Source organism: Pseudomonas sp. PB103 (assembly GCF_009764635.1).
Classification (GTDB): domain Bacteria; phylum Pseudomonadota; class Gammaproteobacteria; order Pseudomonadales; family Pseudomonadaceae; genus Aquipseudomonas.
The window spans coordinates 1-57,130 of record NZ_RWIL01000013.1 but is presented as its reverse complement, the minus strand read 5'-3'; the positions used below and the strand labels follow the sequence as shown (position 1 = coordinate 57,130).

Genomic DNA, 57,130 nt, shown 5'->3' with positions numbered 1-57,130 from the left:
GGTGGCACCGGATGCGGAAGACGAACTGTTTTCCGGCGATTTCGATCCGCGCCACTGATCGCGGTCAGGGCCGCATAAAGCCGTAGTCCTGTTCGTCGTCGAGGTTTTCCGCGAGAAAGCGCAACTCGTCAGCCAGGTCTTCGGCATTGCGCACCGCCTTGCTCTGCTGCACCACGGCACTGAGCAAGGCGCGCAAACTCAAACCGGGGTCAAACCCGACCTCTTGCGCCATGTCCAGACTCTGCCGGGTTTCCTGCCTCGCCCACTCGTACACACTCATGCCGCAGCTCCTGAAGGGATTTGACTGAGCATGAGATTTTGTCTGCGTGGTCGGTTTGATGTGGATCAAGGCTTGGGATCGTCGTCCTTCCACGGTGCCGAAAGGTAGCGCGTGCGATTGAAGGTCTCCAGCCATTCCGGGCAGAACACCACCAGCGCGCTGATGACCATGCCGTTGATGAACGCCTCAGGGAAAATGATCAGCCACAGGTAACCGATGAAATCCTCCAGCCATTCCGGCATGGCAAAGATGCCGTCATACCAGAGCAACGTCAGGCTCAGCAGCAGGCAAAGCAATGCCGACAACGCGGCAGCCAGAAACCCCGAACAGAAGATATAAACGAAAGGATTACGCGGTTGCGCACGCTCGACCAGAATCGCCACGCACTCGGTGATCAGCACCGGCAACAGAATAAACAGCGAACCGTTGACCCCGAGGGCCAGCAGATCCTGGCGCCCGAGCAGCACCAGACCGAGTTGCGCGACCAGGCCGCCGACAATCGCCAACGGCCAGTCCAGCAGTAATGTCACGGCGGTCATGCCGATGAAGTGATAAGACACGCCGGTGTCGAAATCCCTGCGCACCAGCCACAGCAGAAACAACGCGAACACCGTGCCGAACAACAGATGCTGACGACGGCTGTCACTGAACAGCTCGACCCACGGCGCCCGCACGACCGCCCAAAGCAGCACCGGCAAGTAAATCAGCCAACCGAATGTCAGACTTGCCGTCGAAAGCAGTTCAGCCCCAATCATGACTCCCTCACCCTCCATCGACATCCCCCCGTAGGAGCTGCCGCAGGCTGCGATCTTTTGATCATGCTGTTAAATGAAAAATCAAAAGATCGCAGCCTTCGGCAGCTCCTACAAGGGCGAGGTGAACGGGCGGTGCAAGCAAAGCTTTCTGCTAGTCGCATTTGAACGCTAAGCTTGGGCCTATGGATGACTCAGATTATTTACGCCTGCTGACCATCGCGGCCGAGCAAGCCAACGCGTTCCTGTCCAATGCCCGCAAATGGGAGCGTGAGCGTTGGGTCTGCCAGCGCCTGCTGCAAGGCCTGAACATTCCCTACCGCGCCGACGAATTCGCGCCGGCCGGCGAGCCGCCGGACGTATTGTTTCGTGATGCCAATTTCGAAGTGTTTTTCGTCCTCGATGAAGGCCGTCGCCTCAACGACGAATGGCGCGACGAACTGCAGCGCCGGCGCAGCGCTTTTTCGCTCAGCCAACTGGTGCGACGTGAAGCCAAGCCCAAGCGCATCCCGGCTAATGAATTCCTTATGCGACTGGCGCCGACTTTGCGCAAAAAAGCCCACAACTACAAAGAGCGCGGCATGGATCTGGGCGAACTGGACATCATTGCCTTCGCCAGCCTTAAACGCGAAGTGCTCGACTTGAACAGCCACTTCCCGCCGCCCACCGAATATTTGCGTCAGGGCTGGCGCTCTCTGTCCCTGGTCGGCCCGACCTTCGCCCGCGTGCTGTTCGCCCACCCGGATGCGCCGGATTTTCTGCGCAGCAACCTCGGCCGCAGCATCGTCTTCGACGTCGGGATCAGCCTGTGACGCCGCTTCAGCAACTGATTGCCGACGTACCGCAGACCGGCCGTGTGCGCTGGATCGGTGTGCGCCCCGAATCCCGTGGGCCGATGATCGAGCTGGACGCCGTCGAGGCGCGGCTCGAAGCCGGGCTGACCGGCGATCACGCCCGGCCCGGCGTGCGTAATGCGCGGCAGGTGACGCTGATTCAGTTCGAACACCTCGCGGTGATCAGCGCGTTGATGGGCCGTGCCGACAATCAACCGGTCAGGCCTGAAGATCTGCGGCGCAATCTCGTTATCAGCGGTATCAATTTGTTTAGCCTGAAGGGCCGGCGCTTTCGCATCGGCCAGGCCATCTTCGAAACCACCGGTTGGTGTCAGCCCTGCGCACGCTTGCAGAACAACCTCGGCCCCGGCACGTTTCAAGCCGTGCGCGGGCATGGCGGAATTACCGCGCGGGTGTTACAAAGCGGGATCATTCGCCTCGATGATGGCGTGTCTGTCGAGCCGGTTCCGGACAGCGGCTATGCTCCGTTCAACCCCGGATAAAAACCGCTGTAGCTTGTTCACATTCAGCAACGTCTACCTGACGAGGCCATTATGACCAGCCGCCTGAACCCCGAAGACCAAAAGCATGTCGAAGAGTACCTGCAACTGTCCCAACACCGAGTCGAGCGCCGGCCTTTCCGGCCGTGGATGCTCCTGGTGCTGGTGCTGGCAGTGACCATTGGTCTGGGCCTGTTGAGCCGATTTATCAGTTACCTGACGCTATGAGCAGCTTGGCGCTCGCTTGGGTAACCGCACCGATTTCCTTTAAAAACCTTGCGAGTTATCCCTATGTCTCATCGTATTGTTATTGTCGGCGGCGGCGCCGGCGGTCTGGAGTTGGCTACCCGTCTGGGTAAGACCCTGGGCAAGCGCGGCACCGCCAGCGTGATGCTGGTCGACGCCAACCTCACGCACATCTGGAAACCGCTGCTGCACGAAGTGGCCGCCGGCTCGCTGAACTCCTCCGAAGACGAACTCAACTATGTTGCCCAGGCAAAATGGAACCACTTCGAGTTCCAGCTGGGGCGCATGAGCGGGCTTGATCGCGCACAGAAAAAAATCCAGCTGGCCGCGACCTATGACGAAAACGGCGTCGAACTGGTGCCCGCGCGGGAAGTGCAGTACGACTCGCTGGTGATCAGCGTCGGCAGCACCACCAACGATTTCGGCACCCAGGGCGCGGCGCAGCACTGCCTGTTCCTCGACACCCGCAAACAGGCCGAGCGTTTCCACCAGCAACTGCTCAATCACTATCTGCGGGCACACGCCGGGCAAACCGATGTGGTTGAGCAGATCAGCGTCGCGATCGTCGGCGCGGGCGCCACTGGCGTTGAGCTGGCGGCAGAGCTGCACAACGCGGCGCATGAGCTGGCGGCGTATGGTCTGGATCGAATCAAACCGGAAAACATGCACATCACCCTGATCGAAGCCGGGCCACGGGTGCTGCCTGCCCTGCCGGAGCGTATCAGCGGGCCGGTACACAAGACCCTGGAGAAACTCGGGGTCAATGTGATGACCAACGCCTCGGTCAGCGAAGTGACAGCGGACAGCCTGATTACTGCCGACGGCAACGAGATCAAGGCCAGCCTGAAAGTCTGGGCCGCCGGTATTCGTGCACCAGGCTTCCTCAAGGACATCGATGGCCTGGAAACCAACCGCATCAACCAGCTACAAGTGCTGCCGACTCTGCAAACCACCCGCGATGAAAACATCTTCGCCTTCGGTGACTGCGCGGCCTGCCCGCAACCGGGCACCGATCGCAACGTGCCGCCGCGTGCACAAGCGGCGCACCAACAGGCGTCATTGCTGGCCAAGTCGCTGAAGCTGCGCATCGAAGGCAAGACCCTGCCGGAGTACAAGTACACCGACTACGGCTCGTTGATCTCGCTGTCGCGTTTCTCGGCTGTGGGTAACTTGATGGGCAACCTGACCGGCAGCGTGATGCTCGAAGGCTGGCTGGCGCGGATGTTTTACGTGTCGCTGTACCGCATGCACCAGATGGCGCTGTACGGGCCGTTCCGCACGGCGATGCTGATGCTGGGAAGCAAGATTGGTCGCGGGACTGAGCCGCGTTTGAAGCTGCACTAAACAAAAAACTGTGGGAGCTGACTTGCTCCCACATTGTTTTGTGCTGACCCCAAAATCCACAGACAACTGCAAAAAATGTAGGAGTGAGCCTGCTCGCGATAGCGTTCTGTCAGTCACATCTTCAGTGACCAAACCACCGCTATCGCGAGCAGGCTCACTCCTACAATGGATCTCCACTTATCAGAGCTGGAAGCGGCGCACCATGCCTTGCAGCGCGTTGGCCAGTTGCGACAGTTCATGGCTCGATGCGCTGGTCTGATCGGCGCCTGCCGCCGAACGCACTGACAGATCACGTATGTTCACCAGATTGCGATCCACTTCGCGTGCGACCTGTGCCTGTTCTTCCGCCGCACTGGCGATCACCAGATTGCGCTCGTGAATCTCGTGCACCGACGCCGTGATGGTCAACAACGCTTCTCCCGCACGTTCAGCGAGCACCAAGGTACTGGCGGCACGCGAGGCACTGGCCTGCATCGAATCCAGCGCCAGGCTCGAACCACTGCGCATGCCCTGCACCATCTGCTCGATCTCCTGTGTCGATTGCTGCGTGCGATAAGCCAACGCTCGCACCTCATCGGCGACCACCGCAAAGCCTCTACCACTCTCCCCCGCTCGCGCCGCTTCAATCGCCGCATTGAGCGCCAGCAGGTTGGTCTGCTCGGCGATCGCCCGGATCACATCAAGCACTTTGCCAATGTCCTGCGACTGATTGGCCAGTGATTGCACCAATGCGCCGGTGTGTCGCACATCGTTGCTCAGTGCGCTGATCGCGCTGGCGGTTTCGTTGACGCGTTCCTGCCCCAAATGCGCCGATTCGCTGGACTGCCGCGTGGCATCGGACGTGGACACGGCATTGCGCGCCACCTCTTCCACGGCTGTGGTCATCTCGTTGACGGCGGTGGCCGCCTGTTCGATTTCATTGTTCTGCTGTTGCAGGCCCTGCGTGCTGTCGAGGGTCACGGCACTGAGCTCGTCAGCTGCAGTGGCCAGTTGCGTGGCCGAACCGCTGATGCCTTGCAGTGTGTCGCGCAAATTCTGCTGCATGGTCGCCAGGGCCTTGAGCAAACGGCTGACTTCATCGTTGCCATGGGTTTCGATCGGCCGGGTCAGGTCGCCTTGGGCCACGCTTTCAGCAGCGCTCACTGCACTGCTCAACGGGCGGACGATACTGCGCGTGAGCAACATCGCCAGCGCCACCGTGGCCAACGCCGCCAGTGCGATGAACAGACTGACGATGGTGCGCGACGTCTGATAATGATCGGCAGACTTCTGGCTTTCAGCGGCGACCTGTTTGGCGAACAGATCCGCCAGGTCATTGAGTTGCTTGCCGGAACCGTCGACGACGGTTTTCATGTCGACCAGCAACAGCTTGGTCAGCTCATCGCGCTTGCCCTGCTGGGCAAGGGTGAAGGACTGAGCGATACCGGTCCGATAAGCCGCAAAGGTTGTTTTGAATTGGTCATAGAGCTGCTGGCCTTCCGGAGTGGTGACCAGTTCGTCGTAAGCGGCGATTTTCTCGCTCAGCTCCTTGTCGCGAGTATCCATCTGGCTGCGGTAGGTGGCGATATTGTTCGGATCCTGATCCAACGCCATGCGCAACGAGATGGTGCGGATGCGCAGCATGATCTCGCGAATTTCGTCGCCGCCACGAATGCTCGGCAGCCACTGATTTTCTACCGCGACCTCACTGTCGCGAATACTCGACATCTGCCCCAGCGCAAACACGCCGAGCAAGGCAACCAACACCGCAATCAGGGCGAATCCCAGGGCAGCCCGGGGAGCAATATTCAACTGACGAAGCAACATGACGAACGCCCTTATTCTTGTATTGGCCAGATTCAAGGGGCGAAGCAGTGGCAGTCCCCTCTCGTTAGCGGGCTATCGGCAGGTTGTATGATGACTTGAAGGGGAAATGAGTTTTTGTCGGACAAAAAAAAATCCCCGTATCTTTCGATACGAGGATTTTTAATATGGTCGGGGTAAGGGGATTCGAACTCCTGACATCCTGCTCCCAAAGCAGGCGCGCTACCGGACTGCGCTATACCCCGGTAAAAAAAAGGCGACCTTTCAAAGATCGCCTTCTTCGATCAGCGCTTTTGGCCTCTGATCTTAAGATTCGATCCCAGCGTTAACTGGTTTCAAAAATGGTGGGTCGTGTGGGATTCGAACCTACGACCAATTGGTTAAAAGCCAACTGCTCTACCAACTGAGCTAACGACCCAAAAATGGTCGGGGTAAGGGGATTCGAACTCCTGACATCCTGCTCCCAAAGCAGGCGCGCTACCGGACTGCGCTATACCCCGGCTTGAAATTGGCTCCGTGACCAGGACTCGAACCTGGGACCCAATGATTAACAGTCATTTGCTCTACCGACTGAGCTATCACGGAACTACATATTTCAATTTACAACGGTGAAACTTACTGCTTCCAGTCACTCTTTCGCATCGCTGCGTTCGTGTGTCTGAGGCGCGCTATTCTACAACCTAGAACACCTCTGTCAACCCCCTAAATTGCTTTCAAGTTAATGATTTGCAACTTATTTCAGATTTCAGCTCAGTGAGTTGAAACCGTCTTGGCGACTGACTGCGGGGCGCACTTTACAAGCCTTTTCCTTTGAGTTCAACAGCCTAACGAAAAAAAAGGCCCCACAAGGTGGGGCCTGCCAATTTTCATTGGCCTTTGGGCTTAGTTGAAAACGATTTCGTCGTTCTCGACCACACCCGTTGCCGTGTCGCCTGGCATGAAATGACCCGAGAGGATCAATTGCGCCAGCGGGTTTTCGATCCAGCGCTGAATCGCACGCTTCAAAGGACGTGCGCCATACACCGGGTCGTAGCCGACAGCGATCAGCTTGTCCATCGCTTCTGGACTCAGTTCCAGCTTCAGCTCACGCTCGGCCAGACGTGTACGCAGACGACCCAACTGGATCTCGGTAATGCCTGCGATCTGATCCCGCGCCAGCGGCTCGAAGATCACCACTTCATCGACCCGGTTGATGAACTCCGGACGGAAGTGCGACGTCAGTGCATCCATTACCGCAGCACGCTGCGCTTCACGATCACCGACCAGTTCCTGGATCTGTACCGACCCCAGGTTCGAAGTCATCACGATCACCGTGTTGCGGAAGTCCACCGTACGGCCGTGGCTGTCGGTCAGGCGACCATCCTCAAGCACTTGCAGCAAGATGTTGAACACATCCGGGTGCGCCTTCTCGACTTCGTCCAGCAGGATCACCGAATAAGGCTTGCGACGCACAGCCTCGGTCAGGTAACCGCCCTCTTCGTAGCCGACATATCCTGGTGGCGCACCGATCAAGCGAGCCACGGAATGTTTCTCCATGAACTCGGACATGTCGATCCGCACCATCGCCTCTTCAGTATCAAAGAGGAATTCGGCCAGCGCCTTGCACAGCTCGGTTTTACCAACACCGGTCGGGCCGAGGAACATGAACGAGCCGCTTGGGCGATTCGGGTCGGACAACCCGGCGCGCGAACGCCGTACTGCGTTAGCGACGGCGACCACCGCTTCTTCCTGGCCGATCACCCGTTTGTGCAACAGGCTTTCCATCTTCATCAGCTTGTCGCGCTCGCCTTCGAGCATTTTTGACACGGGGATGCCGGTCCACTTCGACACGACCTCAGCGATCTCTTCCTCAGTCACCTTGCTGCGCAGCAACTGGTTTTCGCTCTTGCCGTGCTGATCGACCATTTGCAGGCTGCGCTCCAGATCCGGGATCACCCCGTACTGCAACTCGGCCATGCGGTTCAGGTCGCCTTTACGGCGTGCCGCTTCCAGTTCCTGACGCGACTGTTCAATCTTCTGCTGAATCTGCGCAGAACCCTGCACCTCGGCTTTTTCCGAGTTCCAGATTTCTTCCAGATCGGAATACTCGCGTTCGAGACGGACGATTTCTTCCTGGAGTTTCTCCAGACGTTTCATCGCCGCTTCATCGCTTTCTTTCTTCAGCGCCTGCGATTCCACCTTCAACTGAATCAGGCGACGCTCCAGACGATCGAGCACTTCCGGCTTGGAGTCGATTTCCATGCGGATGCGGCTGGCGGCCTCGTCGATCAGGTCGATGGCCTTGTCCGGCAGCTGCCGGTCAGTGATGTAGCGATGGCTGAGCTTCGCCGCCGCAATGATCGCGCCGTCGGTGATCGCTACCTTGTGGTGAACCTCGTAACGCTCTTTGAGGCCACGCAGGATGGCGATGGTGTCTTCTTCGCTCGGCTCATCCACCAGGACTTTCTGGAAGCGTCGCTCGAGCGCAGCGTCCTTCTCTATATATTGGCGGTACTCGTTGAGCGTGGTCGCGCCAACGCAGTGCAACTCGCCGCGCGCCAGTGCAGGCTTGAGCATGTTGCCGGCGTCCATCGAGCCTTCGCCCTTACCGGCACCGACCATGGTGTGCAATTCGTCGATGAACAGAATGATCTGCCCTTCCTGCTTCGACAGCTCGTTGAGCAGCGATTTCAGGCGCTCTTCGAACTCACCGCGATACTTGGCACCGGCAATCAGCGCGCCCATGTCCAGCGAGAGCAGACGTTTGCCTTTGAGGCCGTCCGGCACTTCGCCGTTGATGATGCGCTGCGCCAGACCTTCGGCGATCGCGGTTTTACCCACGCCAGGTTCGCCGATCAGCACCGGGTTGTTCTTGGTGCGCCGTTGCAGAACCTGAATGGTGCGACGGATTTCGTCGTCACGGCCGATCACCGGGTCAAGCTTGCCGTCTTCGGCACGCTTGGTCAGGTCGACGGTGTATTTATCCAGCGCCTGACGCGACTCTTCGTGGTTGGCGTCATTCACCGCTTCGCCGCCACGCAGGTTGTTGATCGCGTTTTCCAGGGCTTTCTTGCTCACGCCCTGGCCGAGCAGCAACTTGCCGAGCTTGCTGTTCTCGTCCATTGCCGCGAGCAGCACCAGTTCGCTGGAGATGAACTGGTCGCCCTTCTGCTGGGCCAGGCGATCGGCCTGATTGAGCAGGCGCGCCAGATCCTGCGACATGTTGACGTCGCCGGTCGGGTTCTGGATTTTCGGTAATTGGTCGAGCTCTTTGGTCAGCTCTTTGCGCAAGCTGTTGACGTCGAAGCCCACCTGCATCAGCAGAGGTTTGATCGAACCACCCTGCTGTTCAAGCATGGCTTGCATCAAGTGCGCCGGCTCAATCGCCGGATGATCGTGGCCGACTGCCAACGACTGCGCGTCGGACAAGGCCAACTGTAATTTGCTGGTTAAACGGTCTATTCGCATAAGTCACCTTCCTTTTGAGCAGGCCGGACCTAAAAACCATCCTGAATAAAGAAACCTGCCAGATACCGCTATAGATGCGGTCGATTCTGCAAGATTCAAGCGTCAGGCAGTTGATGCAGATCAGACAGTCTAGCGGGTGAGCCAGATGAGGGAGGCGAAGCGACCGGTGCGCGAGGCACGGCGATAGGAGAAGAAGCGCGGATCGGTCACGGTGCAGAAACCGCCACCATAAACAGCAGTGACACCGCGTTCAGCCAGACGCAGGCGCGCCAGCTTATAGATATCAGCCATGAACTTGCCGGCATTGGGGCTCGGTACAAAGGCGTCTGCCGCTGCGGGCAATTGGTTAATGAAGACTTCGCGCACTTCCGCGCCAACCTCAAAGGCTTGCGGGCCGATGGCCGGGCCGAGCCAGACCAGAACGTCTTTGGGCGGCACATCAAGGCTGTCGAGCGTCGCTTCAAGTACACCCGCCGCCAGACCACGCCAACCGGCATGGGCCGCCGCGACACGGGTGCCGGCACGATCGCAGAACAATGCTGGCAAACAATCCGCCGTCATCGCCGCACAGGCAATACCGGGCGTTGCCGTCCAACTGGCGTCGGCGGTCGCAACAGTGCCCGGATCAGCATGCGCCACGGCAATCCCGTGCACTTGCTGCAACCAGGCAGGCTGTATAGAGAAATGATCGGTCAGACGCCGACGGTTCTCGGCAACAGCTTCAGGACGATCATCGACATGATCGCCCAGATTGAGGCTGTCGAACGGCGCCTCGCTGACACCGCCCTCGCGGGTGGTGACGCAGGCTTTGACGCTGGCCGGCGCGGGCCAGTCCGGCGTCAGCCAGTTCATCCGATGAAGGCCTCGCGATCCTGCTTGAGCAGGGTCAGCAGCCAGACGAAATCTTCTGGCAGCGGCGATTCCCAGCTCATGCGTATACCGGTCGTCGGATGATCCAGTTCAAGGAAGCGCGCATGCAGGGCCTGACGCGGGAAATGCTTGAGCGATTCAACCATGGTCGGGTTAGCGGCTGGCGGAATGCGGAAACGACCGCCGTACGCCGGATCGCCGACCAACGGGAAGTTGATGTGCGACATGTGTACGCGAATCTGGTGAGTACGACCGGTTTCCAGCTTCACCCGTACGTGGGTGTGCGAACGGAAACGCTCCAGCACGCGGTAGTGGCTGACGGCAGGCTTGCCGCCTTCCATCACCGCCATGCGCTGGCGCTGCTGGCCGTGACGACCGATCGGGGCGTTGATCTTGCCACCGGCGGTGACCACACCAATCACGATGCACTCATAGATGCGGCTGACGCTGCGACTCTGCAATTGAGTAACAAGCTTTGTCTGCGCCTGAATGGTCTTGGCCACCACCATCAGACCGGTGGTGTCCTTGTCCAGGCGATGCACGATGCCGGCGCGCGGAACATTGATGATGTCCGGCACGTGGTGCAGCAAGGCATTGAGCAAAGTGCCATCGGCATGACCGGCAGCCGGGTGTACCACCAGGCCCGCGGGCTTGTTGATCACCAGAATGTCGTCGTCTTCATAGACGATGTCGAGCTCGATGTCCTGGGCGATCCACTCGCCCTGGGCTTCCTGCTCGGCAGTCAGCTCAAGGATGGCACCGCCGTGCACGATGTCGCGAGGGCGGATGACCGCCCCGTCCACAGTCAGGCGACCTTCTTTGATCCAGGCGGAAAGGCGCGAGCGAGAGTGCTCAGCGAAGAGTTGGGCAGCGACTTGATCGAGGCGTTGGCCGCCCAATTCGGACGGCACCTCTGCGCGAAGTTCAATTTTATCGGACATGCTCTGACTGTGCGTCGGCACAGCTTTTGGTTTCGGCTGCGCGCTTGTGGTTAAATACGGCGTCTTTTGCCCCGAGGCTTTTCAACGGGGCGCTCATCATAACAGGACGGCCCCGCCCAAGACAGCGGCCGTCATAGGGACGCAAGCCGCCATGCAAGTGAAACACCTGCTGCTGATCGCCATCCTCGCATTGACCGCTGCTTGCTCATCGAAGGAAGTCGTAGACGAAAACCTCAGCGAAGCCGAGCTGTATCAGCAGGCTCAGACTGACCTGGACAACAACAGCTACACCAGCGCCACAGCCAAGCTGAAGGCTCTGGAGTCGCGTTATCCGTTCGGTCGCTACGCCGATCAGGCACAGCTGGAGCTGATCTACGCCAACTATAAGAACGCCGAGCCGGAAGCTGCAAAATCCGCCGCCGAGCGTTTCATTCGTTTGCATCCGCAGCACCCGAACGTGGATTACGCGTACTACTTGAAAGGTCTGACTTCTTTCGACCAGGACGTTGGCCTGCTGGCGCGCTTCCTGCCGCTGGACATGACCAAGCGTGACCCGGGCGCCGCGCGCGACTCGTACAACGAGTTCGCCCAGCTGACCAGCCGCTACCCGAACAGCCGCTACGCGCCGGACGCCAAGCAGCGCATGATCTACCTGCGCAACCTGCTGGCAGCCTACGAAATCCACGTGGCCGACTACTACCTGACCCGTCAGGCGTATGTTGCCGCTGCCAACCGTGGCCGCTATGTAGTGGAAAACTTCCAGGAAACCCCATCGGTCGGTGACGGCCTGGCGGTAATGACTGAGGCTTACCAGCGTCTGCACCTGGACGAGCTGGCCAACACAAGTCTGGAAACCCTGAAACTCAACTACCCGAATCACCCGAACCTGCAAGACGGTCAGTTCGTGCCACGGGTTGCCGAAGCCGACAACCGTTCGTTCCTGAGCAAGGCAACCCTCGGTCTGATCGAGTCGCGTCCACCGCTGCCACCAGGCGAGACCCGCGCCAACCAGGACGTGCAGAAGCAGTTCCAGGACGCGAAAGACGCGATCCCGAACGAGCTCAAGCCTAAAGACGAAAACGGCGACGTGATCGAAGAGCCTGAGCCTGAGTCGAGCGACACTGACCGTTCGTGGTTCAGCTACATGACCTTCGGCGTATTCGACTGATTACACCGGCAGTACAGAAAAGGGAGATCTGCGGATCTCCCTTTTTCATTTCCGCGCTTTAATCCGCTGTGCGCTGCTCGGGTCCTTGGCTAAACTGCCGGATCATCAGTCGAAAAGCCGCTCATCATGCTTCGTTTATTGTTCTGGATTGCCGTGATCTTCGCCGCCATTTGGCTGTGGCGTAAATTCAAGGCACCTGCCGCGCCCTCTCAAGCCAATCGTGCCCCTCGCGAGCAGGACGCATCGCCGATGGTGCGCTGCGCCCACTGCGGCGTGCATCTGCCGCGCGATCGCGCACTCGGCGTTCAACAACAGTGGTATTGCAGCCAGGCTCACCTCGAGCAAGGCCCGGGTGCCAGTGATCGCTGAGGCCACTCACGCCGACAGCAAACAGGCGCAGCGGCTGCTGCGCCTTTATCATCTCTACCGTTTAAGCGTCGGCATCACCCTGGTGTTGCTGATCTCCAGCAACATGGATAACCGCCTGCTGACGTCGATCGACGACGACTTGCTGCGCAGCGGCAGTTGGCTGTACCTGGTGCTGAACATTTTGCTGGTGGTGTTTCTCGAGAACACCCGGCGCCCGGCGCAGCTGTTCAGCCTGGCGCTGGTTGATGTCTTGCTGCTGTGCGGCCTGTTCTACGCCGCCGGCGGTGTCGCCAGCGCGATTGGCAACCTGCTGATCGTTTCGGTCGCGATCAGCAACACCCTGCTGCGCCGACGCATTGGCTTGCTGATCGCCGCCATTGGCGCCCTCGGCATTGTCGGTTCAAGCTTTCTGCTGGGTTTCAGCCACCCGTTGAGTGCCAACGATTACTTGCAGGCCGGCACGCTCGGCGCCTTGTGTTTTGCCGCATCGCTGCTGGTGCAAGGGCTGATCCGTCGCCTCGAAGTCAGCGAAACACTGGCCGAGCAGCGCGCCAGCGAGGTGGTCGGCCTGGAAGCACTGAACGCACTGATCCTGCAACGCATGCGCACCGGCATTCTGGTGCTCGACGCAGAACGACGGGTGCAACTGGCCAACCACAGCGCCCAGACCTTGCTCGCGCAAACGCACCTTCAGGGCCACTTGATCGACGACTACGCACCGGCGCTGGTCGATCGCCTGCAACTGTGGATGAACAACCCGACCCTACGCCCGCAAAGCCTGAAGATCCCCGGTAACGGCCTCGAACTGCAACCGAACTTCATTGCTCTGGAACAGAGCCCGAACCAGCAAACCCTGGTGTTCCTCGAAGACCTCGCGCAAGTCGCCCAGCAAGCCCAGCAATTGAAGCTTGCCGCGCTCGGGCGCCTGACTGCCGGCATCTCCCATGAAATTCGCAATCCACTGGGCGCTATCAGTCATGCCGCGCAGCTATTGGGTGAATCCGAGGAACTCGATGGCGCCGATCGGCGTCTGACGCAGATCATTCAAGATCACTCCCAGCGCATGAATCGAGTCATCGAAAACGTCCTGCAACTGTCCCGCCGTCAGCAAAGTGCACCGCAACGGCTGGATCTCAAGCCGTGGCTGGAAAACTTCGTCGTCGAAAGCCGCGAACAGGCCACCGAGCGCCAGCAGATCCATCTGCGGATCAACTCGGGTGAATTCGCCACGCTGATGGACCCCAACCAGCTCACGCAAATTCTCGACAATCTGTTGCGCAACGGCTGGCGCCACAGCGCCCTGCTGCACGATCAGGCTGAGGTCTGGTTGTCCCTGTTCGTCGACACCGACAGCCAGTTGGCGGTGCTTGAAGTGCAGGACAACGGTCCCGGCGTACCTGCCGCAGAACAGGCCCATCTGTTCGAACCGTTCTTCACTACTAGCAGCCAGGGCACCGGCCTTGGGCTTTATCTGTCCCGTGAGCTGTGCGAAAGCAACCAAGCGCGCCTAGACTTCAAACCACGCCAAGGCGGCGGCTGCTTTCGCATCACCTTTGCTCACGGACGGAAACAAAGTTGAACACGAGCCCACGGCAAAAAATCCTTATCGTCGACGACGAGCCCGATATCCGCGAACTCCTGGAAATCACCTTGGGCCGGATGAAACTCGACACCTACAGCGCCCGCAATCTGGCGGAGGCTCAAGCACTGTTGCGCCGTGAGTCATTCGATCTGTGCCTGACCGACATGCGTCTGCCCGACGGCACGGGGCTGGAATTGGTGCAGCACATTCAGCAGCGTTATCCACAATTGCCCGTGGCGATGATCACCGCGTACGGCAGCCTGGAAACGGCGATCAACGCACTCAAGGCCGGGGCGTTCGACTTCCTTACCAAACCGGTGGACCTCACGCGCCTGCGCGAACTGGTCGGCGCTGCCCTGCGCATGCCGGCCGTGGGCGGGGTTTGCACCTCGATTGATCGACGGCTGCTGGGCGATTCACAGCCGATGCGTAACCTGCGCAAACAGATCGACAAACTCGCCCGCAGCCAAGCGCCGGTGTACATCAGCGGTGAATCCGGCAGCGGCAAAGAGTTGGTCGCGCGATTGATCCACGAACAAGGCCCACGTGCCAGCCAACCGTTCGTACCGGTGAACTGCGGGGCGATTCCCTCGGAGCTGATGGAAAGCGAATTCTTCGGCCACCGCAAAGGCAGTTTCACTGGCGCGGTCGAAGACAAACCGGGGCTATTCCAGGCCGCGAACGGCGGCACGTTGTTTCTCGATGAAGTGGCGGACTTGCCGCTGTCGATGCAGGTGAAACTGCTGCGCGCGATCCAGGAAAAAGCCGTGCGCAGTGTCGGTGGGCAGCAGGAAAGCGTGGTCGATGTGCGGATTCTTTGCGCGACGCACAAGGATCTCGACGCCGAAGTGGCGGCCGAGCGTTTTCGCCAGGATCTCTATTACCGCTTGAACGTGATCGAACTGCGCGTGCCGTCGTTGCGTGAGCGCCGTGATGACATCGAAGTGCTGGCGGCGCATATGCTCAAGCGTTTGGCCAAGGACAGCGGCCAAGCGGCCGCGCGATTGCATCCACAGGCGCTGGAAGCGTTGAAGAATTATCGCTTTCCCGGGAATGTGCGCGAGCTGGAGAACGTGCTTGAGCGGGCACATACCCTGTGTGAAAACCGCACGATCGAGGCAGAGGATTTGCGCTTGAGCGAGGGCAATTGCGCGGCGGAAGGCGGCATTGCCGATCTGACGCAGATCGATAACCTGGAAGATTATCTGGAGAACGTCGAACGCAAACTGATTCTGCAGGCGCTGGAAGAAACCCGCTGGAATCGTACGGCGGCCGCGCAGCGGTTGAGTCTTTCGTTCAGGTCGATGCGTTATCGGCTGAAGAAGTTAGGCTTGGATTAGATCGCGAAAAGATCGCAGCCTTCGGCAGCTCCTACAGGAAACGCATTCCAATGTAGGAGCTGCCGAAGGCTGCGATCTTTTGATCTTTCTTTAGATCCGGCCCTCAGGCTCATACGGCGCCGGATCAATAATCGGCGCCCTGCCCAGCATCACATCGGCAAACAACTGGCACGACGCCGGCGCCAGCACCAATCCATTGCGGTAATGCCCGCAATTCAACCACAAGCCATCAAACCCCGGCACCCGGCCAATGTACGGAATCCCCTCGGGAGAGCCCGGACGCAACCCCGCCCAATGCCCAACCACCTCGGCATCCGCCAACGCTGGCAACAACTCGACCGCTGAAGCCTTGAGACTTTCCAGCGCCACCTCGGTCGGCGTCTTGTCGTAGCCTTCGTGCTCCAGCGTACTGCCGATCAGGATATGCCCGTCGCGGCGCGGAATAGCATAACGTCCCTTGGCCAATACCATGCTCGGCAAAAAGTCCGCTGCACATTTGTAGAGAATCATCTGGCCTTTGACCGGTTCGACCGGCAGCGTCAGATCCAGTGTCTTGAGCAAATCACCGCTCCACGCCCCCGCCGTCAGCACCACCTGATCGCCCTCGATCACGCCCGTGGACGTCTTCACGCCGACCACCCGCGCACCCTCGCGGACAAACCCGCTGACTTCGCACTGTTCGTGAATGGTCACGTTCGGCAATGCCTGCAGTGCTGCCTTCAACGATTTCACCAAGCGTGGATTGCGTACATTGGCCACATCGGCCATGTAGATCGCCCGCGAGAATCCGCCACCGAGTACCGGTACCGCATCGTGCGCCGCCGAGATATCCACAGCCCGCAGCGGACGGTTTTCCCGCTCGGCCCAGGCCAGCGCCTCGGCTTCATCGTCTAGGTCCAGCCAGTACAAGCCAGTGGTGTGCACTTCTGGATCAACCCCAGTGTCGGCAAACAGGCGCGCGCCGAGCTGTGGATAAAAATCCTGCGACCAGTGCGCCAGCGCGGTAACCGCCGGGCTATACCGCCACGGGTACAACGGCGAAACGATACCGCCACCCGCCCAGGACGATTCCTGGCCGAGATTCGAACGATCGAGCAGCACCACGCTGCGCACTTTGGAGGCGAGATTGTAGGCGGTCAGCAGGCCAATCACCCCGCCACCGACAATCACCACTTGCTGTTGCCTGGTCATGTTTGATCCAACCGTAAAAAAGACAGTGGGCGCAAAAGGCGCCCGAAAGAAAGCGCCTCAGCGGCCCCAGCAATCCTTGGTGGTCAGCCCGGTGGTCGCGTTGTTCATGCTTCGGACACCGGTATTGGTCAGGGTGAAATCCCCGCACTTGTCGGTGGCCATGGCCGAGCCGGCTTTGCGCGTGGCCGTCAGCAGATAGGTCTGGTCAGTGATCGTCGGGGTGATGGTGTAAAAATCGCTCCCTGTGCTGAGCCCAGTGATGCCGGTGTAGACATTGTTCTTGGTGTAAAACCGTTCGAGGGTTTGTGCCTGCTCCGAGAGCATCGATACCACTTCGGCACGGCGACCCTTTTTCACGTACTCGGTGAGGCTCGGATAGCCGATGGTGATCACGATGCCGATGATCGCAACGACGATCATGATTTCGATCAGGGTAAAACCTCGGTTGGATCTGCGCATGCCTCAAACTCTCGCTTACTGTATTTGTCGCCACATGATACGACGGCTGCCGCCGCCGGGTTTCTCCACCAGCGTGGTAATGCCACCGCTGGAATCGTTGACAATCTTGCGCGTGGCGCCGTTGACGATCGCATTCAGGGTCGGAATGCCACCGGTAAACACCACGCCGCTGGAAATCGTATCGTTGCTGTCGACCACGCCATCGGCGTTGGTATCGAGCACCGCGTAGTTGAGCATCTTACCGCTGAACGCATCGAGTTCGACCAGTTTGCCGGTGCCGAAGCTGGAACACGGATCGGTGGTGTCGACGCTCGCCGTGGTGAAAACGATCCGGCCGAGTACCAGGCTGGCCTGATTGATCACCCGCTCGCCAGTCAGCGCGTTGTTATACACCAGTGGCAGATACCAGCCCTTTTCTGCCGGGTACGTCGTGTCATTTTGCGTGGTGGTGATGAACTGTCCGGAGCTGCCAGAAAACACCCCGGTGACCGCCTGCGCCTGCAAACTGCTGACGGTGAGCTGCCCCGTGCCGCCGTCGGCGTCCCACACTGAATAAAATGCCTGCAGATCTTTGTTGGTCTTGTCCGCCGTTTCGTTGAATTTGCCAGTGCCGATGAAGATCTGCTTGCCGCCGAGTGAGTTGTCCGCCAACAACGGTTGTGCAGTGATCGGCTGAGTCGCGCCGCCCGCCGTGGTGAACAAGGGTTTACCGGAAAACGCCACGCCCCAACTGTCCGTCGATGTGGCACTGAGGTCAAACTTCCACAGACGCCCCTTCAAATCGCCACCATAAGCGGCCTGCACCACATTCTGCGAATTGACCTTGAGCTTCACTGACGACAGGCCATTGGTGGTTTCCGTGCTGTCGATGACGATTTTCCTGATCAGCGAACCGTCGCGCACATCCAGTACGTATAACGCCGCGACTCCGGAGTTGCTGCCGTAGCCATTGGCAATGAACGCCGCCCAGCGACCGTCCGACAAGCGTGCCACTTCCGGGCGCGCATAGGCATAACCCAGATCATTGAAAGCGTTCGCCGTGCTGGCAGTGGCCGGTGCGCTGACTTCCCAGAGCGCTCGCAATACGTTGCCTGCCGAAGCGTCGAACAGTTGCAGCGCGTAGAAGGACTTGCCGCCGGCGCCAGTACCGCCGATGGCCAGGGTTTTCCAGGCGCTGTTGAGCTGGGCATCAAACACGCCGACCTGACCGTCGACGAGAAACTTGTGGCTGACGCCGTTGATATAGGTCGGATCGGCGATCAACCGCAACGACGGCAACACACTGGAAGGCATGTAGGCATAACGCCGGGTGCCGTTGGCCGCGTTGATCACGTTGACGAAACCGTCATTGGCATTCACCACCAGGCTTGCATTCATGTTTGCCGCTTTGGTGGTCAGGTAAGCGCTGTACGTGCTGTCGCCGGACAGGTCGGAAGCGGTCTTGTCCGTGGGCGACGCCAGCACCAGTGGCGAATTGATGATGTCGCCGAGCAATACGCTGCGCACCTTGAGCCCAGCCTTGTTGGTGCCTTTGCTCCACTCCACCAGATCAATCCCGCTGATGCCTGTGGGCAAGCCTTGGCTCAGCGTGGTCTGCTGCGCAGCCGAAAAGTTGCCGTAGGCCAAGGTGACTGCGGCGTTACTGGTGGTGTTCCACGATTGATAAGTCGGTGCCGTGGCGCCGGGCACTATGGTGGTGTCCGTCGTCCAGAGCGCCGCCGAGGTATTCACCGCACCCGCCGCCGTAAAACCGAAGGATTTAATCGTGCCGCGCCAGTCCTTGGGATCGTAAATGGTCTGAAAGTAACTGGTGCCGCTGGCCAGGGTCGTGCCGCTGGTCACGCCGCTGCCGCCAGAGCCGGCCTTGGAGGTGATGTCGCTCAATGCCGAAGACAATGCGGCATTGAGCCCGGTGCTGTCGGTCGCCTGGTAGTACTTGCCCTGCCCGTAGCTGGCGGCGTCGGAAAGCATGTCGTTGGCGGCGGTGAACCCGACGGTGTAGGTGTTCATGTTCTGCTTGGGAAAATCCACTGCGTTCCAGCTCTTGCCGGCGGCATCGGTACCGGTCGAACGCATGTCGATGTCGAAGGCAAACTTGGCGATGTCGTCCAGGTAAAGAGTATCGCCCTCGTTGTCACCGTTGAGGTTGTTGCCGTCATTGTTGACGCCGTCCCAGTTCGGCAAGCGACTGCCACCCAGCGGATCGTTGCTCGGGAAAGTGCGGTCGAACGTCGGCAAGCCGTCGGTGATCACTACGCCGTAGTTTTTCTGGCAGCGATACTGAATCGGGCTGGTATAGGTCGCGGGCGTGCTGTTGTAGTACGGCGCCATGCCGCGCATGTAGCGGCTGATTTCGTAATAGGTTTCCGCCAACGGCGTATTGGCCACGGCGCTCAAGCCGTTGATCGATGAGATCAGTGCGTTGTAGTTGGTATCAGCCTGCGCCTGAGTGACGCTGCCGGAGACGGGCGCCAGATCGCTGATCGCGCGAGCAATGTAGCCGCCATTACCGGAGTTGTTGCTGGTGACCGGATTGAACGTCGACAGACCGATGCGCAAGGTGCGGTTGCTGGTGACCAGCGCTGTCGACACGTTGCGCGCGACGTTAATTCGATAATCATTGGGGATCGCCCCGGTGGTGAAATCGCGGGTGCCATTGTTGATGGCCAGGCTGACGACGTAGGCAATGTAATCGCCTGAATAACGCGTGTTACCGCTGCCGACCGGGTCCGGCAGTTTCAGACACAGCGGCGCGAGGCTGTTGTTGTAGAAAGCATAGGCACCGCCGGAACACCCTGATGTCGGCAGGCTGGAGAGAAATATCGAATCGCCGGTGATCGTCGACGAACTCAGGCACAACCCGAGCAGCGCGTTGCATTGCCGGGCCGGGGTGCGGTCGACGGCCGGATCGAACCCTGCCGCATAAATGATGCTGTTCATACTCCCCGAGTCGTCGATCAGCAGCATCACGTTCGGTGCCACTGCGGCCGCACTCAACAAGGGCGAGTCGGACGGTGTGAACGCATACGCCGGCGCCGCCAGATAGAGGCACGCCAGCAGGCCGATCAGCAGCGCCCGGCAGTGCTCAATACTTCGCATAGACACTCTCCACAACACTACGCGAAGTGCCGGCGATGCCGACAGCGGTTACCCGATACAGCGTCGCCGAGGTGTTGCTCGGCACGTTGACGGCGGTCAGCGTGGTGCCGATGTTCTGTACACCGTAGAAGCCATTGGCGGTAGCGATCCAGGTCACGCCCGAGGTTGAATTGAACCCCGCAGCACTGATCAACGAAGACTCTGCCGGCGGCGCACATTGCGTGGTGCCGCTGCACACCGCCAGCGAATAACCGTCGAGTTGCACAGCGCTTTCACCGACCCGCAACGCCGCCTCGGCGGTCTGGAACGACTGGTTGCGCAGGCTGACGCTGCCGGCCATTTTTTCCTGCATGTTGGCGCTTTGCATCGACGACAGACCGATCAGGGTCAGCAACAACAGAAACACCAGACACACCAACAACGCCATGCCGTGCTGCGCCCGGTGATGGAGTGGAGTCCTCATCGGCCCGCCCTCACTGCAAGCGGTTGCGCAAAGCGGCAACCACATTGAAGGTTTGATTGGCCACCCGATTGTTCGGGTCGGTGAGGGTCAGGCTCAGGCGGACGCTGCGAATGCGCGCCGGATCGCTGGGGTTGGCACTGTAGGTCGATGCCGCCACATCCGTTGCGGAACTGGCGAGGCCGAACATCACACTGAAAGCACTGACATTGTTGACCAGCACCTGCTGCGTGGGCGAGCCGCTGCCGGTGCCCATGAGAATCTGGTTGTTGCTGTAGCTGTAGATCAAGCGGCGAATCGGAAAGGCAATCTGCCCGCTCGCCGCCGCGCGCAGTCCGGTATAGGCGGTTGCGTTGTTGCGGCAATCGGAGACCACCGTCCAGGTCGGTGTACCGCCGCTGCTGCCGATATCGGCGGTGACCAGGGTCAGTTTGAGATTGGCGTTGTCCCAACTGATCGGCGTGAGCTGGGAGGCATTGAAGTCCCCTGCCGAACTGGAATCGGTAATCGTGCCGAGACAGCCGAACATGCCGACCATACGGATTTCCTGAATCATCTTGCTCAACACGAAACGCGCGTCTTCCTGCATCGCGGCGGCGCTGTTCTGACTGACGTAAGTGTTTTTGGCGGCAATGAAAATCTGCACGACGGCCAGCACCACAATCAGCCCAAGCGCCAGTGCGATCAACAATTCGATCAGGCCAAATCCCCGGTTACAACGCTTCATGGCGTGGCCACCGGATCAACCGCCGCGCGGCTACTGAGGACAAAGCTGCGTTGGGCGCTGGCGGTGTTGGCCGCTCGCGCATCGCTCCAGGTAATGGTGATGGTGTAAACGCGCTGATTGAGGGTAATGCTGCCAGTGGCAGTCGGGCCGCCGAAACCGACGATGTTGCTGGTGAAGTCGTAGAGGTCCTGATCGCGGGCGACGCTGAGGTTGCCCGAAGTCGGTGGCGTGACGGTATAGTCGGCGCCTGAGTTGGCGCGAATGCGGTCCATCATGTCGTAGGCGATGAAACTAGCCTGGCTGGTCATCCGTGAGCTGTCGGTGTACTTCAGCGCATTCAGTTGCACCGCCGCCGCGCCCAGCAGCCCGACCGTAAGAATCAGCAACGCCACCAGAACTTCGATCAGTGTCATGCCCTCCTGTGCCCTGCCACTCCCTGCCCTCATCCGCACATTCCACCCAATTGAATTCGTCCGTTCAAACACACGTTCAGCGTCCTGCTTTGCGTACCCAGCGTGTAAGTGATCACCACCGCCGTCGCGGCCGACAGCCCACCGAGGCTGTTGAAATCCAGCGCGGTCACTCCCAAGGTCAGCGCCAGACTGGCGCCGCTGCTCATCGCCGGAACAACCCGCAATACATTCGCCGGAGTGCCAGTACTGTCGTAGACCGACAACTCGCCGGTCCATGCGCTGCCGCCGGCAGTGGGTCGCAGCCGGATAGTGGTGCCACGGTCGATCGCCTCCAGACGAGCGAAATTGATTGCCCGTTGCAGGTCACCCATTTCGGTATCGGCCTTGCTGCTCTGTATCGAACGCGTGAACGTCGGCACGGCCAGGGTGATCAGGATCAGAAACACGGCGAGCGCGACCATCAACTCGATCAGCGTGAAACCTTTTGTACGAAGATCCATCGGTGCCCTCCGTTGCCCTCGGCTATACCTGCTTCTACAAACTAGAACATTCAACCGGCCGGCGTCGGTTGATTTGCTTTGCCCGGCGCACGGATTGCGCCGTTCATCACGCTCCACGGAGGGAGATTTCATGCCGCAACAGGGGTTCAGCCTGATTGAACTGCTTATGGGACTGGCGATTGGCGCGATTGTTCTGCTGCTGGTCAGTCCGACGTTTGCTGCGCTGCGCGAATCGAACCATCGCGATCAAGCCGCACAGGGGCTGCTCGACGGTATTCGCAGTGCGCGCACGCTGGCCATCACGCGCAATCAAAGCGTGGTGATTCACGGGATCAACGGCGACTGGGGTCAGGGCTGGCGGATCATTCTGGACGTCAGCGGCAAAGGGCCGGAAGACGCCAACAACCCGCTGCTGGTGGAGCGTGCGAGTGAGGCGAAGGTGCCGATTGTCGGCAATTGGTCGGTCAGTCGTTACATCAGGTTCAGCAGCCTGGGGCAACCGCTGATGCCCGGACGGACATTTCAGGCAGGGACTTTACATATTTGCTCGGCCCGTGAGCCGGTCAGCCAGCGCCAGGTGGTGCTGGCTGCGAGCGGTCGCGTGCGCCTGGCCAGCCAGGAAGCTGGACAGGCGCTGTGCGAGCTGGGGAAAAACCTCAGATCGAACGGACGCGCAGCTCTTTAGGCATCGAGAACGTAATGTTCTCTTCGCGCCCAGACAGCTCATCGGCACCGGTTGCGCCCCAGGCCTGCAGTTGCTGAATCACGCCGCGCACCAATACTTCCGGCGCGGAAGCGCCGGCAGTGATGCCGATCCGCTCGACACCGTCGAACCAGCTCTTTTGCAGATCTTCGGCACCATCGATCAGGTAGGCCGGCGTGGCCATGCGTTCGGCGAGTTCACGCAGACGGTTGGAGTTGGAGCTGTTCGGGCTGCCGACCACCAACACCACGTCGCATTCGTCAGCCAATTGCTTGACCGCGTCCTGACGGTTTTGCGTGGCGTAGCAGATGTCGTCCTTGCGTGGCCCACCGATAGCCGGGAAACGCGAACGCAGCGCATCGATGACGCGACTGGTGTCGTCCATCGACAGTGTGGTCTGAGTAACAAAGGCGAGTTTGTCCGGGTTATGCACCTGCAACTCGGCGACGTCTTTCTCGTCTTCGACGAGGTAGATCGCGCCGCCATTGCTGGCGTCGTACTGGCCCATGGTGCCTTCGACTTCCGGGTGACCGGCGTGGCCGATGAGAATGCATTCACGACCGTCGCGGCTGTATTTCGCCACTTCGATGTGCACCTTGGTCACTAGCGGGCAGGTGGCATCGAAGACTTTCAGGCCACGGCCAGCTGCTTCAGTCCGCACGGCCTGGGAGACACCGTGGGCACTGAAAATGACGATAACGTCGTCCGGCACCTGATCCAATTCTTCGACGAAGATTGCCCCGCGACTGCGCAGGTCTTCAACGACGAACTTGTTGTGCACCACTTCATGACGCACGTAGATCGGCGGCCCGAAAACTTCCAGGGCGCGGTTGACGATTTCGATCGCCCGGTCCACGCCGGCGCAGAAGCCACGGGGGTTGGCGAGTTTGATTTGCATGCTGTGCCTCGTGTCTTGCGCGCAAGAAATTAGATCAATACAGCCCTTGTAGGAGCAAAGCTTCGTGGCGAGGGGATTTATCCCCGATGGGGTGCGAAGCGCCCCCAATCCAGTCAACGCGCCTTAACTGGAACCGCGCCGTCAGGATTTGGGGGGCTTTGCCCCCATCGGGGATAAATCCCCTCACCACAAAAGCCCGCTCCCACAATGGTTTTAGCGGTGTTACTTACAGCGCTTTGACGTTGATGATCTCGACGTCAAAGGTCAGCGTCTTGCCCGCCAGCGGGTGGTTGAAGTCGATGGTCACCTGCGTGTCGTCGAACTCTTTCACCACGCCCGGCAGCTCAGTATTGGCCGCATCGTTGAAGATCACCAGCAAACCCGGTGACAGCTCCATGTCGACGAACTGCGAACGCGGGATGATCTGCACGTTCTGCGGGTTCGGCTGGCCGAAGGCGTTTTCCGGCTCGACGGTCAGCGTGCGCTTGTCGCCGGCCTTGAAGCCGAACAGCGCCGCTTCGAAACCCGGCAGCAGGTTGCCGTCGCCGACCTTGAAGGTCGCCGGGGCTTTGTCGAACGTGCTGTCGACGGTGTCGCCGTTCTCCAGGCGCAATGCAAAGTGCAAAGTGACTTCCGTGTTCTGGCCGATGCGTTGCTCAGCCAATACCTGTTCAGTCATGAACGGCCTCTTCGGTTTTCTTGGTTTTGAACATGTCCAGTGCCAGCATCACCGCGCCAACAGTAATCGCGCTGTCAGCAAAGTTGAACGCCGGGAAGTACCAGCGGTTCTGCCAGTGCACCAGAATGAAATCGATCACATGGCCGAGGGCAATGCGGTCATACAGATTACCCAGCGCGCCGCCCAGCACCAGCGCCAAAGCGACGGCCAGCCAGGTTTCGTTGCGACCCAGACGCTTGAGCCAGACCACCAGCACGGCACTGACCACAATCGCGATCAGGGCAAACAACCAGCGCTGCCAGCCGGAGCTGTCAGCCAGGAAGCTGAACGCAGCGCCAGTGTTGTAGGCCAGGGTCCAGCTGAAGTAATCGGGAATGATCACAATCTGCTGGAACATTTCGAGCTTGCCTTCGAAGTAGAACTTGCTGGCCTGGTCAATGACCAGAACCAGCAAGCTCAACCAGAGCCAGCTCAACCGTCCGAAACGGCCAACGGCATTAGGCATAGTGACGAACCTCGCCAGCGCCGCTGATGTTGTCGACGCAACGACCGCAGATTTCCGGATGCTCCGGGTTCACGCCAACGTCTTCGCGGCAGTGCCAGCAACGGGCGCACTTCGGGAAGGCCGATTTGACGATCTTCAGCTTCAGGCCGCTGACTTCAGTGGTTACCGCATCCGCAGGTGCCTGAACAAAAGGCGCAACGCTGGCGGTCGAGGTGATCAAGACGAAGCGTAGTTCGTTGCTCAGCTTGGCCAGGTCGGCGCTCAGCGCGTCTTCGGCGTACAGCGTCACTTCGGCTTGCAGGTTGCCACCGACGGCTTTCGCCGCGCGCTGGATTTCCATTTCCTTGTTCACCGCTACTTTGACCGCCATTACGCGCTCCCAGTAGTCGCGACCCAGTTCAACGTCGGCCGGCAGTTCGGTCAGACCTTCGTACCAGGTGTTGAGCATCACCGACTCGTTACGCTCGCCCGGCAGGTATTCCCACAGTTCGTCGGCGGTGAAGGCGAGGATCGGCGCGATCCAGCGCACCAGCGCTTCGGAGATATGGAACAGCGCGGTTTGCGCCGAACGGCGGGCCTTGCTATTGGCGCCAGTGGTGTACTGACGGTCCTTGATGATGTCGAGGTAGAAACCGCCCAGCTCCTGCACGCAGAAGTTGTGGATCTTCGAGTAGACGTTCCAGAAACGGTATTCGCCGTAGTGCTCTTGCAGCTCGCGCTGCAGCAGCAAGGTGCGGTCGACCGCCCAACGATCCAGCGCGAGCATTTCTTCAGCCGGCAAGATGTCGGTGGCCGGGTTGAAACCGCTCAGGTTCGAGAGCAGGAAGCGCGCGGTGTTACGGATACGACGATAGGCGTCCGCACTGCGTTGCAGGATCTGGTCGGAAACCGCCATTTCCCCCGAGTAGTCGGTCGACGCGACCCACAGACGCATGATGTCGGCGCCGAGGGTGTCGTTGACTTTCTGTGGCGCGATTACGTTGCCCAGCGATTTGGACATCTTGCGGCCGGCTTCGTCGACGGTGAAACCGTGCGTCAGCAGTTCGCGGTACGGCGCGTGGTTGTCGATGGCGCAACCGGTCAGCAGCGACGAGTGGAACCAGCCACGGTGTTGGTCAGAACCTTCCAGGTACAGATCGGCGCGCGGGCCGCTCTCGTGACCCATCGGGTGCGAACCGCGCAGGACGTGCCAGTGCGTGGTGCCCGAATCGAACCAGACGTCGAGGGTGTCGCTGATCTTGTCGTACAGTGGCGCTTCGTCGCCGAGCAACTCGGCAGCGTCCATCTTGAACCAGGCTTCGATGCCTTCGACTTCAACGCGTTTGGCGACTTCTTCCATCAGCTCAACGGTGCGCGGGTGCAGTTCGCCGCTTTCCTTGTTCAGGAAAAACGGGATCGGCACGCCCCAGTTGCGCTGACGCGAGATGCACCAGTCCGGACGGTTGGCGATCATCGAGTGCAGACGCGCCTGGCCCCAAGCCGGGACGAACTTGGTGTTTTCGATGGCTTTGAGCGAGCGCACACGCAGGGTGTCGCCGCTGGTTGGCTCTTTGTCCATGCCGATGAACCACTGCGCGGTCGCGCGGTAGATCAACGGAGTCTTGTGGCGCCAGCAATGCATGTAGCTGTGTTCGATGACGGTGGTGTGCATCAGCGCACCGACTTCGGTCAGCTTGTCGACGATGGCCGGGTTGGCCTTCCAGATGAACTGGCCGCCGAAGAATTCCAGCGACGGCACGTAAACGCCGTTGCTTTGTACTGGATTGAGGATGTCGTCGTTGACCATGCCGTATTTCTTGCAGGTCACGAAGTCGTCCACGCCGTAGGCCGGAGCGGAGTGAACCACGCCGGTACCAGCGCCCAGTTCAACGTAGTCAGCCAGGTATACCGGCGACAGACGGTCGTAGAACGGGTGACGGAAGTTGATCAGTTCCAGCTCTTTACCGGTGGTGGTCGCAATGACCGAACCTTCCAGGCTGTAACGAGCCAGGCAGGCTTCGACCAGCTCTTCAGCCAGCACCAGCAACTTGTCGCCGACATCAACCAGCGCGTAGTTGAATTCCGGGTGAACGTTCAAAGCCTGGTTGGCCGGGATGGTCCACGGGGTGGTGGTCCAGATCACGATCGACGCCGGCTTGCTCAGCGACGGCAGACCGAACGCGGCAGCCAGTTTGGCTTCGTCGGCGATCGGGAAGGCGACGTCGATGGTCGAGGATTTCTTGTTCTCGTACTCGACTTCCGCTTCAGCCAGGGCAGAACCGCAGTCGAAGCACCAGTTCACTGGTTTGAGGCCCTTGAACACGAAACCGCCCTTGACGATTTCAGCGAGGGCGCGGATTTCACCGGCCTCGTTCTTGAAATCCATGGTCTTGTACGGGTTGGCCCAATCGCCCAGCACGCCGAGACGGATGAATTCGGACTTCTGCCCTTCGATCTGCTCGGTGGCGTAGGCACGGCACAGTTCGCGGGTCTTGTCCGCGCCCAGGTTCTTGCCGTGGGTCACTTCAACCTTGTGCTCGATCGGCAGGCCATGGCAGTCCCAACCCGGAACATACGGCGCGTCGAAGCCCGACAGGGTCTTCGAGCGGATGATCATGTCCTTGAGAATCTTGTTCAGTGCGTGACCGATGTGGATCGTGCCGTTGGCATACGGAGGGCCGTCATGCAGAACGAACTTCGGACGATCCTTGCCAATCTCGCGCAACTTTCCGTACAGGCCAATACTGTCCCAGCGCTGCAGGATCTGCGGTTCGCGCTGTGGCAGGCCGGCCTTCATTGGGAAGGCGGTGTCCGGAAGGTTAAGCGTGGCTTTATAGTCGGTCATTTAAGGCTCTTCATTAGCGATGGGCGCTAGGTGCGGCTAGTGCACGGGCGGTGGCGACATCCGCATTGATCGCCGTTTTCAATGCCTCCAGGGAGGCGAAGCGCTGCTCTTCACGCAGCTTTTGGTGGAAAACCACCGTCAAACGCCGGTCATACAGATCGCCGGCAAAATCTAAAAGATGGACTTCAAGGTGGGCCTTGCCATCACCTTGTACCGTGGGCCGTACGCCGATATTGGCGACGCCGGGCCAGGTCTTGCCGTCGATGTCGACATCCACCAGATACACCCCGGTGAACGGCACACGACGACGCTTGAGTTGAATGTTGGCAGTGGGCGTACCCAGTTGCCGGGCCAGTTTCTGCCCGTGCAACACGCGACCGGCGATGCGGTACGGGCGGCCGAGCAAACGTTCGGCCAAGGCAAAATCGGCGGCAGCCAAGGCGTTGCGCACCTGTGTGCTGCTGACACGAATACCGTCCAGCTCGACGGTTTGCGCCGCTTCAACGGTAAAACCGTGCATCTGCCCGGCCTGCAACAGGAAGTCGAAATCACCGAGGCGGTCGCAACCGAAGCGGAAATCATCACCGACTTCCAGATGCTGCACGCCGAGGCCATCGACGAGGATGGTGTCGACGAATTCACTGGCGCTGAGCTTGCTCAAGCGCTGGTTGAACGCCAGGCACAACACCCGGTCAACGCCTTCGGCGGCCAGCAGTTGCAGCTTGTCGCGCAACCTTGCCAGACGTGCCGGCGCGGTCTCGGGGGCAAAGAACTCCCGTGGCTGCGGCTCGAAAATCACCACGCAGCTGGGTACGCCCAACTCGAGCGCACGCTCACGCAGTCGGGCCAGGATAGCCTGGTGACCACGGTGAACACCGTCAAAGTTGCCAATAGTGGCGACGCAGCCCCGATGCTGGGGGCGCAAGTTGTGGAGGCCTCGAACCAGCTGCATAACGCGCTTCTTGCTCATAAAGTGGTCGATTATAACCACACCCGACGGTCGACGACAGGCAACACCGTAACGCAAAGTGAACGAGCCGACAAAACTGCCGGCCCGCGCCTGTTTATAGAGGGTAAAACCTCAGCTCAAGGCCTTGCGATTGAAGTCGCGCAGGCGGAAACCGAGCAGCAGCAACATGCCGAAATAGGACACCACGCCCGCCGCGACCAAGGCGCCCAGACGCAGGAAACGCTCAAGCATGTGCCCTTGATCCCATGGCGGCATGAAATGCATGCCGATCAACAGCACCACAGACATCACCGCCACCGCCACCACCAGTTTGAAAGCGAACTTGGCCCAACCCGGCTGAGGCTGATACATCTGCTGTTTGCGCAGTTGATAGAACAGCAGTCCTGCGTTCAGACAGGCGCCTGCGCTGATCGCCAAAGCCAGACCGGCGTGAGCCAGGGGGCCGATCAGCACCAAGTTGAACAACTGAGTAACCACCAGCGTGAAGATTGCGATTTTTACCGGGGTTCTGATGTTCTGTTGCGCATAAAAGCCCGGCGCCAACACTTTGATCACGATAATCCCGAGCAGGCCGACAGAATAAGCAATCAGCGCACGCTGAGTCATCTCGGCGTCAAAGCCACTGAACTGGCCATATTGAAACAGCGAAACGGTCAGCGGCTCAGCGAGAATCCCCAGCGCCAGCGAGCACGGCAGCACCAACACAAAGCACAAGCGCAGACCCCAATCGAGAATCCGCGAATATTCGTGGCGATCCTTGCTCGCGTAGGTTTTTGCCAGCGTCGGCAGCAAAATCGTGCCCAACGCCACACCAAGCACGCCGGATGGCAACTCCATCAAGCGGTCGGCGTAATACATCCACGACACCGAGCCTGCGACCAGAAACGAGGCGAAGATGGTGTTGATGATCAGCGAAATCTGGCTGACCGAGACGCCGAGGATAGCCGGCAACATTTGCTTCATCACCCGCCACACGCCGGTATCGCGCAGGTTCAGACGCGGCAGCACCAGCATGCCGATCTTTTTCAGGTGCGGCAGTTGATAAAGCAGTTGCGCCAGACCACCGACCAATACCGCCCAGCCAAGCGCCATGACCGGAGGATCGAAGTACGGCGTCAGGAACAGCGAAAACACGATCATGCTGACGTTGAGCAGGGTCGGCACGAACGCCGGCACCGAGAAGCGGTTCCAGGTATTAAGGATCGCGCCCGCCAGCGACGACAGCGAGATCAGCAATATATAAGGGAACGTCACACGCAACAGATCAGAGGTGAGCTGGAATTTTTCCGGTGTATCGGTGAAACCCGGGGCCGTGGCCCAGATCACCCACGGAGCAGCGATCATGCCCAACGCAGTGACGATCGCCAGTACCAGCGTCAGCAGGCCCGATACGTAGGCAATGAAGGTACGGGTCGCCTCTTCGCCCTGCTGACTTTTGTACTCGGCAAGAATCGGTACAAAAGCTTGTGAGAAAGCCCCCTCAGCGAAGATCCGCCGCAGCAGATTGGGCAGTTTGAAGGCGATAAAGAAGGCGTCTGTCGCCATCCCGGCGCCGAATGTGCGGGCGATAAGCGTGTCACGAACAAAACCCAGAATCCGGGAAAGCATCGTGATAGAGCTGACGGCGGCCAACGATTTGAGCAGATTCATTGAGGGAATTTGTGCCTGTCGATAAACAGCAGGCGAATTAAGCGCCTACTTATGCGATACTCCGCGCCGCAGCAGCACAGAGCCAAAGCTCGCGAGTTTACAGGTCAAGCGCCGGAAATAAATATCCCGCCTCTTTATACCTACCACTTAGCGGAACGTTTCAAGTGCCCTTGACAAGACTTCTCTTCATCGGCATGATTCGCGGCCTATTTTGTTTGCTATTTCCTAAAAAGTCTTTCGAGGAGCTCGACGGTGGCCAACTCACCTTCCGCCAAAAAACGTGCAAAACAGGCTGAGAAGCGTCGCAGCCACAACGCCAGCCTGCGTTCCATGGTTCGCACCTACATCAAGAATGTAGTTAAAGCCATTGACGCAAAAGACGCTGAAAAAGCTCAAGCTGCATACGTTCTGGCTGTGCCAGTTATCGACCGTATGGCCGATAAAGGCATCATCCACAAGAACAAGGCTGCTCGTCATAAGAGCCGTCTGAATGGCCACGTCAAAGCGCTGAAAGAAGCTGCTTAATCGACGTAGTCATTAAAAAACCGACCTTAGGGTCGGTTTTTTATTGCCTGTGATTTAACAAATCCAGCGCAAAAAAAATGCAGGAGTGAGCAGGCTCACTCCTACAGTTGGTTTCGCGGGGTTATTGCTGGACGGGCACCCACGGCAGAATCGGAATCGCCGTCACCGCGTTCTGCGGGCTACCCTCAATCACGCGATCGCTGTAGACCAGGTAAACCAGGGTGTTGCGCTTCTTGTCGAGGAAACGCACCACCTGCATGGTCTTGAACACCAGCGATGTGCGCTCCTTGAACACCTCATCGCCGTCCTTCAGGTCACCCTTGAACTTGATCTCGCCCACTTGCCGACAGGCAATGGAGGCTTCAGCCCGATCTTCGGCCAGACCCAAGCCACCTTTCACGCCGCCAGTCTTGGCGCGCGACAGATAGCAGGTCACACCTTCGACCTTGGGGTCATCAAATGCCTCGACCACGATCCGGTCGTTTGGCCCGACCAGCTTGAACACTGTCGACACCTGACCGATTTCCTCGGCCGAGGCCAGCAATGGCAACGCCATCAACAAGCCCAACAATCCTTTTGCTACACGCATCAAGTTTTCCTTAAACCAGGATCAGGTTGTCACGGTGAACCAGCTCAGGCTCAGCCATGTAACCCAGCAAACCGACAATCGCATCCGACGACTGACCGATGATTTTTTGTGCTTCCAGCGCGCTGTAGTTGGCCAGGCCTCGGGCGATCTCACGACCGTCCGGCGCCACGCAGACCACCATTTCACCGCGACGGAAACTGCCCTGCACCAACTTCACACCCACCGGCAGCAGACTTTTGTTGCCTTTGGACAGCGCTGACACCGCACCGTCATCCAGCACCAGCGTGCCGCGCGTTTGCAGATGCCCAGCCAGCCACTGCTTGCGCGCCGCGAGCATGCCGCGCTCGGGTGACAGCAAGGTGCCGATGCGCTCACCCGCTTTCAGGCGATCAAGTACACGCTCAAGACGCCCACCAACAATGATCGTGTGCGCACCGGACCGCGCAGCCAGACGCGCCGCGCGCAGCTTGGTCTGCATGCCGCCGCGCCCCAACGCGCCACCGGTACCGCCCGCCACCGCATCCAGGCTCGGATCATCGGCGCGCGCTTCGTAAATCAGTTGCGCATCAGGGTTGTTGCGCGGATCAGCGTCGAACATGCCATCGCGGTCGGTCAGGATCACCAGCAGATCCGCCTCGACCAGGTTGGCCACCAGCGCCGCCAGCGTATCGTTGTCGCCGAAACGGATTTCGTCGGTGACCACGGTGTCGTTTTCGTTGATGACCGGGATGACTTTCAGCTCGACCAATGCACGCAGAGTACTGCGAGCATTGAGGTAGCGCTTGCGGTCGGACAGATCGTCGTGAGTCAGGAGAATCTGCGCCGTGTGCCGGCCATGCTCGGCGAAGCTCGATTCCCACGCCTGCACCAAGCCCATCTGGCCGATCGCCGCAGCCGCCTGGAGCTCGTGCATCGCACTGGGTCGTGCGGTCCAGCCCAAACGGCTCATGCCAGCCGCCACCGCCCCGGAGGACACCAGCACCAATTCGACGCCAGCCTCATGCAAGGCCACCATCTGCTCGACCCAGACACTCATTGCCGCGCGATCCAGCCCCTTGCCATCAGCTGTCAGCAAAGCGCTACCGATCTTCACGACCCAACGCTGCGCACCTGTCACCTTGCTCCGCATCATCTTCAACCTTAGCTTGAGGGCAGCGCGACCCAGCGCCGCCCATGACGTTATTTGTGACTTGCGATTTCCAGATACTAAAACGCCGCTCGATTGAGCGGCGTTCAAGTTTATCGCAACGAATCAGTCACGCACGTAAATGATTTCCGGACCGTCTTCGTCATCCACATCTTCTTCGTCCCAATCATCGTCACCGATGTCATGGACCGACTTCACGCCACTGCGACGCAGGGCACGCTTGTCATCCAGCGCCTGCAGTTGCGCGCGGGCTTCGTCTTCGATGCGCTGATCGAGATCGGCCAGCTCTTCCTTGTAAGCCGGGTCATTGGCCAGGCGATCAGCACGGTCTTCCATGTAACGCATGATGTCGTGGCACAGGCGCTCGGTACCGATCTTGGCGATAGCCGAGATCACGTAGACCGGACCCGTCCATTCCAGGCGATCAACGATTTCCTTGACGCGCTCATCGTGCTCTTCTTCAAGGATCTGGTCGCACTTGTTCAGTACCAACCAACGATCACGCTCAGCCAGGGACGGGCTGAACTTGATCAGCTCGTTGACGATCACCTCAGCCGCATCCGGTGCGCTGGTGTCATCCAGCGGCGCCATGTCGACGAGGTGCAGCAACAGACGCGTACGCGCCAAGTGCTTGAGGAAGCGGATACCCAAGCCGGCACCGTCGGAAGCACCTTCGATCAGACCCGGAATGTCGGCAATGACGAAGCTCTTCCAGCGGTCGACGCTGACCACACCGAGGTTCGGCACCAACGTGGTGAACGGATAGTCGGCAACTTTCGGCTTGGCGGCCGATACCGAGCGGATAAAGGTACTTTTACCGGCGTTCGGCAAGCCCAGCAGACCAACATCGGCCAGTACTTTCATTTCCAGTTTCAGGTCGCGCTGCTCACCCGGCTTGCCCGGCGTGGTCTGGCGCGGTGCACGGTTGGTACTGGATTTGAAACGGGTGTTGCCCAGACCGTGCCAGCCGCCCTGCACAACCATCAATTTCTGACCAGCCTTGGTCAGGTCACCGATGACTTCCTGGGTAGCGGAGTCGATCACTGTGGTGCCGACCGGCACGCGCAGGATCAGGTCTTCGCCTTTTTTACCGGTGCAGTCGGTACTGCCGCCGTTGGAACCACGCTCGGCATCGAAGTGCCGGGTGTAACGGTAGTCGACCAGGGTGTTGAGGTTTTCGTCGGCCATCATGTAGATGGAACCGCCGTCACCGCCATCACCGCCGTTCGGGCCACCGTTTTCGATGAATTTTTCCCGACGGAAACTCATGGCGCCATTGCCGCCGTCACCAGCCTTTACGCGAATCGATACTTCATCAACAAACTTCATAACCAACGCCTCTCGCCATACGGACGAGCCGAAAAACAATCAAGACATAAGACTCTTGCAAAAATGAGCGCAGCGACCCCAAAACACGACCTGCATCGCACGCCGACAGCCCATACAAACAGTTTTGCAAGAGACTCACCCCACAAACGAAAAAGCCCCGTCGCGAGACAGGGCTTTTCCAGCGATCGCGCAATTAAGCTGCGACAACGCTCACGTAACGGCGGTTGAACGCGCCTTTTACTTCAAACTTGATCACGCCTTCGATTTTCGCGAAGAGGGTGTGATCCTTACCCATGCCAACGCCGTAGCCAGCGTGGAATTGGGTGCCGCGCTGACGCACGATGATGTTGCCCGGAATGATTTTCTGGCCGCCATACATCTTAACGCCAAGGCGTTTGGCTTCTGAGTCGCGACCGTTACGGGTACTACCACCAGCTTTTTTGTGTGCCATGAGTCAATTCTCCTAGTGAGGAATTAGGCTGAAATTAAGCCTGAATACCGGTGATTTTGATCTCGGTGTACCACTGGCGGTGGCCCATACGCTTCATGTGGTGCTTACGGCGACGGAACTTGATGATGCGGACTTTATCGTGACGACCTTGGGAGATCACTTCAGCCACAACGGTAGCGCCAGCAACAACTGGAGCGCCGATATTCACGTCGTCGCCATTGGCAACCAACAGAACGCGATCAAAGGTAACGGATTCGCCGGTAGCGATTTCCAGTTTTTCGATCTTCAGGTATTCACCTGGGGCGACTTTGTACTGCTTGCCGCCAGTAACGATTACTGCATAAGACATGGTATTTCTCCGATAATCCTGCTCACCCAGCTCTTTATAAGAAGAGGTATTGGCTGGCATGGCTGCATAAGGCTGGAAGGCCCGTTGCAATTGCGTAAGGCAGGTGCTGCCCAGGAAGTTCAGGGTGCGCGATTGTACGCAAGGCGCCGCAGGCTTGCAAGTAGCCGTCCATCGCGCCTTGACAGGTCCGGATGGGGGTCCTAGCATGCCGCGCAACCCTTCTGGAGCGACTCTCGCTGATGCAACCCCAAGCTTTCTACCGCGCGGTGGCGGACGATTTTAGCGCCGTCGACGGCATCATCAAGAAGCAGCTGACTTCCCGAGTACCGCTGGTATCGAAAATCGGCGATTACATCACCTCGGCCGGCGGCAAGCGTCTGCGTCCTTTATTAGTGTTGTTGTGTGGCAAGGCACTGGGTCGCGAAGGCGACGACATGCGCCTGTTGGCCGCCACCATCGAATTCCTGCACACCGCGACCCTGCTGCATGACGACGTCGTCGACATGTCCGGCATGCGCCGTGGCCGCTCGACCGCCAACGCCATGTGGGGCAACGCCCCGAGCGTGCTGGTCGGCGACTTCCTGTACTCGCGCTCGTTCGAAATGATGGTCGAACTGGGCTCGATGCCGGTGATGAAGATTCTGTCCCAGGCCACGCGCATCATCGCTGAAGGCGAAGTGCTGCAACTGTCCAAGGTGCGCGACGCCAGCACCACCGAAGAAACCTACATGGAAGTCATCCGCGGCAAAACCGCGATGCTTTTCGAGGCTTCGACCCACAGCGCTGCGGCACTGGCCGGTGCTACCGCCGAGCAGAGCGAAGCGCTGCGCACGTTCGGTGATCACCTCGGCGTGGCATTCCAGCTGGTCGACGACCTGCTCGACTACAAGGGCGACGCCGAAACCCTGGGCAAGAACGTCGGTGACGATCTGGCCGAAGGCAAGCCGACCCTGCCGCTGATCTACACCATGCGTGAAGGCACGCCGGAACAGGCTGCACTGGTGCGCCAGGCGATCCAGAAAGGCGGGATCGAAGACCTGGAAAGCATCCGCATTGCCGTGGAGGCCTCCGGTTCGCTGGAATACACCGCGCAACTCGCCCGTGATTACGTGGCCCGTGCGATCAAGTGCCTTGAGGCGCTGCCGGCCAGTGAATATCGGGATGCGCTGGTTGAACTGAGTGAGTTTGCGGTCGCGCGTACGCACTGATAGCGCTGAAGCAAGATCGAGAGATCGCAGCCTTCGGCAGCTCCTACAAGGGCTGCCGGGCTGCGATTTTTTGCTTTTGGCGCCACCAACGGATAAACCCTATATAATGTGCGACTTTTAGCGACCCGCACCCCAAGGAGCCCTAGTGAGCACGCTGCCACCCTGCCCGAAATGCAATTCCGAATACACCTACGAAGACGGTACCCAACTGGTGTGCCCGGAGTGCGCCCACGAGTGGTCCGCCAGTGGCGAAGCCGAAGTGGCCGCCGATGACAGCGTAAAGAAAGATTCGGTCGGCAACGTCCTGCAGGACGGCGACACCATCACCGTGATCAAGGACCTCAAGGTCAAGAGCACCTCGCTGGTGGTCAAGGTCGGCACCAAGGTCAAGAACATCCGCCTGTGCGATGGCGACCACGACATCGACTGCAAGATCGACGGCATCGGCCCGATGAAACTCAAATCCGAGTTCGTCAGAAAAGTCTGATTCTGCTGTCATCCATCCCGCGCCAGCCGTGGGATGGAGTTCCACCCTCCCCGGCCGTACCTCGATAAATCCAAGCAATAGCCAAACGCCAGCCGTTTTGACCTTACGCAATCTTTACCCTGAAAAAATCACAATCTGCCAATAGGCGCTTGCTATTTCGATAATAAGAATTATTCTCATCAAACACCTTCAATGGAGATGAGAACCATGACTTATCTGATCGACGCCTGGCTGGATCGCCCACACCCTTACCTCAGAATCCTCCATCGGGAGACCGGTGAAGTCTGTGCGGTGCTTGAAGAAGAAGCCTTGCATGAGCTGCAGGATCAAGGGGATCTGGACGTCAGCAGCCTGAATTCCAGCGAGCCGCTGGTGCTCAAGGAGCTGGTGCGCAATCTGTTCCTGTTCTGCTATGCCCGGGCATTGCGCCCGACCCATGAACTGCATCACAAGATAGAAATATGAAACACGGTAAAACTGTAGGAGTGAGCCTGCTCGCGATGGCGGTGTGTCAGACAACAAATCAGTCGACTGAAAAAACGCTATCGCGAGCAGGCTCACTCCTACATTAGCCCGCCATCAAGACAGGCTTGGTATTACAGAACGTCCAGCAGCTCGACGTCGAATACCAGTACGCTGTGCGGCGGGATGCTGCCAACGCCTTGAGCGCCGTAAGCCAGTTCGCTCGGCACGTACAGACGCCATTTGCTGCCGGCATTCATCAGTTGCAGGGCTTCGGTCCAGCCGGCGATCACGCCGCCAACCGGGAATTCTGCTGGCTGGCCACGCTCGTAGGAGCTGTCGAACACAGTGCCGTCGATCAGCGTGCCGTGGTAGTGCGTACGCACTTGATCTTCACGGGTCGGCTTGGCGCCTTCGCCCTGAGTCAGCACTTCGAATTGCAGGCCGGAAGCCAGGGTGGTGATGCCGTCACGCTTGGCGTTTTCCGCCAGGAAGGCCAGACCTTCACCAGCAGCGGCTTCAGCTTTGGCAGCCGCTTCGGCTTGCATGATTTCGCGGATAACCTTGAAGCTGGCGGACATTTCTTCCTGACCCACACGGCTTTCCTTACCGGCGAAAGCGTCGGTCAAGCCGGCCAGGATCGCGTCCAGGCTAACGCCCGGTGGCGGGTTGTCGCGCAGCTGGTCACCCAGCTGACGGCCGATGCCGTAGCTGACGCGGGTTTCGTCGGTGGACAGATTTACTTCGGACATGACACTGCTCCGCTGTGCGGACGGCCACAAGACTTGCCGTGCGTGCACAGCGCGTCCCGGCGCGCCCGGAACCAAAAGGGCGAGCAGACTAGCACAGATGCTCAGACGATGGCGCGCAAGGCCTACAGGGCCGATCGCCAGGACAGCGGCACTTTCAGGCTTTCTTCGCCACTGGCGCCCAGGCCACACATTTCATCGTGTACCGAAGTGTGTACGAGGTTGAACGGCAGTACCGGGAAGGCATGCAGCAAATCCCGCGCATGCTCGACCGAACGCAGCGTCAGCATGTTGCCCTTGAGATCACTCAACGGATACGCCGCCCCGTGCATCCGTGCTTCGAGCAGATATATCCCGCCTTCCATGGAGATCAGGTTCAGTTCATCGACCTTGCGGGCGATGGCAAACGCATTCAACTCTTGCAGATTCATGAACGCACCTCACGCAGTGGCGAGCCAGGACCTCTACAGGGATATGCCTGCGCACGCTAAAGCACAAGCTACAAACGACACCGCCCGTCTGTTTCGCAACAGACGGGCGGTGGTTTGCAGCGATCAGGCAGCGATCAGTGCTTGGTGACCTTGTCCAGATAACCCATTGCGCAGGCCGAGAGCACGAAGGTCATGTGAATGATCACGTACCACTTCAGGTGCTCGGGATCGACGTTCTTGGCATCCATGAAGATGCGCAGCAAGTGGATCGATGAAATCGCCACGATCGAGGCCGCCACTTTCATCTTCAGCGACGAGGAGTCCATGGTGCCCAGCCAGCTGAGCTTTTCCTTGTCTTCATCGATGTCCAGTTGGGAGACGAAGTTCTCGTAGCCGGAGATCATCACCATCACCAGCAAACCACCCACCAGGGCCATGTCGATCAGCGACAACAGCACCAGAATCAGATCGGATTCGGCGATCGAGAACACATTGGGGATGACGTGGAACACTTCCTGGAAGAATTTCAGCGCCAGCGCCAGCAACCCGAGGGACAGCCCGAAATAGATCGGCGCCAGCAGCCAGCGCGAGGCGTACATTGCGTTTTCGATAAAGCGTTCCATTGAATCTCACACAAGAGGGGGCGGAAATGGCGGCGAGTATATCAGCCCCTCGTGACAGCCAGAAACCGTCGGCAAATCCGCCACCTGCGTGTGTATGTGATTTTTTTTCTGCTAGTGTCCAAAGCATTGACAGCCCAGCGACAGTGGACAGGACGAGTGGAAATGGATGTGCGATTGCCGATAACGACGGCCGGAATCTGCTTGGCCTTGTTGCTGGGCGCTTGCTCGCCCGGCGATGAGAAACACGCACTGAGCCTTGAAGAAAAGACCGCGCAGTTTGAGCAATCGCTGGACGCCATCAGCGATCCCAAGCTCAAGGACGCCATCACCGAGCTCGGCGGCTCGCTGCTGTTACTGGAGCGCGCCCAACTCAAACTCGACGACAATCCGCCGCGCACCGAGTACGGCGAAGACGCCCTCGCGGTGCTCAAGCACTACCCTGCCCCACAGGCGCTGGTCGATACCTTCGTCAACGGTCTGTTCGTTCTGCACAAAGACGCCAGCTCGGATTACCTCACCGATCTGCAGCCGGTATTCCCGTTCAACCTGAACATTCCCGGCGGGTTCCTGTTTCCCCACGGGGTGGAATGGCAATCGGTGACGTTGAGCAACAAACGTGTCATCGCGTATCAGCCGGAATGGTCGGAAACCGACCCCGGCATTCAGCTCAGCCCGTCCAGCTCCAACGTGACCAACCCCGACGACCTGACCGTGACCTACCCGTTCATCGATGGCCTGAACGTCGACAAGAAAACCCTGCCGCAACCGGTCAGCCTGCAAGGCCAGGTCGAGGTCATCGCGCCACGACGCCTGTACAGTTTCGACCTGACGAAAAAGGATGTCGGCCAGACCCGCACCAACGACAACCTCAGCGTCAAACTGCTGAAGCTGGAAAAGAACTACGCCGAAGTCGAATTCAGCAACAGCCTGCCACTGGCCCCGGAAGTCGCCGGCGCGCAACTTAATCCAATGATCGTGCAGGCCCGCGACACGACCGGGCAATACCTGATTCGCGCCGGCTCGATCAACGAGAGCCCGGAGCAGGTGGCGTTTTACGAGAAACAACTGGCGCAATTACAGCAACAGAAAACCTGGAGCGATACGCTGGAAAAACAGCTGAGCGACGACCAGCAGACGTTTGAGCAACAACACCCGAAACGCTACAACAAGGTTTACTTCAACGGGCCGATCGAGACGCTGGAGGTCAGCGTACTGGACTTCTCCTCCGTCACCGTGACCCGTAAAACCCTGGATCTGCCGATTCGCGCCTTCAACCAGCACACCACCGAAAAGGCCATTCAACCGCTGGATCCGTCGGTGGTGGTGTACGACGATCAAGCCGCTAGCTGGCTCAAGGGTGCAGCACTGACCGAAGAGCAACTGAAGGCCGGCATTCGTATCCACCAATCGGTAGAGGACCCGAGCGCCGCGCGCATCGAGTTCTCTCACCGCCGCACCTTCAATGATGAATTGCTCGGCGACGACTTCAATCCCGGCGAAAGCCCGGTGACGTTCTTCACCGAAAAACATAACGGCAAACTCGACGAGCCGATAGAACTGCCGCCCGAGGCTTATCAGGTCGATCCGTTGCGCGCGACCATCACTTACGACCTGAATCTTTTTCCGGAAACCCCGGCGATTGCCGTCGGTTCAATGCCGTTGTTTCTCGCGACGGTGGCCAAGCAAGCCTACGACGCCAAGGCGTTGCCCAGAGGCCTGGAGATCCGGAACAACATGTTGGTGGTCGATCTGAAGGTGTTTCCGCCCAACGAATGGCGGTTCTTCGTCAAGGATGACAGCGGCCATTACCTCAAGCAGATTCTTTCGGTCAGCCACGACGCGAGCACAGAAGGCCCGGCGGTGTTCGGCGTGCATTACTTCTACGGCCGTCCGACTCACGTGGAAACCTATCAGCGAACCGACCTCGCCACCGTGCAATACGGCTTTGAGGTCAAACTCGATAAGGCGCAGGTGCCTGATACAGCCCCTTGAAGAGCAAGATCAACAGATCGCAGCCTGCGGCAGCTCCTACATGGGCAGGTATTAATTGAGGGCGCGGCTGCGGCCTCCGTTGATCTGCCGTAGCTGGGCTTGCAGGTGCAGGCTCCAGATCTGCGGATCGTCGGCCAGTTCGTAGCCGTGCAAAGTCAGGCTTTCAACGATGGTGTCGAGAATCGACTCCGCCGCTACGGGGCCGTGGAACGGGCCTTGGGCTTTGATCGCGGAAGGTTGTTCGCCGGCCATGCCGGCGGCGAAGAGCAGCGTCCACATGCCGTTATCGCCGGCCAACGGCTTGATGGCGCATTCGATACGGGTCACCAGACCCAGGCACTGACGGGTGAGACAGAGGTTGCGCGACATGGCGGCGACCCTCGGTGAAGCCGGTATTCAGCCCCCACGGGGGGACTGGCTCGATCCAGTGATACTGTCGATATCCTTGAGCTGAGAATAGAAGAAAAGTACGTTGCGCAAGCTGGATAGAACCAGAAGGCGCCGAATGGTCATTGTGTGAATATTGACGCCAGAGTTGTGGCGAGCTCCCTGCAGATCACCACAAAGCAAATGTAGGAGTGAGCCTGCTCGCGATGGCGGTGTGTCAGGCAACTCATTCGCCGACTGACACTCCGCTATCGCGAGCAGGCTCACTCCTACAGTTTGACCGCGCCAGGGTTACGCGGGTTTGGCTTCGGCTAATGCCTCTTGGGCCAACTCTTTCTCGGCTTCCTTGAGGTCTTCCTCGCTGATCATCTCGGCGATGTCACGCAGACGCTCGACCACCCGTGCGTTGATACTGCCTTCCGGGAATTCACCGTCGGCGTTCGGCTCACCGGCCGGTTCGCCGACCAGCAGGCTCAACGCTTCATCCGCCTGACGCACCGCGTAAACGTGGAACTGCCCGGCACGCACCGCCGCCAGGACCTTTTCATCGAGCATCAGCGTGGCGACGTTGGCCTGCGGAATGATTGCGCCCTGCTCGCCCGTCAGCCCGCGCGCCTCACAGAGACGGAAGAAGCCTTCGATTTTCTCGTTGACCCCGCCGACCGCTTGCACTTCACCAAACTGGTTGATCGAACCGGTGATCGCGAAGCACTGCTTGAGCGGGGTTTTCGACAGCGCCGAAATCAGCGTGCACGCCTCGCCCAGCGACGCACTGTCGCCATCGACGTAACCGTAGGATTGCTCCAGCGCGATGCTCGCGGAAATCGCCAGCGGGAATTCCTGAGCGTAACGGCTGCCCAGATACCCGGTGAGGATCATCACTCCTTTGGAGTGGATCGGCTGACCAAGGTTGACCTCACGCTCGATGTCGACGATGCCGCTGCCGCCCGGATACACCGTGGCGGAAATCCGCGCCGGCACACCAAACGCCGAATCACCGACTTCGAGCACGGTCAGCCCGTTGCACTTGCCGACTGCCGCACCATCGGTGTCGATCAGAATGATCCCGGCGAGCATGTCGTCGAGAATCCGCGCCGACACACGTCCGGTGCGCGTGGCTTTGGCTTTCAGGGCGCGTTCAATGTGGCCGGCGTCGGTCATTTCATCGCCAGCCAGATGCCGGATGAAATCCGCCTCGCTGACCAATTGAAACAGGTCGCCGATACGCGCCGACAAACGCCCCTGATGTTCGGCCAACCGTGCACTGTAAGTCGCCAGACGCGCCACCGCGTCGGCGGTCAGCGGTGCCATGCCTTCTTCCGATGTGCGGGTTTTCAGCAGTTGGGCAAATTGCTCCAGGCTCTCGTCGACCATCGGGATGTCTTCGTCGAAATCAACGAGAACGCGGAACATCTCCTGGAAGTCCGGATCGAGGTCTTGCAGCGTGTAGTACAGCGACCGCGCGCCGATGATGATGACTTTGACCTGCAGCGGAATGTGCTGCGGGTTGAGGGTCACGGTGGCGAAACGGCCCATCTCGCCCAGCGGCGATTCCATTTTCAGCTTGCGCGATTGCAGGGCGCGTTTCAGCGCGTCCCACACGAACGGCTCGCTGAGCATTTTTTCCGCTTCAAGAATCAGGAAACCGCCATTGGCGCGGTGCAAGGCACCCGGACGCAACTGACGATAGGTAGTGTAGAGCGCGCCCTGATCGGTGGTGTATTCGATACGGCCGAAGAGGTTTTCGTAAGTCGGGTGCGGTTCGAATACCACTGGCGCACCGCCGCTCACCGGATGACCGACCACCAGACTTGGCGCGTATTGCTCTTCCAGCAGCTTGCGCGCCACGGCGTCGGTCTTGCTGTCGTCAACCAACTGCTCGACCACGGTTTTCAGCAGGTACACCTGCATCGCTTGCAGGTAACCGCACACCGCAGCGTTCTCGGCGTACTTCTCCGACAGCGGCGAAAGCAATGGCTGCAAAGCCAGGGTAATGGTTTCTTCGTTAAGCGCACGCAGCTGATTGTTCGACTCACGCTTCCATTGCGGCAGGCTGGCGAGTTCTTCGTTCAGACGCTCTTCGAGGCCGGAGATGTCTTCGTGGAAACGCTCACGATCAGCTTCCGGCAACTGGGCGAATTCAGCTTCGTCCAGCGCTTTACCGTCGAGCATCGGCGTGAAGGCGATGTTGCTGCTGTCGCGGTACAGGGCGACGTCTTTTTCCAGCGCCAGGCGTTCGATGATGTCGAGGGCCTTGTCGTAGCGCTGGTTGAAGGCGCGGTCGATGGCGCTTTTCTTTTGCTGGTAGGACGGGTGCTCGAAGACTGCCGGAAACGTCGCCAGCAGGTTGTCGATCAAACCGTTGATGTCACCGATGAACGAAGCAGCGGTGCCGGACGGCAACTCCAGCGCGCGGGGTTCGCGCGGCTCATCGAAATTGTTCACATAGACCCAGTCCGCCGGGGTCTGCAGGCGTTTGCCTTCGGCCTTCAGGTAGCGTTTGACGAACGAGAACCGGCCGGTGCCGGGCTCGCCCATGACAAAGACGTTGTAACCGGGGCGTGGCATCGCCACACCGAACTGCAAGGCTTCGACCGCGCGTTCCTGGCCGAGCACACCGCGAAAGGGCTCCAGATCATTGGTGGTAGTGAAGCTGAACTGTTCAGCGGAAAACGGACGGGTCAGCGCTTCGGGCGCAAGACGCAAGCTGGCAGCAACAGGATCAGGCATCGGGCTTCCTTAACAATCAGGCGGGGCAGATAGCGGCATTCTGGCGCTGCCCGTGCCCCACTGGCAAGGCGCGCCATGTGACAAAGCATAGACAACCGGCCAACCCTGCGGCGCGCCCCCGCAAACCGGGGTTTATTCCAAATATTTTGCAAAAAACCACGGAACCCCTGGAACGTGCCTAAACTCCAAACTGCGCGGCTGGAACTAATACCGGCCCACTGGCTTCGTTTTGATCTGTTTCGTACAGAGCTTGGGGGGCCAGAACCCTGTCCATTGGTATGCACATAAAGAGATAAAAGCTATGAAACGGATTCTTCTCGGTACTCTCTTCACCGCTGTATCCATCAACGCAATGGCGCAAGCTCCAGGCGGCCCGGATTGCGGTTGGGGCAACATGCTGTTCGAAGGTCAGCGTGGCACCCCGGCGCACTTCCTCGCTTCCACCACCAACGGCACTTCCGGTAACGCCACGTTTGGTATGACTTCCGGCACCAACGGTTGCTCGACCAACGCGTCGCTGACCTACGGCGGCAAATCCTGGTTTGCCATGAATGGCATGATGAACGAGCTGTCCGAAGACATGGCCAAAGGCAACGGCGAAGCGCTGACGACTTACGCCGTGGTACTGGGCGTGGCGCCGGAAGATCGCGCGCATTTCGCTGCTGTGACTCACGAGCACTTCCAGCAGATCTTCAGCAAAGCTGACGTGACCGCTGAAGACGTGCATACCAACACCCTGGCCGTACTGAAATCGGATCCTCGTCTGGCCAAGTACGCAACTCAGGCATAAGCTCGACCTCTGCCCGCTTCCTTCGGGGAGCGGGTTTTGTTTTTTATGCAGTGATTCCGCCGTGACGCTGAACCTGTGGTGAGGGGATTTATCCCCGATCGGCTGCGCAGCAGTCGTGAAACCTGTGCATGCGGTATAGCTGATGCATTGGGGATACAGGTTTTGGGGCCGCTTCGCTGCCCAACGGGGATAAATCCCCTCGCCACAGGGTGGAGTGTTGACCCCCGATTCGGGTTTTATTTTCTTTCGACTTAAGTTGCCACTTATGCTCAAACGCCTTGCCTGGCTGGCGCTCTGTGTCTGCGCCCCGCTGTCCGCCGCGCCACATATCGACCCTCAACGTTTGCAGCAACTGGCCAACGACCGCTTCTGGATTTCCCTCGGTCACTACGAAACCGCCAAACTCGGCGGCTGGCGCAGCTATGTCAGCGACAAGAAATTCTTTCTTGCGCCCGATGGCAATGAACATCCCGATCACGAACTGGCGGCCACCGTGCAAGCGCTGTACGCCCCGGCCAGTCTCGGCGAGCAGCATGCGCAATGCGTTTACCCGGCGCGCACTCGCTGGCTGAAAGCGCAGCTCAAGCTGAATGATCTGCCGACACCCGAGTGCGCCGAGTACAAAAAATGGATCAAGGACGTCTCGCCGCACAGCGCGGTGATGATCTTCCCGGCGGCTTATTTGAACAGTCCCTCATCGATGTTCGGCCACACCCTGCTGCGTATCGATCAGGCTGACGTGCAGGCCGACAAGACCTCGCTGCTCAGTTACGCGATCAACTTCGGCGCCTACATCGAAGGCTCGGACAACAGCATTCTCTACGCCTGGAAGGGCTTGATGGGCGGCTATCCGGGCCTGTTCGCACTGGTGCCGTATCAGGAAAAACTCTCCGAATACCGCAGCCTGGAAAATCGCGATCTGTGGGAATACCGGCTCAATCTGACGCAAGAAGAAACCGCGCGCATGGTCGAGCATGTGTGGGAGCTGAAGCAGATTCAGTTCGACTATTTCTTCTTCGATGAAAACTGCTCGTACCGTTTGCTCGAACTGCTGCAAGTAGCACGGCCTAGCTTGCGCCTGACCGAGCAATTTCCGCTGACCGCGATTCCTACTGACACCGTGAAAGCGGTGAAAGAAGCCGGGCTGGTGGAAAGTATCGAATACCGTCCTTCCCGCGAACGTGAGTTGCTGAGTCGCGCCGAGCCTTTGACGGGTGAAGAACAGGATTGGGTGCTGAAAGTCAGCGCCGATCAGCAGGTGCTGCAAGAGCCGACGTTCAAGGCCCTGCCCCGCGATCGTCAGGCGTTGATCATCGACGCGGCGTATCGCCTCGAACGCTACCGCGCCAATGGTCAGGAACGTGATCCACAACGGGCGCAGCGCAGTTTCGAGCTGTTGCGGGCAATCAACAAAAACCCGGCACCCGATCTCGAAATCCCGCAACCGGGCCTGCCGGAAGACGGTCACGAATCGCGCACCTGGCAGGCCGGTCTCGGTACCCGCGGCGATCGTGTATTCGGCGAGTACGGCTTGCGCATGGCCTATCACGATCTCAACGACAACGCCGAGAGCTTCCCGCTGGGCGCGCAGATTGAAATCCTGCAGATGAAGCTGCGTCAGTACGAGGGCAATCACTGGCAGTTCCAGCAACTGGATCTGGCGACGATTCGCTCGCTGACACCACGCAATGAGTTGTTGCAGCCGTTGTCGTGGCAAGTCACCGGTGGCCTTGAGCGCGTACCGGGCAAGCATGATGACGAGACGCTGGTCAGCCATGTGAATGGTGGCGGTGGCGGCACGTGGGCGCTGGGCGACGATGTGCTGGGTTTTGCCCTCGGCACCGTGCGGGTTGAACACAACAATGATTTCGCCGAGTTCGTGTCCCCGGCCGGTGGTTTCAATACCGGTGTGTTGTGGAAAAACCCGTTGGGGAATATGAGCCTGGAGGCGAAGGGCGATTACTTCTTCAATGGCGAAGTTCGGCGCAGTTTGAGCCTGAATCAGCAGTGGGAGTTGTCGCGCAATCTGGGTTTGCGGTTGAGTGCGCAGCGTGAGTTCAGCCACATCGCTACGCCGGAAACGGAAGTCATGCTCGAAGTGAAGTGGTATCACTATTAAAAGATCGCAGCCTTCGGCAGCTCCTACATTTGCTATGCGTTTCACCTGTAGGAGCTGCCGCAGGCTGCGATCTTTTGATCTTTCTTTCACACCCCACCAACGAATCACCTTCTAGACTTTCCCCATAAGCCGGACAACCGGCTCGGGAGAGTGCGATGTGGCGGTGTGCGGGTGTGTTGGGTGTTTTGCTGTTGCTGGGCGGTTGCCAGTCGACCCACGATGATTTGATCGCCAAAGGTTATCCACCGGCCTTCGCCGACGGTTTCGATGATGGCTGCGTCAGCGGTCGCCAGGCCGCCGGTTCGATCAGCGGCGAGTTCCGCAAGAATGTCCCGCGTTATCTCAAGGACAAGCAGTACGCCGACGGCTGGACCGACGGCTTTCGCCAGTGTCAGGCGATGCTCGAAAACAAGAATCGCGACGACTACCGCAACGAACATTGGGACGAGCGCGAGCGCGCGTGGCAGCAACAGAAAGATCAGGACGCCGGGCGGGCTTATCGCTCGCCCTAGGTCGCTCCCAGACATCCAGTGAAACCAAATGCCTGCGAGCATGGCCCAAACCTCATACGAGGAGGAACCCATGAGCCGTGCTTTCGTCAACGAAGACAACGCCGCCGCACAAGCCGATCAACCGGTTGAACGGCAGGTCAGTGAGCAGCCCAATTACGTCACGTCACAAGGCTTGGTGCAGTTGCAGGCAAAAGTCGCCGAACTGCAAACCCAACACGCAGAACAATCGGCCAAAGGTGAGCAGGCCGATAAGCAACGGCTGGCCGATCTGCAAAGGGATTTGCGTTATTTCAATCAGCGCTTGAGCAGCGCCCAAGTCGCCGTCGCCGCAACGTCCAGAGACAAAGTGCAGATCGGCAGTTGGGTCACCTACGCCGATGAGCACGACACCGAACACCGCGTGCAACTGGTCGGCGAAGATCAGGCCGATGCGAGCAAGGGCCTGATCAATTGGGGTTCACCGCTGGGCCGCGCCCTGCTCGGTGCCCGACTCAACGACGAGGTGCTGTGGCAGCGCCCCGCTGGCGATCAAGTGATCGAAGTGATCCGCATCGAACCGGCTTAAACCACGCCCTGCGCGAGCATCGCGTCGGCGACTTTGACGAAACCGGCGATGTTCGCGCCTTTGACGTAGTTGATGCGCCCATTCTCTTCGCCGTAATGCACGCAAGCGTGGTGGATCGACTGCATGATCGCGTGCAGCTTGCTGTCCACCTCACCCGCCGTCCACAGCAGACGCATGGCGTTCTGCGACATCTCCAGACCGCTCACCGCCACGCCCCCGGCGTTGGATGCCTTGCCCGGCGCGAAAAGAATGCCAGCCTCGATAAAGATATCCACAGCCTCCAGCGTGGTCGGCATGTTTGCGCCTTCAGCCACGCACACGCAGCCATTGCGCAGCAGGGTGCGCGCGGCTTCGGCGTCGAGTTCGTTCTGCGTGGCACACGGCAGCGCGATGTCGCACGGCAGTGACCACGGCAACTGACCAGCACGGAATTCCAGACCAAACGCTGTCGCCAATTCGCTGATGCGCCCGCGTTTGACGTTTTTCAGTTCCAGCAGCGCCGACCACTGTTCTTCGCACAGGCCAGCCTCGCAATACAGCGTGCCTTCGGAGTCGGACAGCGAAATCACCTTGCCGCCCAGATCCATGACCTTGCGCGCGGCGTACTGCGCCACGTTGCCGGAACCGGAAATCGCCACGCGTTTGCCTTCGACGGTCTGCCCGCGACGCTTGAGCATTTCTTCCGCGAAATATACGCAGCCGAAACCGGTGGCTTCCGGACGAATCAGGCTGCCGCCGTAGGTCATGCCTTTGCCGGTCAGCACGCTGGTGAACTGGTTGCTCAGGCGTTTGTACTGGCCGAAGAGGAAACCGATCTCGCGCGCACCGACACCGATATCACCCGCCGGTACGTCAACGTCGGCGCCAATATGGCGATACAGCTCGCTCATGAACGCCTGACAGAAACGCATGACTTCGGCGTCGCTCTTGCCCTTCGGATCGAAGTCGGAACCGCCCTTGCCGCCGCCCATGGGCAACGAGGTCAGCGAGTTTTTGAAGGTCTGTTCGAAGGCGAGGAATTTCAGCACGCCCAGGTTCACCGACGGATGGAAACGCAAGCCGCCCTTGTACGGGCCGATGGCGCTGTTCATCTGGATGCGGAAACCGCGATTGACCTGGACTTTGCCCTGATCGTCGACCCACGACACGCGGAACACCACGGCACGCTCCGGCTCGCAGATGCGCTCGAGAATCCCCGACGTCAGGTAGTGCGGATTGGCTTCGAGAAACGGCCACAGGCTGCGCAGGACTTCCTCGACGGCCTGGTGGAATTCGGGCTGATCAGGGTCGCGTTTTTTCAGACGGGCAAGGAAGGATTCGACGGATTCGATCATGGCAAAAGTCTCGGCAAATTTATTGTCGTTGGAGGAGATTGGGCCGGACTGTAACAAACGAAATGCGCACAGGAACAGAGCAAAATGTCGCAGTTATGAAATTAAATGGTGCACAGGATATAAATTCGGCTGGTTTTTGGCGCTGATTTGCACCTGAATGGGGAGATCAAATCTGATTGATGCACCAACAGTTATACCGCTATCGCTGGCAAGCCAGCTCCCACAGTTTTAGCGGCGCTCACACAATCCGGACATAACACAATCCCTGTGGGAGCTGGCTTGCCAGCGATGAATCCACCTCGGTTTTCCTGAAAAACCGGGCAAAAAAAACGGAGCCCGAAGGCTCCGCTCTTTATGCAACCAACCCGAATCAGGCCAGTTTCTTGTGACGTACCCGGTGTGGCTGGGCAGCCGCTTCGCCGAGGCGTTTCTTGCGATCCGCTTCGTACTCGGTGTAGTTACCTTCAAAGAAGATCGCTTGCGAGTCGTCTTCGTACGCCAGGATGTGTGTCGCCACACGGTCAAGGAACCACCGATCGTGAGAGATCACAATCGCGGCGCCCGGGAAGTCCAGCAGGGCTTCTTCCAGCGAACGCAGGGTTTCAACGTCGAGATCGTTGGACGGTTCGTCGAGCAGCAGGACGTTGCCACCCTCCTTCAGGGTCAGCGCCAGGTGCAGACGACCGCGTTCACCACCGGACAGGTCCTTGACGAACTTCTGCTGATCGCCGCCCTTGAAGTTGAAGCGACCGACGTAGGTACGCGACGGGATCTCGTAGTTGCCGATGCGGATCTGGTCGGAACCGTCGGAGATTTGCTGGAACACAGTCTTGCTGCCATCCAGGTCATCGCGGCTCTGGTCGACGCAGGCCAGTTGCACGGTTTCGCCGACTTCGATGCTGCCCGAATCCGGTGTTTCCTTGCCCATCAGCATGCGGAACAGGGTCGACTTACCGGCACCGTTACCGCCGATCACGCCGACAATGGCGCCTTTCGGCATCGCGAACGACAGGTTGTCGATCAGCACGCGATCGCCGTAGCCCTTGGTGACGTTCTTGAATTCGATGACCTTGTCACCCAGACGCGGACCGGCCGGGATGTAGATCTCGTTGGTTTCGCTGCGCTTCTGGAATTCCTGCGATTGCATTTCTTCGAAGCGTTGCAGACGTGCCTTGGATTTCGACTGGCGGGCCTTCGCGCCTTTGCGCACCCACTCCAGTTCTTCCTTCATGGCTTTTTCGTGCGCCGACTGCTGCTTGGATTCAGCGGCCAGACGATCGGACTTGGCTTCGAGCCAACCCGAGTAGTTGCCTTCGTACGGAATGCCCGCGCCGCGGTCGAGTTCGAGAATCCAGCCGGCGACGTTATCGAGGAAGTAACGGTCGTGCGTGATCGCTACCACGGTGCCCGGGAAGTCGTGCAGGAAGTGCTCCAGCCACGCAACGGAATCGGCGTCCAAGTGGTTGGTTGGTTCGTCGAGCAGCAGCATGTCCGGGGCGGACAGCAGCAGGCGGCACAGGGCCACACGACGTTTTTCACCACCGGAGAGGAATTCGACCTTGGCGTCCCACGCTGGCAGACGCAGCGCGTCGGCGGCGACTTCCAGTTGACGATCAAGGTTGTGACCGTCGCTGGCTTGCAGGATCGCTTCGAGTTTGGCTTGCTCGGCAGCCAGTTTGTCGAAGTCGGCATCTTCTTCAGCGTAAGCCGCGTAGACCTCGTCCAGGCGCGCCTGGGCGTTCTTGATCACGCTGACCGCTTCCTCGACCACTTCACGTACAGTCTTGGTGGGGTCAAGTTGCGGCTCTTGCGGCAGATAACCGATGTTCAGTTCCGGCATCGGACGGGCTTCGCCCTCGAACTCGGTGTCGACGCCGGCCATGATTTTCAGCAGCGTGGACTTACCCGAACCGTTGAGGCCGAGTACGCCGATCTTGGCGCCGGGGAAGAACGACAGCGAAATGTTTTTGAGAATTTCCCGCTTCGGCGGAACAACTTTGCCCAGCCGATGCATGGTGAAGACGTATTGAGCCATGGAGAACCTTGGGTCAGTGACAGATGAATGATTGCAGCGCGGGCGATGCCCGGCCAGACCATGCGCGTCGTTCACTTGATGGTTATCAATGCGTGCGCGCTGAAAAAGTCTGAGTCTAGGAGCTGGAACGCTCCCGCGTAACCGGCAAAGCTACCTTAATGACCGGTGGCAGTCCAGCCGAGCGGGGCTGGCACTTCGCCACAACTCAAGGCATGCTAGCCGCCCTTTGGGCGTCCGGCTTATAGTGCACGTCGCGCCAGTCCAGCCAAACCGCAGGATTACAGCTTGTCCAATGTCACTCCGCCAGCCTCTGTGAGCAGCACCCAACCGGCGCCCGGCTCGCCCCTGCGCGGGACATTAAAGGGAGCGCTGGCAACCCTCGTGCTTTTGTTGCTCGCGTTGCTGTTCTGGCAACTGCTCGATCAATTGCGCGAAACCCAGAAAAACCAGCGTCAGTACACCATCGACTACACCGCCGACCTCGCCTCGCAGGTCAGCCTGAACATGGCGCTGAACGCGCAAATCGCCCTCAACCTGCTACCGATCGTCGAGCAACCGCAAACTGCCGACGAACAGCAGGCGCTGCTGCGCAAACTTCAGCAGTCGCTGCCAGATCTGCGCAGCATGGCATTGCTCAGCCCGTCCGGGCGCATCCTCAGCGACAGCGCCGCCGACAGCCACGACGCCGACTACCTCACCGAACTGGTCCGCCGCAGCCGCGCGCAGGCGCATTATTTCAGCAACGCCGACGACGGCGCGGTGGTGCACCTGTTGTTGCATCAGGCCAGCGGCAGCACGCGTGGCTATTGGGCGTTGCGCCTGACCCCGACCTTCTTCGATTCGCTGACCAAACAGGGTGAAACCGGCCTGCGCCCGCTGTGGCTGGTGGAAAACCGCATCAATCATCAGATCATCAGCCGCGACGAAGCGCTGCCGTCGGCAAAGCCTGGCGTACTGACCCCGGACGATCTGGCCAACACCGTGCTGACCGTGCCGCTGAGCAGCAGCGACTGGCAATTGCGCGGCCTGTTCGACCGCCAGCGCGTGCTGGAAGAATTGCTGCCGGCGTTCATCGGCAAATGCCTGTTGGGCCTGGCCTTCTCGCTGCTGCCAGTGATCGCGCTGTTGAACATGCGCCGCCGCCAGCGCCAGTTGCATGAAGGGCGCCGGCGTTATCAGGACATTTTCGAAGGCACCGGCGTCGCCTTGTGCGTGCTTGATCTGTCCGGGCTCAAGCAGGTGTTTGAAAAAGCCCAGATCCAGACCAGCGATCAGCTCAAAGCCTGGCTCGACCAACCGGCGCAACGCCAACAATTGCTCCAGGAACTGCGCGTCACCGAGGTCAATCAGGTGGCCTTGCAACTGCTCAACGTCAATTCCTGCGAGCACGCCTGGCAACTGTTGATCGATGGCCATCCGCATCGCCAGTGCGCGATCGGCAACCAGGTGCTCGACGCGGTGTTGCAGCAGCAGAAACAGCTGGAACTGGAAATCAAACTGCCGGACATCAATGGCCGCGACCAGCATCTGTGGATGGTGTTACGCCTGCCACACGAGCAACACGACTATAAAGCGGTGATCCTCAGCATCAACGACATCACCAGTCGCAAGCTCATCGAGCTGTCGCTGCTGGAGCGCGAAGGCTTCTGGTCGGATGTGGTGCGCACCGTGCCGGATCATCTGTACGTGCAGGACGTGATCAGCCAGCGGATGATTTTCAGCAACCACCACCTCGGCCAGACGCTCGGTTACAACCGCACCGAACTGCACCAGATGGGCGAGTACTTCTGGGAAATCCTCCTGCACCCCGAAGACGCCGATTACTACCACCGCTCCCGCCAGTTTCAGCGTCACGCCGGTTACAGCGAACTGCTGCAATGTCAGCTGCGCTTCCGCCATCGCGACGGCAAATGGCGGCGCTTCGACATTCGCGAACAGGCACTGGCCCGCGACAAGCATGATCAAGTCACACGGATCATCGGTGTGGCCAAGGACATCACCGAACAGATCGAGGCCAGCGAGTCCCTGCGCGACAGTGAGCAGCGTTATCGCATGCTCGCCGAAAGCATCAGCGACGTGATCTTCTCCACCGACAGCAAGCTCTCGCTGAACTACGTCAGCCCGTCGGTGCAAGCCGTGCTGGGCTACGACGCCGAGTGGATTTTCCAGAACGGCTGGCAATCGACCATCGCCAACCCGCAACAACTGAGCGGCATCTACACGCTGATGGATCGCGCCAGCAAGGCGCTCGACAAGCCCGAGCAACTGGCGCTGTTACGCAGTCAGGTGCAGACGCAATTGTTCCTCTTCGACTGCCTGCGCGCCGATGGCCGCAAGATCCCGATCGAGCTGCGTCTGGTACTGGTGTGGGACGAGCATGGTGCATTCGAAGGCGTACTCGGTGTCGGTCGCGACATCAGCCAGCAACGTCGCGCCGAGAAAGACTTGCGCATGGCGGCGACCGTTTTCGAGCACTCGACCTCGGCGATTCTGATCACCGACCCGGCCGGTTACATCGTTCAGGCCAACGAAGCGTTCAGTCGCGTCAGCGGTTACGCGGTGAGCGAAGTGCTCGACCAGTTACCGAACATGCTCACCGTCGACGAGCAACAGGACGCGCACCTGCGCTACGTGCTCAAGCAATTGCACCAGCACAGCACGTGGGAAGGCGAAGTCTGGCTCAAGCGTCGTAACGGCGAGCATTACCCGGCGTGGGTCGGCATCACCGCGGTGCTCGACGACGAAGGCGATCTGGCCAGTTACGTGTGTTTCTTCAGCGACATCAGCGAGCGCAAGGCCAGCGAACAGCGCATTCACCGCCTCGCCTATTACGACGCCCTGACCCATTTGCCGAACCGCACGCTGTTCCAGGATCGTCTGCACACCGCGCTGCAATCGGCGGAACGTCAGAAGTCGTGGGTGGTGCTGATGTTCCTCGACCTCGACCGTTTCAAACCGATCAACGACTCCCTCGGTCACGCCGCCGGCGACCGCATGTTGAAAGACATGGCCACGCGCCTGCTCGCTTGCGTCGACGATGACGACACCGTGGCGCGCATGGGCGGTGACGAATTCACCTTGCTGCTGCAACATCGTTCCAGCCGCGAGATGGCGCTGAACCGGGCGATCCATGTCGCCGAACAGATTCTTGCCAGCCTGGTGCGGCCGTTCGTGCTCGAAGGTCGCGAGTTCTTTGTCACAGCGAGTATCGGCATTGCCCTGAGTCCGCAGGATGGCAACGAACTCAGTCAGTTGATGAAGAACGCCGACACCGCGATGTACCACGCCAAGGAACGCGGCAAGAACAACTTCCAGTTCTATCAGGCCGACATGAACGCCAGTGCGCTGGAGCGTCTGGAGCTGGAAAGCGATTTGCGCCACGCCTTGGAACAAGACGAATTTGTCCTGTATTACCAGCCGCAATTCAGCGGCGACGGCAAACGCCTGACCGGTGCCGAAGCGCTGCTGCGCTGGCGTCACCCGCGTCGTGGCTTGGTGCCGCCGGGGGATTTCATTCCGGTGCTCGAAGAACTCGGGCTGGTGGTGGACGTTGGCGATTGGGTAATCAGCGAGGCCTGCCGTCAACTGAAGACCTGGCACCAGAACCGTGTGCGCGTGCCGAAGGTCTCGGTAAACATTTCGGCGCGACAGTTCTCCGATGGCCAACTTGGCACGCGGATCGCCACGATCCTGCGCGAAACCGGCCTGCCGCCGGCGTGCCTGGAGCTGGAGCTGACCGAAAGTATCCTGATGCGCGAAGTCAGCGAGGCGATGCAGATTCTCGCCGGGCTGAAAAACCTTGGCCTGAGCATTGCGGTCGATGACTTCGGCACCGGTTACTCATCGCTGAACTATCTCAAGCAGTTCCCGATCGACGTGTTGAAAATCGACCGCACGTTTGTCGATGGCTTGCCGTCGGGTGAGCAGGACGCGCAGATCGCCCGGGCGATCATCGCGATGGCACACAGCCTGAATCTGGCGGTAATCGCCGAGGGTGTGGAGACCCATGAGCAACTGGACTTCCTGCGTGAGCATGGTTGCGATGAGGTTCAGGGGTATCTGTTCGGGCGACCGATGCCGGCGAGCCGCTTTGAAGCGCAGTTCAGTAATGATGCGCTGTTCATGTTCGACTGAACATCGGCGGCGCCGCCATCGCTGGCAAGCCAGCTCCCACAGGGACTTGCTGTGGATCAATATTCTCGGGCTGAAACCCAGACATTGTGGGAGCTGGCTTGCCAGCGATGGGGCCAGCAAAAGCACCGCACATCTGTCATGAACGCCACTTGTCTGCGACATGATGTCGTTTCATATGCCATCCAAAACCCATTGGGTTAGAATGCCCCCCTTTTCTGCCCCCGATCCTTGAGGACCGCCATGTTCAGCCGTGATTTGACTATTGCCAAGTACGACGCCGACCTTTTTGCCGCCATGGAGCAAGAAGCTCAGCGCCAGGAAGAACACATTGAGCTGATCGCTTCGGAAAACTACACCAGCCCAGCGGTGATGGAAGCTCAAGGCTCGGTCCTGACCAACAAGTACGCTGAAGGCTACCCAGGCAAGCGTTACTACGGTGGTTGCGAGTACGTCGACATCGTTGAACAACTGGCCATCGACCGCGCCAAAGAGCTGTTCGGCGCCGATTACGCCAACGTTCAACCGCACGCCGGTTCGCAAGCCAACGCCGCTGTTTACCTGGCTCTGCTGCAAGGTGGCGACACCATTCTGGGCATGAGCCTGGCCCACGGCGGTCACCTGACCCACGGCGCCAGCGTTTCCTCCTCGGGCAAACTGTACAACGCTGTGCAGTACGGCATCGACGCCAACGGCCTGATCGACTACGACGAAGTCGAGCGTCTGGCGGTTGAGCACAAGCCGAAAATGATCGTGGCCGGTTTCTCTGCCTACTCGCAGATCCTCGATTTCCCGCGTTTCCGCGAAATTGCTGACAAAGTCGGCGCTTACCTGTTCGTCGACATGGCTCACGTAGCCGGTCTGGTCGCCGCTGGCGTCTACCCGAACCCGGTGCCTTTCGCTGACGTCGTGACCACCACCACGCACAAGACCCTGCGCGGTCCACGTGGCGGCCTGATCCTGGCGCGCGCCAACGCCGACATCGAGAAGAAGCTGAACTCGGCGGTATTCCCGGGCGCCCAGGGTGGCCCGCTGGAGCACGTGATCGCGGCTAAAGCGATTTGCTTCAAGGAAGCGCTGCAGCCTGAGTTCAAGGCTTACCAGGAACAAGTGGTGTTGAACGCCCAAGCCATGGCCGAAGTGTTCATCGAGCGCGGTTTCGACGTAGTTTCGGGCGGTACCAAGAACCACCTGTTCCTGCTGTCGCTGATCAAGCAGGACATCTCCGGTAAAGACGCCGACGCCGCTCTGGGCAAAGCGTTCATCACCGTGAACAAGAACTCCGTGCCAAACGATCCACGCTCGCCGTTCGTCACTTCCGGCCTGCGCTTCGGTACCCCGGCTGTGACCACTCGCGGCTTCAAGCAAGCCGAGTGCAAAGAGCTGGCCGGCTGGATCTGCGACATCCTGGCTGACCTGAACAACGAAGCGGTGATCGACGCCGTTCGTGAGAAAGTCAAAGCCATCTGCAAGAAACTGCCGGTGTACGGCGCTTAATTGCGACGGTAAATCCGCAGCATGAAAAACCGGCCAAGTGATTGGCCGGTTTTTTTTCGCCTGCGATTCCCCATGTAGGAGCTGCCGAAGGCTGCGATCTTTTGATCTTGATTATAAAAACAAGATCAAAAGATC

52 protein-coding genes and 4 tRNA genes (1 of these 56 cut by a window edge) are annotated in these 57,130 nt (G+C 59.3%); 21 read left to right on the top strand and 35 right to left on the bottom strand.

Annotated features, from left to right (window positions below):
• On the top strand, positions 1-58 hold the final stretch of the coding sequence (yacG, locus tag EJA70_RS02685; RefSeq protein WP_007909902.1) for a DNA gyrase inhibitor YacG. Its footprint begins 143 nt before the window's first position; only the last 58 of its 201 coding nucleotides appear in the window; its start codon lies off the left edge, out of view; the stop codon is at positions 56-58.
• 6 nt (positions 59-64) lie between these two features.
• On the opposite strand, the gene EJA70_RS02680 is transcribed toward yacG, so the two are convergent.
• Positions 65-280 carry a hypothetical protein gene (locus tag EJA70_RS02680; protein WP_008078491.1) on the bottom strand — a complete coding sequence of 72 codons (216 nt, stop codon included), beginning with the start codon at positions 278-280 and terminating at the stop codon, positions 65-67.
• Positions 281-345: 65 nt separating this feature from the next.
• The gene (locus EJA70_RS02675) at positions 346-1,035 is read right to left on the bottom strand and encodes an energy-coupling factor ABC transporter permease (protein ID WP_045122962.1); all 690 of its coding nucleotides are present in this window, start codon (positions 1,033-1,035) and stop codon (positions 346-348) included.
• A gap of 182 nt (positions 1,036-1,217) precedes the next feature.
• Here EJA70_RS02675 and EJA70_RS02670 point away from each other — a divergent pair, with 182 nt between their 5' ends.
• From EJA70_RS02670 to EJA70_RS02655, 4 genes are all read left to right on the top strand, one after another.
• The gene (locus EJA70_RS02670; protein WP_008078503.1) at positions 1,218-1,844 is read left to right on the top strand and encodes a DUF1780 domain-containing protein; all 627 of its coding nucleotides are present in this window, start codon (positions 1,218-1,220) and stop codon (positions 1,842-1,844) included.
• A complete protein-coding gene (locus tag EJA70_RS02665; protein WP_158829408.1) occupies positions 1,841-2,368 on the top strand; it encodes an MOSC domain-containing protein in 528 nt (175 codons plus the stop codon). Before EJA70_RS02670 ends, EJA70_RS02665 begins: the two co-directional genes overlap by 4 nt.
• 51 nt (positions 2,369-2,419) lie before the next feature.
• On the top strand, positions 2,420-2,593 hold the full coding sequence (locus EJA70_RS02660; protein WP_007909875.1) for a DUF3094 domain-containing protein: 174 nt from the start codon (positions 2,420-2,422) through the stop codon (positions 2,591-2,593).
• Positions 2,594-2,656: 63 nt separating this feature from the next.
• A complete protein-coding gene (locus EJA70_RS02655) occupies positions 2,657-3,955 on the top strand; it encodes an NAD(P)/FAD-dependent oxidoreductase (protein ID WP_016986237.1) in 1,299 nt (432 codons plus the stop codon).
• A gap of 180 nt (positions 3,956-4,135) precedes the next feature.
• On the opposite strand, the gene EJA70_RS02650 is transcribed toward EJA70_RS02655, so the two are convergent.
• The 8 genes from EJA70_RS02650 to rluD all read right to left on the bottom strand — a co-directional run bounded on the left by EJA70_RS02650 (position 4,136) and on the right by rluD (position 11,016).
• Positions 4,136-5,761, bottom strand: coding sequence for a methyl-accepting chemotaxis protein (locus tag EJA70_RS02650; RefSeq protein WP_158829406.1), 1,626 nt, complete (start codon positions 5,759-5,761; stop codon positions 4,136-4,138).
• A 165-nt stretch (positions 5,762-5,926) separates the two neighbouring features.
• Positions 5,927-6,003: transfer RNA gene (locus EJA70_RS02645), tRNA-Pro, on the bottom strand.
• Positions 6,004-6,100: 97 nt separating this feature from the next.
• Positions 6,101-6,176, bottom strand: a tRNA-Lys gene (locus EJA70_RS02640).
• A 5-nt stretch (positions 6,177-6,181) separates the two neighbouring features.
• A tRNA-Pro gene (locus EJA70_RS02635) sits at positions 6,182-6,258 on the bottom strand.
• Between the two features lie 9 nt (positions 6,259-6,267).
• A tRNA-Asn gene (locus EJA70_RS02630) sits at positions 6,268-6,343 on the bottom strand.
• A gap of 297 nt (positions 6,344-6,640) precedes the next feature.
• The gene (clpB, locus tag EJA70_RS02625) at positions 6,641-9,205 is read right to left on the bottom strand and encodes an ATP-dependent chaperone ClpB (RefSeq protein WP_007909871.1); all 2,565 of its coding nucleotides are present in this window, start codon (positions 9,203-9,205) and stop codon (positions 6,641-6,643) included.
• 129 nt (positions 9,206-9,334) lie between these two features.
• Complete coding sequence (pgeF, locus tag EJA70_RS02620; protein WP_158829404.1) at positions 9,335-10,057, bottom strand: peptidoglycan editing factor PgeF; 723 nt, start codon at positions 10,055-10,057, stop codon at positions 9,335-9,337.
• Positions 10,054-11,016: a 23S rRNA pseudouridine(1911/1915/1917) synthase RluD gene (rluD, locus tag EJA70_RS02615; RefSeq protein ID WP_008078515.1), complete on the bottom strand. Its 963-nt coding sequence runs from the start codon at positions 11,014-11,016 to the stop codon at positions 10,054-10,056. The genes pgeF and rluD overlap by 4 nt, the downstream gene beginning before the upstream one ends.
• A 151-nt stretch (positions 11,017-11,167) precedes the next feature.
• Between rluD and EJA70_RS02610 the strand changes: the two genes are divergently transcribed.
• The 4 genes from EJA70_RS02610 to EJA70_RS02595 all read left to right on the top strand — a co-directional run bounded on the left by EJA70_RS02610 (position 11,168) and on the right by EJA70_RS02595 (position 15,475).
• Positions 11,168-12,184 (top strand): outer membrane protein assembly factor BamD, encoded by a 1,017-nt coding sequence (locus EJA70_RS02610; RefSeq protein ID WP_008078517.1) that lies wholly within the window; start codon positions 11,168-11,170, stop codon positions 12,182-12,184.
• A gap of 126 nt (positions 12,185-12,310) precedes the next feature.
• Positions 12,311-12,553, top strand: a complete 243-nt coding sequence (locus EJA70_RS02605) for a PP0621 family protein (RefSeq protein WP_158829402.1) — start codon at positions 12,311-12,313, stop codon at positions 12,551-12,553.
• Entirely contained in the window at positions 12,543-14,132 is a 1,590-nt protein-coding gene (locus EJA70_RS02600; RefSeq protein ID WP_158829418.1) for a PAS domain-containing sensor histidine kinase, read from the top strand. The genes EJA70_RS02605 and EJA70_RS02600 overlap by 11 nt, the downstream gene beginning before the upstream one ends.
• Positions 14,129-15,475 (top strand): sigma-54 dependent transcriptional regulator, encoded by a 1,347-nt coding sequence (locus EJA70_RS02595; protein WP_158829400.1) that lies wholly within the window; start codon positions 14,129-14,131, stop codon positions 15,473-15,475. The genes EJA70_RS02600 and EJA70_RS02595 overlap by 4 nt, the downstream gene beginning before the upstream one ends.
• Before the next feature lie 90 nt (positions 15,476-15,565).
• Here the strand turns inward: EJA70_RS02595 and thiO are convergent, their stop codons facing one another.
• From thiO to EJA70_RS02560, 7 genes are read right to left on the bottom strand one after another with little or no spacing between them, the layout of a single operon-like run.
• Positions 15,566-16,666, bottom strand: a complete 1,101-nt coding sequence (gene thiO / locus EJA70_RS02590; protein WP_158829398.1) for a glycine oxidase ThiO — start codon at positions 16,664-16,666, stop codon at positions 15,566-15,568.
• A gap of 57 nt (positions 16,667-16,723) precedes the next feature.
• On the bottom strand, positions 16,724-17,125 hold the full coding sequence (locus EJA70_RS02585; RefSeq protein WP_158829396.1) for a type IV pilin protein: 402 nt from the start codon (positions 17,123-17,125) through the stop codon (positions 16,724-16,726).
• Between the two features lie 15 nt (positions 17,126-17,140).
• Positions 17,141-20,224: a pilus assembly protein gene (locus EJA70_RS02580; protein ID WP_158829394.1), complete on the bottom strand. Its 3,084-nt coding sequence runs from the start codon at positions 20,222-20,224 to the stop codon at positions 17,141-17,143.
• A complete protein-coding gene (locus EJA70_RS02575) occupies positions 20,211-20,687 on the bottom strand; it encodes a PilX N-terminal domain-containing pilus assembly protein (RefSeq protein ID WP_158829392.1) in 477 nt (158 codons plus the stop codon). Before EJA70_RS02575 ends, EJA70_RS02580 begins: the two co-directional genes overlap by 14 nt.
• Positions 20,688-20,697: 10 nt before the next feature.
• Complete coding sequence (locus EJA70_RS02570; protein ID WP_158829390.1) at positions 20,698-21,411, bottom strand: PilW family protein; 714 nt, start codon at positions 21,409-21,411, stop codon at positions 20,698-20,700.
• Positions 21,408-21,857: a type IV pilus modification protein PilV gene (pilV, locus tag EJA70_RS02565; RefSeq protein WP_008078534.1), complete on the bottom strand. Its 450-nt coding sequence runs from the start codon at positions 21,855-21,857 to the stop codon at positions 21,408-21,410. Before pilV ends, EJA70_RS02570 begins: the two co-directional genes overlap by 4 nt.
• Positions 21,854-22,324: a GspH/FimT family pseudopilin gene (locus tag EJA70_RS02560; RefSeq protein WP_158829388.1), complete on the bottom strand. Its 471-nt coding sequence runs from the start codon at positions 22,322-22,324 to the stop codon at positions 21,854-21,856. Before EJA70_RS02560 ends, pilV begins: the two co-directional genes overlap by 4 nt.
• 130 nt (positions 22,325-22,454) lie before the next feature.
• On the opposite strand from EJA70_RS02560, the gene EJA70_RS02555 reads away from it, so the two are divergent.
• Positions 22,455-23,009 (top strand): GspH/FimT family protein, encoded by a 555-nt coding sequence (locus tag EJA70_RS02555; protein ID WP_158829386.1) that lies wholly within the window; start codon positions 22,455-22,457, stop codon positions 23,007-23,009.
• On the opposite strand, the gene ispH is transcribed toward EJA70_RS02555, so the two are convergent.
• The 6 genes from ispH to murJ form a co-directional block, all read right to left on the bottom strand.
• Positions 22,981-23,925: a 4-hydroxy-3-methylbut-2-enyl diphosphate reductase gene (ispH, locus tag EJA70_RS02550; RefSeq protein WP_008078538.1), complete on the bottom strand. Its 945-nt coding sequence runs from the start codon at positions 23,923-23,925 to the stop codon at positions 22,981-22,983. The genes EJA70_RS02555 and ispH overlap by 29 nt on opposite strands.
• A gap of 226 nt (positions 23,926-24,151) precedes the next feature.
• Positions 24,152-24,589 (bottom strand): FKBP-type peptidyl-prolyl cis-trans isomerase, encoded by a 438-nt coding sequence (gene fkpB / locus EJA70_RS02545; RefSeq protein WP_174245140.1) that lies wholly within the window; start codon positions 24,587-24,589, stop codon positions 24,152-24,154.
• A gap of 7 nt (positions 24,590-24,596) precedes the next feature.
• The gene (gene lspA / locus EJA70_RS02540) at positions 24,597-25,109 is read right to left on the bottom strand and encodes a signal peptidase II (RefSeq protein ID WP_053123968.1); all 513 of its coding nucleotides are present in this window, start codon (positions 25,107-25,109) and stop codon (positions 24,597-24,599) included.
• Positions 25,102-27,933, bottom strand: coding sequence for an isoleucine--tRNA ligase (ileS, locus tag EJA70_RS02535; protein WP_158829384.1), 2,832 nt, complete (start codon positions 27,931-27,933; stop codon positions 25,102-25,104). The genes lspA and ileS overlap by 8 nt, the downstream gene beginning before the upstream one ends.
• Positions 27,934-27,946: 13 nt before the next feature.
• Positions 27,947-28,885 (bottom strand): bifunctional riboflavin kinase/FAD synthetase, encoded by a 939-nt coding sequence (gene ribF / locus EJA70_RS02530; RefSeq protein ID WP_008078544.1) that lies wholly within the window; start codon positions 28,883-28,885, stop codon positions 27,947-27,949.
• Between the two features lie 129 nt (positions 28,886-29,014).
• Complete coding sequence (murJ, locus tag EJA70_RS02525) at positions 29,015-30,553, bottom strand: murein biosynthesis integral membrane protein MurJ (protein WP_008078545.1); 1,539 nt, start codon at positions 30,551-30,553, stop codon at positions 29,015-29,017.
• Between the two features lie 252 nt (positions 30,554-30,805).
• On the opposite strand from murJ, the gene rpsT reads away from it, so the two are divergent.
• Positions 30,806-31,078, top strand: a complete 273-nt coding sequence (gene rpsT / locus EJA70_RS02520) for a 30S ribosomal protein S20 (protein WP_003228351.1) — start codon at positions 30,806-30,808, stop codon at positions 31,076-31,078.
• 121 nt (positions 31,079-31,199) lie between these two features.
• Here the strand turns inward: rpsT and EJA70_RS02515 are convergent, their stop codons facing one another.
• The 5 genes from EJA70_RS02515 to rplU form a co-directional block, all read right to left on the bottom strand.
• Positions 31,200-31,667 carry a CreA family protein gene (locus EJA70_RS02515; protein ID WP_158829382.1) on the bottom strand — a complete coding sequence of 156 codons (468 nt, stop codon included), beginning with the start codon at positions 31,665-31,667 and terminating at the stop codon, positions 31,200-31,202.
• 10 nt (positions 31,668-31,677) lie between these two features.
• Complete coding sequence (gene proB / locus EJA70_RS02510) at positions 31,678-32,796, bottom strand: glutamate 5-kinase (protein ID WP_053123978.1); 1,119 nt, start codon at positions 32,794-32,796, stop codon at positions 31,678-31,680.
• A gap of 123 nt (positions 32,797-32,919) precedes the next feature.
• Positions 32,920-34,143, bottom strand: coding sequence for an Obg family GTPase CgtA (cgtA, locus tag EJA70_RS02505; protein WP_008078548.1), 1,224 nt, complete (start codon positions 34,141-34,143; stop codon positions 32,920-32,922).
• A gap of 193 nt (positions 34,144-34,336) precedes the next feature.
• On the bottom strand, positions 34,337-34,594 hold the full coding sequence (gene rpmA / locus EJA70_RS02500) for a 50S ribosomal protein L27 (RefSeq protein ID WP_003176049.1): 258 nt from the start codon (positions 34,592-34,594) through the stop codon (positions 34,337-34,339).
• A 34-nt stretch (positions 34,595-34,628) separates the two neighbouring features.
• Positions 34,629-34,943 (bottom strand): 50S ribosomal protein L21, encoded by a 315-nt coding sequence (gene rplU, locus EJA70_RS02495; protein ID WP_003176051.1) that lies wholly within the window; start codon positions 34,941-34,943, stop codon positions 34,629-34,631.
• Positions 34,944-35,182: 239 nt separating this feature from the next.
• Between rplU and EJA70_RS02490 the strand changes: the two genes are divergently transcribed.
• The 3 genes from EJA70_RS02490 (at position 35,183) to EJA70_RS02480 (ending at position 37,103) form a co-directional block, all read left to right on the top strand.
• Positions 35,183-36,151: a polyprenyl synthetase family protein gene (locus EJA70_RS02490; protein ID WP_007909817.1), complete on the top strand. Its 969-nt coding sequence runs from the start codon at positions 35,183-35,185 to the stop codon at positions 36,149-36,151.
• Positions 36,152-36,296: 145 nt separating this feature from the next.
• Positions 36,297-36,638 (top strand): zinc ribbon domain-containing protein YjdM, encoded by a 342-nt coding sequence (locus EJA70_RS02485; RefSeq protein WP_158829380.1) that lies wholly within the window; start codon positions 36,297-36,299, stop codon positions 36,636-36,638.
• A 207-nt stretch (positions 36,639-36,845) separates the two neighbouring features.
• Positions 36,846-37,103, top strand: coding sequence for a hypothetical protein (locus EJA70_RS02480; RefSeq protein ID WP_008078558.1), 258 nt, complete (start codon positions 36,846-36,848; stop codon positions 37,101-37,103).
• A 131-nt stretch (positions 37,104-37,234) separates the two neighbouring features.
• Here the strand turns inward: EJA70_RS02480 and EJA70_RS02475 are convergent, their stop codons facing one another.
• From EJA70_RS02475 to EJA70_RS02465, 3 genes are all read right to left on the bottom strand, one after another.
• On the bottom strand, positions 37,235-37,852 hold the full coding sequence (locus EJA70_RS02475) for an FKBP-type peptidyl-prolyl cis-trans isomerase (RefSeq protein ID WP_008078561.1): 618 nt from the start codon (positions 37,850-37,852) through the stop codon (positions 37,235-37,237).
• A 122-nt stretch (positions 37,853-37,974) separates the two neighbouring features.
• Positions 37,975-38,280 (bottom strand): DUF6482 family protein, encoded by a 306-nt coding sequence (locus EJA70_RS02470; RefSeq protein ID WP_158829378.1) that lies wholly within the window; start codon positions 38,278-38,280, stop codon positions 37,975-37,977.
• Positions 38,281-38,414: 134 nt separating this feature from the next.
• On the bottom strand, positions 38,415-38,903 hold the full coding sequence (locus EJA70_RS02465) for a TIGR00645 family protein (protein WP_008078565.1): 489 nt from the start codon (positions 38,901-38,903) through the stop codon (positions 38,415-38,417).
• 162 nt (positions 38,904-39,065) lie between these two features.
• Here EJA70_RS02465 and EJA70_RS02460 point away from each other — a divergent pair, with 162 nt between their 5' ends.
• On the top strand, positions 39,066-40,895 hold the full coding sequence (locus tag EJA70_RS02460; protein ID WP_158829376.1) for a hypothetical protein: 1,830 nt from the start codon (positions 39,066-39,068) through the stop codon (positions 40,893-40,895).
• 51 nt (positions 40,896-40,946) lie between these two features.
• Here EJA70_RS02460 and EJA70_RS02455 read toward each other — a convergent pair whose 3' ends face one another.
• A complete protein-coding gene (locus EJA70_RS02455) occupies positions 40,947-41,264 on the bottom strand; it encodes a hypothetical protein (RefSeq protein ID WP_008078570.1) in 318 nt (105 codons plus the stop codon).
• Positions 41,265-41,573: 309 nt separating this feature from the next.
• Positions 41,574-44,012, bottom strand: a complete 2,439-nt coding sequence (locus tag EJA70_RS02450; protein ID WP_008078572.1) for a Lon protease family protein — start codon at positions 44,010-44,012, stop codon at positions 41,574-41,576.
• 301 nt (positions 44,013-44,313) lie between these two features.
• Here EJA70_RS02450 and EJA70_RS02445 point away from each other — a divergent pair, with 301 nt between their 5' ends.
• The 4 genes from EJA70_RS02445 (at position 44,314) to EJA70_RS02430 (ending at position 47,998) form a co-directional block, all read left to right on the top strand.
• The gene (locus tag EJA70_RS02445) at positions 44,314-44,802 is read left to right on the top strand and encodes a DUF3015 domain-containing protein (protein WP_007909797.1); all 489 of its coding nucleotides are present in this window, start codon (positions 44,314-44,316) and stop codon (positions 44,800-44,802) included.
• 265 nt (positions 44,803-45,067) lie between these two features.
• Positions 45,068-46,921 carry a DUF4105 domain-containing protein gene (locus EJA70_RS02440; RefSeq protein ID WP_158829374.1) on the top strand — a complete coding sequence of 618 codons (1,854 nt, stop codon included), beginning with the start codon at positions 45,068-45,070 and terminating at the stop codon, positions 46,919-46,921.
• Positions 46,922-47,076: 155 nt separating this feature from the next.
• Positions 47,077-47,433, top strand: coding sequence for a hypothetical protein (locus tag EJA70_RS02435; RefSeq protein ID WP_158829372.1), 357 nt, complete (start codon positions 47,077-47,079; stop codon positions 47,431-47,433).
• A 70-nt stretch (positions 47,434-47,503) separates the two neighbouring features.
• Entirely contained in the window at positions 47,504-47,998 is a 495-nt protein-coding gene (locus EJA70_RS02430; RefSeq protein ID WP_158829370.1) for a GreA/GreB family elongation factor, read from the top strand.
• Here EJA70_RS02430 and gdhA read toward each other — a convergent pair.
• Together gdhA and ettA are read right to left on the bottom strand one after the other, a co-directional pair.
• Entirely contained in the window at positions 47,995-49,332 is a 1,338-nt protein-coding gene (gene gdhA / locus EJA70_RS02425) for an NADP-specific glutamate dehydrogenase (protein WP_158829368.1), read from the bottom strand. The two genes, EJA70_RS02430 and gdhA, sit on opposite strands and share 4 nt — an antisense overlap.
• 370 nt (positions 49,333-49,702) lie before the next feature.
• Complete coding sequence (ettA, locus tag EJA70_RS02420) at positions 49,703-51,367, bottom strand: energy-dependent translational throttle protein EttA (RefSeq protein WP_077574610.1); 1,665 nt, start codon at positions 51,365-51,367, stop codon at positions 49,703-49,705.
• Positions 51,368-51,652: 285 nt separating this feature from the next.
• Here ettA and morA point away from each other — a divergent pair, with 285 nt between their 5' ends.
• Positions 51,653-55,501, top strand: coding sequence for a cyclic di-GMP receptor MorA (morA, locus tag EJA70_RS02415; protein WP_158829366.1), 3,849 nt, complete (start codon positions 51,653-51,655; stop codon positions 55,499-55,501).
• A 240-nt stretch (positions 55,502-55,741) separates the two neighbouring features.
• Positions 55,742-56,995 (top strand): serine hydroxymethyltransferase, encoded by a 1,254-nt coding sequence (gene glyA, locus EJA70_RS02410; RefSeq protein WP_129395595.1) that lies wholly within the window; start codon positions 55,742-55,744, stop codon positions 56,993-56,995.
• The last annotated feature ends 135 nt before the right edge of the window (positions 56,996-57,130 follow it).

What these genes read in the sequence shown, in the direction of transcription:
- pilV (WP_008078534.1), bottom strand. Translation starts at nt 21,857, where the DNA reads ATGAGGGCAGGGAGTGGCAGGGCACAGGAGGGCATGACACTGATCGAA.
- gdhA (WP_158829368.1), bottom strand. Translation starts at nt 49,332, where the DNA reads ATGATCGAATCCGTCGAATCCTTCCTTGCCCGTCTGAAAAAACGCGAC.
- EJA70_RS02585 (WP_158829396.1), bottom strand. Translation starts at nt 17,125, where the DNA reads ATGCGCAGATCCAACCGAGGTTTTACCCTGATCGAAATCATGATCGTC.
- EJA70_RS02440 (WP_158829374.1), top strand. Translation starts at nt 45,068, where the DNA reads ATGCTCAAACGCCTTGCCTGGCTGGCGCTCTGTGTCTGCGCCCCGCTG.
- EJA70_RS02445 (WP_007909797.1), top strand. Translation starts at nt 44,314, where the DNA reads ATGAAACGGATTCTTCTCGGTACTCTCTTCACCGCTGTATCCATCAAC.
- EJA70_RS02560 (WP_158829388.1), bottom strand. Translation starts at nt 22,324, where the DNA reads ATGGATCTTCGTACAAAAGGTTTCACGCTGATCGAGTTGATGGTCGCG.
- ispH (WP_008078538.1), bottom strand. Translation starts at nt 23,925, where the DNA reads ATGCAAATCAAACTCGCCAACCCCCGTGGCTTCTGCGCCGGCGTGGAC.
- cgtA (WP_008078548.1), bottom strand. Translation starts at nt 34,143, where the DNA reads ATGAAGTTTGTTGATGAAGTATCGATTCGCGTAAAGGCTGGTGACGGC.
- EJA70_RS02515 (WP_158829382.1), bottom strand. Translation starts at nt 31,667, where the DNA reads ATGCGTGTAGCAAAAGGATTGTTGGGCTTGTTGATGGCGTTGCCATTG.
- EJA70_RS02430 (WP_158829370.1), top strand. Translation starts at nt 47,504, where the DNA reads ATGAGCCGTGCTTTCGTCAACGAAGACAACGCCGCCGCACAAGCCGAT.
- EJA70_RS02675 (WP_045122962.1), bottom strand. Translation starts at nt 1,035, where the DNA reads ATGATTGGGGCTGAACTGCTTTCGACGGCAAGTCTGACATTCGGTTGG.
- EJA70_RS02670 (WP_008078503.1), top strand. Translation starts at nt 1,218, where the DNA reads ATGGATGACTCAGATTATTTACGCCTGCTGACCATCGCGGCCGAGCAA.
- EJA70_RS02435 (WP_158829372.1), top strand. Translation starts at nt 47,077, where the DNA reads ATGTGGCGGTGTGCGGGTGTGTTGGGTGTTTTGCTGTTGCTGGGCGGT.
- EJA70_RS02450 (WP_008078572.1), bottom strand. Translation starts at nt 44,012, where the DNA reads ATGCCTGATCCTGTTGCTGCCAGCTTGCGTCTTGCGCCCGAAGCGCTG.
- EJA70_RS02650 (WP_158829406.1), bottom strand. Translation starts at nt 5,761, where the DNA reads ATGTTGCTTCGTCAGTTGAATATTGCTCCCCGGGCTGCCCTGGGATTC.
- EJA70_RS02480 (WP_008078558.1), top strand. Translation starts at nt 36,846, where the DNA reads ATGACTTATCTGATCGACGCCTGGCTGGATCGCCCACACCCTTACCTC.
- EJA70_RS02580 (WP_158829394.1), bottom strand. Translation starts at nt 20,224, where the DNA reads ATGCGAAGTATTGAGCACTGCCGGGCGCTGCTGATCGGCCTGCTGGCG.
- EJA70_RS02660 (WP_007909875.1), top strand. Translation starts at nt 2,420, where the DNA reads ATGACCAGCCGCCTGAACCCCGAAGACCAAAAGCATGTCGAAGAGTAC.
- rpmA (WP_003176049.1), bottom strand. Translation starts at nt 34,594, where the DNA reads ATGGCACACAAAAAAGCTGGTGGTAGTACCCGTAACGGTCGCGACTCA.
- ettA (WP_077574610.1), bottom strand. Translation starts at nt 51,367, where the DNA reads ATGGCTCAATACGTCTTCACCATGCATCGGCTGGGCAAAGTTGTTCCG.
- EJA70_RS02680 (WP_008078491.1), bottom strand. Translation starts at nt 280, where the DNA reads ATGAGTGTGTACGAGTGGGCGAGGCAGGAAACCCGGCAGAGTCTGGAC.
- EJA70_RS02610 (WP_008078517.1), top strand. Translation starts at nt 11,168, where the DNA reads ATGCAAGTGAAACACCTGCTGCTGATCGCCATCCTCGCATTGACCGCT.
- clpB (WP_007909871.1), bottom strand. Translation starts at nt 9,205, where the DNA reads ATGCGAATAGACCGTTTAACCAGCAAATTACAGTTGGCCTTGTCCGAC.
- EJA70_RS02490 (WP_007909817.1), top strand. Translation starts at nt 35,183, where the DNA reads ATGCAACCCCAAGCTTTCTACCGCGCGGTGGCGGACGATTTTAGCGCC.
- proB (WP_053123978.1), bottom strand. Translation starts at nt 32,796, where the DNA reads ATGCGGAGCAAGGTGACAGGTGCGCAGCGTTGGGTCGTGAAGATCGGT.
- EJA70_RS02555 (WP_158829386.1), top strand. Translation starts at nt 22,455, where the DNA reads ATGCCGCAACAGGGGTTCAGCCTGATTGAACTGCTTATGGGACTGGCG.
- rluD (WP_008078515.1), bottom strand. Translation starts at nt 11,016, where the DNA reads ATGTCCGATAAAATTGAACTTCGCGCAGAGGTGCCGTCCGAATTGGGC.
- EJA70_RS02470 (WP_158829378.1), bottom strand. Translation starts at nt 38,280, where the DNA reads ATGAATCTGCAAGAGTTGAATGCGTTTGCCATCGCCCGCAAGGTCGAT.
- pgeF (WP_158829404.1), bottom strand. Translation starts at nt 10,057, where the DNA reads ATGAACTGGCTGACGCCGGACTGGCCCGCGCCGGCCAGCGTCAAAGCC.
- EJA70_RS02455 (WP_008078570.1), bottom strand. Translation starts at nt 41,264, where the DNA reads ATGTCGCGCAACCTCTGTCTCACCCGTCAGTGCCTGGGTCTGGTGACC.
- lspA (WP_053123968.1), bottom strand. Translation starts at nt 25,109, where the DNA reads ATGCCTAATGCCGTTGGCCGTTTCGGACGGTTGAGCTGGCTCTGGTTG.
- ileS (WP_158829384.1), bottom strand. Translation starts at nt 27,933, where the DNA reads ATGACCGACTATAAAGCCACGCTTAACCTTCCGGACACCGCCTTCCCA.
- EJA70_RS02475 (WP_008078561.1), bottom strand. Translation starts at nt 37,852, where the DNA reads ATGTCCGAAGTAAATCTGTCCACCGACGAAACCCGCGTCAGCTACGGC.
- ribF (WP_008078544.1), bottom strand. Translation starts at nt 28,885, where the DNA reads ATGCAGCTGGTTCGAGGCCTCCACAACTTGCGCCCCCAGCATCGGGGC.
- EJA70_RS02460 (WP_158829376.1), top strand. Translation starts at nt 39,066, where the DNA reads ATGGATGTGCGATTGCCGATAACGACGGCCGGAATCTGCTTGGCCTTG.
- murJ (WP_008078545.1), bottom strand. Translation starts at nt 30,553, where the DNA reads ATGAATCTGCTCAAATCGTTGGCCGCCGTCAGCTCTATCACGATGCTT.
- EJA70_RS02655 (WP_016986237.1), top strand. Translation starts at nt 2,657, where the DNA reads ATGTCTCATCGTATTGTTATTGTCGGCGGCGGCGCCGGCGGTCTGGAG.
- glyA (WP_129395595.1), top strand. Translation starts at nt 55,742, where the DNA reads ATGTTCAGCCGTGATTTGACTATTGCCAAGTACGACGCCGACCTTTTT.
- EJA70_RS02575 (WP_158829392.1), bottom strand. Translation starts at nt 20,687, where the DNA reads ATGAGGACTCCACTCCATCACCGGGCGCAGCACGGCATGGCGTTGTTG.
- EJA70_RS02465 (WP_008078565.1), bottom strand. Translation starts at nt 38,903, where the DNA reads ATGGAACGCTTTATCGAAAACGCAATGTACGCCTCGCGCTGGCTGCTG.
- thiO (WP_158829398.1), bottom strand. Translation starts at nt 16,666, where the DNA reads ATGACCAGGCAACAGCAAGTGGTGATTGTCGGTGGCGGGGTGATTGGC.
- EJA70_RS02570 (WP_158829390.1), bottom strand. Translation starts at nt 21,411, where the DNA reads ATGAAGCGTTGTAACCGGGGATTTGGCCTGATCGAATTGTTGATCGCA.
- rplU (WP_003176051.1), bottom strand. Translation starts at nt 34,943, where the DNA reads ATGTCTTATGCAGTAATCGTTACTGGCGGCAAGCAGTACAAAGTCGCC.
- EJA70_RS02605 (WP_158829402.1), top strand. Translation starts at nt 12,311, where the DNA reads ATGCTTCGTTTATTGTTCTGGATTGCCGTGATCTTCGCCGCCATTTGG.